50 protein-coding genes and 1 pseudogene (2 of these 51 cut by a window edge) are annotated in these 57,671 nt (G+C 34.4%); 20 read left to right on the top strand and 31 right to left on the bottom strand.

What is annotated here, in order from left to right; translation table 11 throughout:
* Positions 1-404, top strand: partial view of a chloride channel protein gene (locus MKX31_RS24100; RefSeq protein WP_064476052.1) — the 3' portion only. The gene continues 829 nt to the left of window position 1, outside the view; the window shows 404 of its 1,233 coding nt (coding positions 830-1,233); its start codon lies off the left edge, out of view; it ends in the stop codon at positions 402-404.
* 40 nt (positions 405-444) lie between these two features.
* Here MKX31_RS24100 and MKX31_RS24095 read toward each other — a convergent pair whose 3' ends face one another.
* The gene (locus MKX31_RS24095; protein WP_064476051.1) at positions 445-1,140 is read right to left on the bottom strand and encodes a YjjG family noncanonical pyrimidine nucleotidase; all 696 of its coding nucleotides are present in this window, start codon (positions 1,138-1,140) and stop codon (positions 445-447) included.
* 105 nt (positions 1,141-1,245) lie between these two features.
* On the opposite strand from MKX31_RS24095, the gene MKX31_RS24090 reads away from it, so the two are divergent.
* Positions 1,246-1,917, top strand: coding sequence for a transcriptional regulator YeiL (locus MKX31_RS24090; RefSeq protein WP_098111027.1), 672 nt, complete (start codon positions 1,246-1,248; stop codon positions 1,915-1,917).
* A gap of 64 nt (positions 1,918-1,981) precedes the next feature.
* Here MKX31_RS24090 and MKX31_RS24085 read toward each other — a convergent pair whose 3' ends face one another.
* The 3 genes from MKX31_RS24085 to MKX31_RS24075 all read right to left on the bottom strand — a co-directional run bounded on the left by MKX31_RS24085 (position 1,982) and on the right by MKX31_RS24075 (position 5,037).
* The gene (locus MKX31_RS24085) at positions 1,982-2,608 is read right to left on the bottom strand and encodes an FMN-dependent NADH-azoreductase (protein ID WP_000246726.1); all 627 of its coding nucleotides are present in this window, start codon (positions 2,606-2,608) and stop codon (positions 1,982-1,984) included.
* A gap of 189 nt (positions 2,609-2,797) precedes the next feature.
* Positions 2,798-3,445 carry a response regulator gene (locus MKX31_RS24080; RefSeq protein ID WP_000695794.1) on the bottom strand — a complete coding sequence of 216 codons (648 nt, stop codon included), beginning with the start codon at positions 3,443-3,445 and terminating at the stop codon, positions 2,798-2,800.
* Positions 3,446-3,465: 20 nt separating this feature from the next.
* A complete protein-coding gene (locus MKX31_RS24075; RefSeq protein WP_340981612.1) occupies positions 3,466-5,037 on the bottom strand; it encodes a GAF domain-containing sensor histidine kinase in 1,572 nt (523 codons plus the stop codon).
* A 134-nt stretch (positions 5,038-5,171) separates the two neighbouring features.
* Between MKX31_RS24075 and pdxK the strand changes: the two genes are divergently transcribed.
* Entirely contained in the window at positions 5,172-5,996 is an 825-nt protein-coding gene (gene pdxK / locus MKX31_RS24070; protein WP_064476048.1) for a pyridoxine/pyridoxal/pyridoxamine kinase, read from the top strand.
* Positions 5,997-6,077: 81 nt separating this feature from the next.
* On the opposite strand, the gene MKX31_RS24065 is transcribed toward pdxK, so the two are convergent.
* The 8 genes from MKX31_RS24065 to MKX31_RS24030 form a co-directional block, all read right to left on the bottom strand.
* On the bottom strand, positions 6,078-7,133 hold the full coding sequence (locus MKX31_RS24065) for a GGDEF domain-containing protein (RefSeq protein ID WP_064476047.1): 1,056 nt from the start codon (positions 7,131-7,133) through the stop codon (positions 6,078-6,080).
* A gap of 144 nt (positions 7,134-7,277) precedes the next feature.
* Complete coding sequence (locus MKX31_RS24060; RefSeq protein WP_048560464.1) at positions 7,278-7,481, bottom strand: YbdD/YjiX family protein; 204 nt, start codon at positions 7,479-7,481, stop codon at positions 7,278-7,280.
* Positions 7,474-9,552, bottom strand: a complete 2,079-nt coding sequence (gene cstA, locus MKX31_RS24055; RefSeq protein WP_088047712.1) for a carbon starvation protein CstA — start codon at positions 9,550-9,552, stop codon at positions 7,474-7,476. The genes MKX31_RS24060 and cstA overlap by 8 nt, the downstream gene beginning before the upstream one ends.
* 121 nt (positions 9,553-9,673) lie before the next feature.
* Positions 9,674-10,390, bottom strand: a complete 717-nt coding sequence (locus MKX31_RS24050) for a LytR/AlgR family response regulator transcription factor (RefSeq protein ID WP_064476045.1) — start codon at positions 10,388-10,390, stop codon at positions 9,674-9,676.
* Positions 10,391-10,645: 255 nt separating this feature from the next.
* The gene (locus MKX31_RS24045) at positions 10,646-11,845 is read right to left on the bottom strand and encodes an MFS transporter (RefSeq protein WP_340981610.1); all 1,200 of its coding nucleotides are present in this window, start codon (positions 11,843-11,845) and stop codon (positions 10,646-10,648) included.
* 291 nt (positions 11,846-12,136) lie between these two features.
* Positions 12,137-12,877: a WecB/TagA/CpsF family glycosyltransferase gene (locus MKX31_RS24040; RefSeq protein WP_088047711.1), complete on the bottom strand. Its 741-nt coding sequence runs from the start codon at positions 12,875-12,877 to the stop codon at positions 12,137-12,139.
* Positions 12,878-12,892: 15 nt separating this feature from the next.
* Entirely contained in the window at positions 12,893-13,993 is a 1,101-nt protein-coding gene (locus MKX31_RS24035; RefSeq protein WP_064476042.1) for a glycosyltransferase family 4 protein, read from the bottom strand.
* A gap of 79 nt (positions 13,994-14,072) precedes the next feature.
* Positions 14,073-15,479 (bottom strand): O-antigen ligase family protein, encoded by a 1,407-nt coding sequence (locus tag MKX31_RS24030; RefSeq protein WP_064476041.1) that lies wholly within the window; start codon positions 15,477-15,479, stop codon positions 14,073-14,075.
* A gap of 271 nt (positions 15,480-15,750) precedes the next feature.
* On the opposite strand from MKX31_RS24030, the gene MKX31_RS24025 reads away from it, so the two are divergent.
* From MKX31_RS24025 to MKX31_RS29340, 3 genes and pseudogenes are all read left to right on the top strand, one after another.
* On the top strand, positions 15,751-16,383 hold the full coding sequence (locus MKX31_RS24025) for a trimeric intracellular cation channel family protein (RefSeq protein WP_000924376.1): 633 nt from the start codon (positions 15,751-15,753) through the stop codon (positions 16,381-16,383).
* Positions 16,384-16,480: 97 nt separating this feature from the next.
* Positions 16,481-17,011, top strand: a pseudogene (locus MKX31_RS29345) (protoglobin family protein); the annotation flags it as partial.
* 102 nt (positions 17,012-17,113) lie between these two features.
* Positions 17,114-17,815 (top strand): methyl-accepting chemotaxis protein, encoded by a 702-nt coding sequence (locus MKX31_RS29340; protein WP_371399721.1) that lies wholly within the window; start codon positions 17,114-17,116, stop codon positions 17,813-17,815.
* A gap of 92 nt (positions 17,816-17,907) precedes the next feature.
* Here the strand turns inward: MKX31_RS29340 and MKX31_RS24015 are convergent, their stop codons facing one another.
* Complete coding sequence (locus tag MKX31_RS24015; RefSeq protein WP_262763987.1) at positions 17,908-19,221, bottom strand: ArnT family glycosyltransferase; 1,314 nt, start codon at positions 19,219-19,221, stop codon at positions 17,908-17,910.
* Positions 19,222-19,533: 312 nt separating this feature from the next.
* Here MKX31_RS24015 and MKX31_RS24010 point away from each other — a divergent pair, with 312 nt between their 5' ends.
* The 5 genes from MKX31_RS24010 to MKX31_RS23990 all read left to right on the top strand — a co-directional run bounded on the left by MKX31_RS24010 (position 19,534) and on the right by MKX31_RS23990 (position 26,202).
* Positions 19,534-20,046 (top strand): acyl-CoA thioesterase, encoded by a 513-nt coding sequence (locus MKX31_RS24010; RefSeq protein WP_064476038.1) that lies wholly within the window; start codon positions 19,534-19,536, stop codon positions 20,044-20,046.
* A gap of 537 nt (positions 20,047-20,583) precedes the next feature.
* Entirely contained in the window at positions 20,584-22,038 is a 1,455-nt protein-coding gene (locus MKX31_RS24005; protein ID WP_340981609.1) for an oligosaccharide flippase family protein, read from the top strand.
* A 28-nt stretch (positions 22,039-22,066) separates the two neighbouring features.
* Positions 22,067-22,888 (top strand): glycosyltransferase family 2 protein, encoded by an 822-nt coding sequence (locus MKX31_RS24000; RefSeq protein WP_064476036.1) that lies wholly within the window; start codon positions 22,067-22,069, stop codon positions 22,886-22,888.
* A gap of 210 nt (positions 22,889-23,098) precedes the next feature.
* Positions 23,099-24,652, top strand: a complete 1,554-nt coding sequence (locus MKX31_RS23995; RefSeq protein ID WP_064476035.1) for an ABC-F family ATP-binding cassette domain-containing protein — start codon at positions 23,099-23,101, stop codon at positions 24,650-24,652.
* 92 nt (positions 24,653-24,744) lie between these two features.
* Entirely contained in the window at positions 24,745-26,202 is a 1,458-nt protein-coding gene (locus tag MKX31_RS23990; RefSeq protein WP_064476034.1) for an ArnT family glycosyltransferase, read from the top strand.
* 55 nt (positions 26,203-26,257) lie between these two features.
* Here MKX31_RS23990 and MKX31_RS23985 read toward each other — a convergent pair whose 3' ends face one another.
* The gene (locus MKX31_RS23985; RefSeq protein ID WP_064476033.1) at positions 26,258-27,700 is read right to left on the bottom strand and encodes a glycosyltransferase family 39 protein; all 1,443 of its coding nucleotides are present in this window, start codon (positions 27,698-27,700) and stop codon (positions 26,258-26,260) included.
* Between the two features lie 301 nt (positions 27,701-28,001).
* Here MKX31_RS23985 and MKX31_RS23980 point away from each other — a divergent pair, with 301 nt between their 5' ends.
* Positions 28,002-28,385, top strand: a complete 384-nt coding sequence (locus MKX31_RS23980) for a GtrA family protein (protein WP_000413281.1) — start codon at positions 28,002-28,004, stop codon at positions 28,383-28,385.
* A 36-nt stretch (positions 28,386-28,421) separates the two neighbouring features.
* Complete coding sequence (locus tag MKX31_RS23975; protein WP_001170707.1) at positions 28,422-29,393, top strand: glycosyltransferase family 2 protein; 972 nt, start codon at positions 28,422-28,424, stop codon at positions 29,391-29,393.
* Positions 29,394-29,422: 29 nt separating this feature from the next.
* Here the strand turns inward: MKX31_RS23975 and MKX31_RS23970 are convergent, their stop codons facing one another.
* Positions 29,423-30,295 (bottom strand): TetR/AcrR family transcriptional regulator, encoded by an 873-nt coding sequence (locus MKX31_RS23970; RefSeq protein WP_088047709.1) that lies wholly within the window; start codon positions 30,293-30,295, stop codon positions 29,423-29,425.
* 143 nt (positions 30,296-30,438) lie between these two features.
* On the opposite strand from MKX31_RS23970, the gene MKX31_RS23965 reads away from it, so the two are divergent.
* A complete protein-coding gene (locus MKX31_RS23965) occupies positions 30,439-33,555 on the top strand; it encodes an efflux RND transporter permease subunit (protein WP_262763977.1) in 3,117 nt (1,038 codons plus the stop codon).
* 24 nt (positions 33,556-33,579) lie between these two features.
* Here MKX31_RS23965 and msrB read toward each other — a convergent pair whose 3' ends face one another.
* From msrB to lytS, 6 genes are all read right to left on the bottom strand, one after another.
* Positions 33,580-34,545, bottom strand: a complete 966-nt coding sequence (gene msrB, locus MKX31_RS23960) for a peptide-methionine (R)-S-oxide reductase MsrB (protein ID WP_064476030.1) — start codon at positions 34,543-34,545, stop codon at positions 33,580-33,582.
* A 91-nt stretch (positions 34,546-34,636) separates the two neighbouring features.
* Positions 34,637-35,680 carry an AI-2E family transporter gene (locus tag MKX31_RS23955; RefSeq protein WP_001165997.1) on the bottom strand — a complete coding sequence of 348 codons (1,044 nt, stop codon included), beginning with the start codon at positions 35,678-35,680 and terminating at the stop codon, positions 34,637-34,639.
* Positions 35,681-36,006: 326 nt separating this feature from the next.
* Positions 36,007-36,699, bottom strand: a complete 693-nt coding sequence (gene lrgB, locus MKX31_RS23950) for an antiholin-like protein LrgB (protein ID WP_064476029.1) — start codon at positions 36,697-36,699, stop codon at positions 36,007-36,009.
* Between the two features lie 34 nt (positions 36,700-36,733).
* Positions 36,734-37,165, bottom strand: a complete 432-nt coding sequence (gene lrgA, locus MKX31_RS23945; protein ID WP_016085373.1) for an antiholin-like murein hydrolase modulator LrgA — start codon at positions 37,163-37,165, stop codon at positions 36,734-36,736.
* A 133-nt stretch (positions 37,166-37,298) separates the two neighbouring features.
* Positions 37,299-38,039: a LytR/AlgR family response regulator transcription factor gene (locus MKX31_RS23940; protein WP_064476028.1), complete on the bottom strand. Its 741-nt coding sequence runs from the start codon at positions 38,037-38,039 to the stop codon at positions 37,299-37,301.
* Positions 38,017-39,786 carry a two-component system sensor histidine kinase LytS gene (gene lytS / locus MKX31_RS23935; RefSeq protein ID WP_064476027.1) on the bottom strand — a complete coding sequence of 590 codons (1,770 nt, stop codon included), beginning with the start codon at positions 39,784-39,786 and terminating at the stop codon, positions 38,017-38,019. The genes MKX31_RS23940 and lytS overlap by 23 nt, the downstream gene beginning before the upstream one ends.
* Positions 39,787-40,114: 328 nt before the next feature.
* Between lytS and MKX31_RS23930 the strand changes: the two genes are divergently transcribed.
* The gene (locus tag MKX31_RS23930; protein ID WP_340981608.1) at positions 40,115-41,413 is read left to right on the top strand and encodes an MFS transporter; all 1,299 of its coding nucleotides are present in this window, start codon (positions 40,115-40,117) and stop codon (positions 41,411-41,413) included.
* A gap of 108 nt (positions 41,414-41,521) precedes the next feature.
* Here MKX31_RS23930 and MKX31_RS23925 read toward each other — a convergent pair whose 3' ends face one another.
* Positions 41,522-43,090 (bottom strand): BCCT family transporter, encoded by a 1,569-nt coding sequence (locus tag MKX31_RS23925; RefSeq protein WP_064476025.1) that lies wholly within the window; start codon positions 43,088-43,090, stop codon positions 41,522-41,524.
* 361 nt (positions 43,091-43,451) lie between these two features.
* Entirely contained in the window at positions 43,452-44,522 is a 1,071-nt protein-coding gene (locus tag MKX31_RS23920; protein WP_064476024.1) for a nitric oxide synthase oxygenase, read from the bottom strand.
* A 217-nt stretch (positions 44,523-44,739) separates the two neighbouring features.
* Here MKX31_RS23920 and sodA point away from each other — a divergent pair, with 217 nt between their 5' ends.
* Positions 44,740-45,366, top strand: coding sequence for a superoxide dismutase [Mn] (sodA, locus tag MKX31_RS23915; protein ID WP_064476023.1), 627 nt, complete (start codon positions 44,740-44,742; stop codon positions 45,364-45,366).
* An 88-nt stretch (positions 45,367-45,454) separates the two neighbouring features.
* Here sodA and MKX31_RS23910 read toward each other — a convergent pair whose 3' ends face one another.
* Positions 45,455-46,336: an NAD-dependent epimerase/dehydratase family protein gene (locus MKX31_RS23910; protein WP_081257330.1), complete on the bottom strand. Its 882-nt coding sequence runs from the start codon at positions 46,334-46,336 to the stop codon at positions 45,455-45,457.
* 105 nt (positions 46,337-46,441) lie between these two features.
* Positions 46,442-47,032, bottom strand: coding sequence for an AmiS/UreI family transporter (locus MKX31_RS23905; protein ID WP_000542569.1), 591 nt, complete (start codon positions 47,030-47,032; stop codon positions 46,442-46,444).
* Between the two features lie 425 nt (positions 47,033-47,457).
* Here MKX31_RS23905 and MKX31_RS23900 point away from each other — a divergent pair, with 425 nt between their 5' ends.
* The gene (locus tag MKX31_RS23900) at positions 47,458-47,859 is read left to right on the top strand and encodes a hypothetical protein (RefSeq protein WP_064476022.1); all 402 of its coding nucleotides are present in this window, start codon (positions 47,458-47,460) and stop codon (positions 47,857-47,859) included.
* A gap of 177 nt (positions 47,860-48,036) precedes the next feature.
* Here MKX31_RS23900 and galE read toward each other — a convergent pair whose 3' ends face one another.
* Complete coding sequence (gene galE / locus MKX31_RS23895) at positions 48,037-49,053, bottom strand: UDP-glucose 4-epimerase GalE (protein ID WP_064476021.1); 1,017 nt, start codon at positions 49,051-49,053, stop codon at positions 48,037-48,039.
* Between the two features lie 222 nt (positions 49,054-49,275).
* Positions 49,276-49,923, bottom strand: coding sequence for a PAQR family membrane homeostasis protein TrhA (gene trhA / locus MKX31_RS23890; RefSeq protein WP_000995376.1), 648 nt, complete (start codon positions 49,921-49,923; stop codon positions 49,276-49,278).
* A 164-nt stretch (positions 49,924-50,087) separates the two neighbouring features.
* Between trhA and MKX31_RS23885 the strand changes: the two genes are divergently transcribed.
* Positions 50,088-50,648: a DUF1836 domain-containing protein gene (locus tag MKX31_RS23885; protein WP_064476020.1), complete on the top strand. Its 561-nt coding sequence runs from the start codon at positions 50,088-50,090 to the stop codon at positions 50,646-50,648.
* Positions 50,649-50,690: 42 nt separating this feature from the next.
* Here the strand turns inward: MKX31_RS23885 and dbpA are convergent, their stop codons facing one another.
* Both dbpA and MKX31_RS23875 read right to left on the bottom strand, forming a co-directional pair.
* Positions 50,691-52,136, bottom strand: a complete 1,446-nt coding sequence (gene dbpA, locus MKX31_RS23880) for an ATP-dependent RNA helicase DbpA (protein WP_064476019.1) — start codon at positions 52,134-52,136, stop codon at positions 50,691-50,693.
* A 187-nt stretch (positions 52,137-52,323) separates the two neighbouring features.
* Entirely contained in the window at positions 52,324-53,355 is a 1,032-nt protein-coding gene (locus MKX31_RS23875; RefSeq protein ID WP_064476018.1) for an acyltransferase, read from the bottom strand.
* 240 nt (positions 53,356-53,595) lie between these two features.
* On the opposite strand from MKX31_RS23875, the gene guaC reads away from it, so the two are divergent.
* On the top strand, positions 53,596-54,579 hold the full coding sequence (gene guaC / locus MKX31_RS23870; protein WP_064476017.1) for a GMP reductase: 984 nt from the start codon (positions 53,596-53,598) through the stop codon (positions 54,577-54,579).
* A gap of 137 nt (positions 54,580-54,716) precedes the next feature.
* A complete protein-coding gene (pepF, locus tag MKX31_RS23865; RefSeq protein ID WP_340981607.1) occupies positions 54,717-56,534 on the top strand; it encodes an oligoendopeptidase F in 1,818 nt (605 codons plus the stop codon).
* A 37-nt stretch (positions 56,535-56,571) separates the two neighbouring features.
* Here pepF and MKX31_RS23860 read toward each other — a convergent pair whose 3' ends face one another.
* Positions 56,572-57,450, bottom strand: a complete 879-nt coding sequence (locus tag MKX31_RS23860) for a radical SAM/SPASM domain-containing protein (RefSeq protein ID WP_000713629.1) — start codon at positions 57,448-57,450, stop codon at positions 56,572-56,574.
* Positions 57,451-57,632: 182 nt separating this feature from the next.
* Positions 57,633-57,671 carry the 3' portion of a 23S rRNA (pseudouridine(1915)-N(3))-methyltransferase RlmH gene (gene rlmH / locus MKX31_RS23855; protein ID WP_001027003.1) on the bottom strand. The gene runs 441 nt beyond the window's last position, so only the last 39 of its 480 coding nucleotides appear in the window; its start codon lies beyond the right edge, outside the window; its stop codon occupies positions 57,633-57,635.

Below are 57,671 nucleotides of genomic sequence, written 5' to 3'. Positions count from 1 at the left end.
CTGTTCTCCCGTACACGTTATTCTCAGGAGAACACCAATTAAAAGATTTAGTCGTTGAATGGAGTCATTTATCCTTCTGGGTACTACTTCTTTCAGGTGTTTTAAAATTATGTATTACTGCCGTTTGTTTAAATACAGGTTGGCGCGGTGGACATATTTTCCCAATTATATTTGCTGGATCTAGTATCGGATATGCTATAGCTTCCATTATCCCGATAGATCCAATCGCTTCGGTAGCCATCGTCACGACAGCAATTTCAAGCTATGCATTAAGAAAACCAATTGCTATCACATTACTATTACTCATGTTTTTCCCGCTCAATTTACTATTACCGATGCTTGGAGCGGCAGCGATTGGTAATGCATTTCCACTTCCTAAAAACAACGAAGCTACAAACGAATAAAAATAGGCAGTAGGGACAAAAGTTCCACTGCCTATTTTTATTACACACGTTGCTTCAATAATGCATATAACTCTTCAAAATTTTGCACTTCATATGTTGGCACAATCTCGCTATGATTTGATTTCATTTCTGGATTAAACCAACAAGTATCAATTCCTGCTACATATCCGCCTTTCATATCAGCACTTAACGAATCTCCAATAATAAGCCCTTCTTCAGGAGCAAAATTAGGAATTCGTTCAAAAACATAATCAAAGTACTCTTTCATCGGCTTTTGGAATCCTGTATCTTCAGAAACGAAAATATCTTGAAACAAGGCATGTAATCCTGCATTACGTAAACGTTTATCTTGCGTCTGAGAAATACCGTTTGTCACTATATATAAATCGTACTCACTTTGAATTTGACTTATGAATTCAAATGCACCTTGCATGAGCTGATTTCCTTCTTCTAAGTAACTACGATAATTATTTTCGAATAATATCCCATCTACCTCTTCCCCGTATTCTTTAAACAAAATCGAAAATCGTGTATTTAAGACTTCATCACGATTTATTTCCCCTTCTTCAAAAGCCTCCCAAAGGTGTTTATTAATTTTTTTATACTGCGCTTCAACCTCTCTAGTTAGAGGGATCTCGTTCTCTTCGAACAGCATACGTAACGCCATTTTCTCCGCTTTTTGAAAATCTAACAATGTATCATCTACATCAAATAACAATGTTTTATATTTTTTCATAATCCCTTCACACTCTCTTTTCTACAAAATAAATTTACGTAAATCGTATCATTCCTTCTTGTAAACATAATAGGAGATATCTCATACTAAACATGAGGTGAAAACATGAAAGTTAGCAAAAATAGCAAGGAAATCTCTCATTACGTGCAAACTTCCAACTTCCATACTCTTTTTTCTTTTGATGTCTTATCATATGCTGAACTACATTCTTTTCAAAAGAAAGAAAGGATATGTAATGAAGGCGTTGATGTTCCTTATCTTTATTACTTAATTTCCGGAAAAGCAAAAATATATATGAGCCACAAAAATGGGAGGGTCTCCTTAATTAACTTTATTCAAGCCCCTTCGTTCATTGGGGAATTAGGCTTAATCGGCGTTGAATCCGTTACGAAAACGGTGGAAGTACTTGAAGATTGTATGTGCTTGGCGCTCCCCCTTAAAAATTGTCAGCATCTTTTATTGCAAGATGCTACCTTTCTACAGAAACTATGCAAATTTATCGGTGAAAAAACAATTACCCGAACAGAAAGTTACGCCAAAAACAATAGTTATCCGTTCGAAAATCGATTAGCGGCGTTTATTCTATTAACAGGACAAAATAACAGTTATACAGAAAAACATACCGAAGCTTCGGAATACCTAAATGTCAGCTACCGCCATCTTTTATATGTATTAAACCAGTTTTGCCAGCAAAATTACTTAAAAAAAGACGGAAGAACCTATTACATACTAGATCGAATTCAATTAGAAAAACTGGCTGACGAACTTAAAATATAAAAAAAGTAGCATTAACGTTTACCTGTTAATGCTACTTTTTTTCGAGTGACGATTCTATTTTCAATTAAAATTTGCTTGCTACTTTAGCTGCTTCTTCAAGACCAGCTGTAATGATCTCTTCTGCTTTATCTGGGAATTGGTTATGTCCTTCAATAACTACTGTTTCCATATTTGTTGCACCGAAGAAGCCCATCATGCTTGCTACATATTTAACAGCCATTTCTACTTCAGCTGCTGGACCTTCAGAATATACGCCGCCGCGCGCGTTTAATAATGCAATCTTCTTATCTCCAATTAGACCAACTGGACCTTCTGGCGTATATTTAAACGTTTTGCCAGCTCGGTTTAAATAATCAATATATGTGTGTAGCACTGCTGGAATCGTTAAGTTCCATAATGGGAAACCGAAAACGACTTTATCAGCTTCTAAAAATTGATTTAAATACTTATCAGCAACTGCTACTGCTTTTGCTTCCTCTTCCGTTAAATCAAACCCTTTACCTGCTTTGAATGTACCATTAATCATATCTACGCCTACATATGGTAATTCTTCTTTATATAAATCAAGTTCTACTACTGTATCATTTGGATGTGCTTCTTTATAGTTTGCTAAAAATGCCTCGTATAATTTCACACTAACTGCTTGTTCCGCTGGGCGGTTGTTTGCTTTTACAAATAAAACTGTTGCCATTGTTTTTCCTCCTAGTACTCACTCTTCTGTTGTTATATGCTTTCAAAAAAGGTATCCCTTGTAATTGTTGTTTTGTTGCTTACAAACATATTTTATCTTTATATCAAGACAATTTCGTCCTCACATAGACGTATTTTTCTATAAAAAAAGTCCACCTTCTAAAGGCGAACTAGTCTTACGACTTTTGTCTTATACAATTCCATTTTTCACTGCATATAATGCTGCTTGCGTGCGATCAGATAAATTCAACTTACTCAAAATACTACTTACATGCGCTTTTACCGTTTTTTCTGTAATAACTAAAACAGAAGCGATCTCTTTATTACTCATCCCTTTCGCTAATAGCTGCAACACTTCATTTTCTCTCGCCGTTAGCACATCCACTTGAATAGAAGGTTCTTCTTCCTTTTCTTCCACAGGTAATGTTTGAGAGAGAAGAGTATTTGCTATATCCGGATGTAATTGAATATTACCTTTATATGCGCTTCGAATAGCTTCAACAAGCTGATCCGGTTCTACATCTTTTAAAATATACCCACTTGCCCCCGCCCTTAACGCTGGTAAAACATGCGCCTGATCAGAAAAGCTAGTTAATACAATTACTTTCACATTCGGATATTCTTTTTTGATGCACGCCGTCGCCTCGACACCATCCATTTCGGGCATATATAAATCCATTAATACAACATCAGGATTCGTTTCCCCTACTTTCACTAACGCTTCTTTCCCATTATTTGCTTCTCCAACTAACGCTAAATCTTCCTGTGTACTTAAGAAAAATGCTAATCCTTTTAAAACGACTGTATGGTCATCAACTAACAATACTTTTATTTTCACAAACTTCCCTCATTTTCACATCATAATGGTACTTTTACTTTTACACTTGTTCTTTTCTTATCACTTACAATTTTAATTGTTCCACTGACTAATTCTACTCTTTCTCGCATCGTAGTCATACCGAGTGATTTCTTCTCTTTTATATCCTTTTCTACAAAGCCGTTTCCTTGATCGACTATTTCTAATGATACATTCTTCTCCGTCACTTTGAAATAAATCGCCGCTTCTCTGACATTCGCATGTTTACTTACGTTATTTAAAGCTTCTTGTCCAATTCGCCATAGTGCTTCCTCTACTACGCGCGGTAAATCACGCACACCTGTAACTTGTTCCCGAATTTTCAATCCCAAACTTTCACCATATTGTTTTAAAGCTGGTAATAGTCCTTTCTCTAATCCTGCTGGACGTAGTTGCCAAATTAACGTCCTCATTTCTTTTAAAGCACCTTGCGATAACTCACGTATCTCATGCAAAGACTGATCTACCTTTTCGTTTTTCCCCTTTAAGACGGCTTCGGTACCTTTCGTCATGAAAGTTAATGAAAACAACTTTTGTGAAACAGAATCATGCAAATCTCTAGCTAAACGATTACGTTCTTCCATTCGTACAAGTTCTCGGCGCTTTTCATTTAACCTTAAGTTCTCTATCATTAACGATATATGATTGGCTAACGCCTGTACTACATCTATTGTATTTATATCAAATTCTCCATTATTCGAACTTACACTTAGTACGCCAAATATATGATCTTGAATATGTATGGGAATGGCAATAACTGCACGATTAGGATGTACGATATTCCCAACCTGACTCTTTAACAAAACAGACTCTTCTTTTTTCAGAGCTTCCTGTGCCGCTGACTTCAAATCCTCTTGTAGCTCATCTATCTTATATGAGGCCCTTACAGCAAGTTCATTTTCTTCTCTAATAAAGAATACAACTTGCTCCCATAGAAATAACTTCCCAATTTGCTTTACAATCTCCCCAGGCAATTCATTAAATTTATGAATCGTCCTTAAAGCTTGAATAAAGCGGTCTAACTTTACATAATAATGAGCCCTTCTCTTTTCATTTTCATACAATTTTGTACGTTTTAATGCTGTTCCAATTTGGAAAGCAACTGATTGTAATAGCACTAACTCTTCTTCAGAAAAATGCGTTTTACCTGGACTAGCCACATTTAATACGCCAAATTCATCTCCACCCGCTTTTAATGGCACTGTCGCATGATGCACAATCCCTTCTGTATCTCCCCAGTTATATTCAATCGCATTATTAATTCTCTTACATTCAATAATATTAACGGCTTTCTCTAGTTTCCCTTCCACAAATCGGTGTAAACACCAACAATTCCCCTCACACATCGGTCGTTTATTTTCAAATCTTAATCCCTCTGGTAATTGATAATCAATTAATTTTGTATATCTACCATTTTCATCCGCAAGAAATATCCATCCTGTCGTTAAACCTGTTACATTCAACAGTTTTTCCAACACAGCTTGCAGCACATGATAAGTATCATTTGAGGTGTTCAACGTCTCTGCAATCTCTTTTAATATAACTAATTCATTTGTACGATTCTCTTGAAACATAATTCGTCTCCTACATACAAGATTTTAAATCGCCCCTAAAGTAAATCATCTACTTTTCACTTTGTACTTATTCGTAACATTGATATAATGGTGAAAACATAGTTTTCATTATATCACTTGAGGGGGACTTCATAATGACATTAAATAAAGCACTTACTATCGCTGGTTCTGACACAAGTGGCGGTGCTGGTATACAAGCAGATTTAAAAACATTCCAAGAACTTGGTGTATACGGAATGACATCTCTTACGACAATCGTAACGATGGATCCACATAACGGTTGGGCACATAACGTATTCCCAATCCCAGCTTCTACATTAAAACCACAATTAGAAACGACAATTGAAGGTGTTGGAGTAGATGCTTTAAAAACAGGTATGCTTGGATCAGTAGAAATTATTGAAATGGTTGCTGAAACAATCGAAAAACATAATTTCAAAAATGTAGTAGTTGACCCTGTTATGGTATGTAAAGGTGCTGATGAAGCATTACATCCTGAAACGAACGATTGCTTACGTGACGTTCTTGTTCCAAAGGCATTAGTTGTAACACCCAACTTATTTGAAGCTTACCAATTAAGTGGCGTAAAGATTAATTCTCTTGAAGACATGAAAGAAGCAGCAAAAAAAATCCACGCTTTAGGTGCGAAATACGTCCTAATTAAAGGCGGTAGCAAGCTTGGTACGGAAACTGCAATCGACGTCCTATATGATGGAAAAACATTCGATCTTCTAGAGTCAGAAAAAATTGATACGACAAATACACACGGCGCAGGTTGCACATATTCTGCTGCAATTACAGCAGAACTTGCAAAAGGAAAAACTGTGAAAGAAGCAGTAAAAACTGCTAAAGAATTTATCACAGCTGCTATCCGTTATTCATTCAAGATCAACGAATACGTAGGCCCAACACATCACGGTGCATATCGTAAATTCGTTGCATCAAAAGAACTTGTCTAACATATAAATGAAAACACCCACAGAGTATATATATTACCTCTCTGTGGGTGTTTTTTATAAGCTCTTCTGGTCATCTTATCTTTAAGATGCAGAACTAACCTGATTTCTACCATTTCTTTTGGAGTAATATAATGCATCATCAGCAGCTTGAATAAATCGCTCTGGTGATTCTTCATACACTGAAATTCCTACTGAAACTGTAATTTTTATTTTTGTTCCATTTAGCAATTGAAATGGATGGTTTTCAACAGCCGTGCGAACTTGTTCCCCCATACGCATTCCACAAGCTAATTCTTTCTGCGGTATCAAAAGCGCGAACTCTTCCCCACCCTTTCGAAAAGCCAAATCTGGAAACGTTGAAACTTCTCGTAAAATATGCCCCATTTGTTTTAATACTTCATCTCCCGCAGGATGCCCATACGTATCATTTACACACTTAAAATGATCAATATCTATAAGTAGTAAACAAAGTGAATCATTTTTCATGCGCTTATTACCAATATGACGATTCATCTCTAAATCAAACTGTCTTACGTTCCCTAAACCTGTCAGTGCATCTATCGTTGCGTATTGCTTCATCGTTTGAAATAACTCATTGGATTGTAATACATAATTTGCGCTTATAAATGTGATATATGCTGCAACACCACTACAAACTAAATATAATGCTACTATAGAAATATCCTTAAATAAAATAGAAAGTGGCACCGTTAAAATAGATAAACTATATACATTAAACCAGATCCACCTTTTAAATATAGAAGCTTTCATCCGCCAAATGAAAATAATTCCAAAACCTATCAATACAATTGTATAACAAGCCAATTCAGAGGCTAAAGAGTACTCAGTAAGAAATAATCGGGTAATTAATATAATAGTAACTGTTATGCTACTAGCTATCGGACCTCCAATTATAATTGCCAAAATAACAGCTAAATAACGTAGATCCAACATAATATCTTCAATATGTACACCAAAATGCATCAACAGTACACTTAATATTCCAGTAAGAATACCTACTACACATTTCTGCCAAAGAGAAAACTCTTCTTTTAACGGCCTATCTCTTAAAAGCTGACCTCCAACAAAAATAAAGGAAAGAATAATGGTTGTGTTTACAAATAAGTCCCTTAACATAAAATAATCTCCCAACTTGTCTATCTATCCCTTTCCTTATTTTATTGTATACGAGATACCTATAATTCCCAAAGTTTTTTATTTATTTTTGCTGTTCCACGTGAAACAGCAAAAATAAAAAAGGACGAAAATTCGCCCTTTTCATTAACAACAGCGTGATATCTTTCCGCCCTTTGCATTAAATCTAGCCTCTTGCGCTTCTGCAAAAAATTGTTTTTGACATACAACCTCTTCTTCTGGATGATGCTTTTTCATATGCTCTACATATGTTTCATAACTTGGTACCCCAACCAGTAAACTAATAAAGTGTTTTCTTTGTCCCCATACTTTCCTTAGTCGTTTAAGCATAATAGTTCCTCGACTCACTTTCATCTCTAGAAATATATGGCGCCTCTTTTAGCGGCATCGGCTTATTTCTTAATACTTGAATCCAAATTCGAATTGCAGAAATTAATACAGCGATTACAACTATCATAAAAATCCCGCAAAGCGCTGCATCAATATAATCATTGAAAATAATTTGCTTCATTTGAGCAACATTTTTAGCTGGTGCTAACACTTTCCCCTCATCTAATGCTCCTTGGAACACCTTTGCGTGAGATAGAAATCCTATTTTAGGGTTTTCATGAAATAACTTTTGATAACCCGCCGTCATCGTTACAATAAGCAATCCAACAGTTGGAATAAGTGTGACCCAAACATATGCCTTTTTCCCCATTTTGAACAAAATTGTCGTTCCAAGTAATAATGCAATACCTGCTAACATTTGATTTGCAATACCGAAAAGTGGCCATAACGTATTAATTCCACCAAGCGGATCTACTACCCCTTGGTATAAGAAATAACCCCATCCTAATACGCATAACGTTGTAGCTATCACATTCGCTAATGTAGAATCCGTTTTCCCAAATGGCTTATATACATGTCCTAAAATATCTTGAATCATAAATCGGCCTACACGTGTTCCAGCATCAATCGTTGTTAAAATAAATAGCGCTTCAAAGAGAATCGCAAAATGATACCAAAAGGCCATCATGGCCGTTCCACCTATTACTTGTGAGAAAATATATGCCATACCTATCGCTAACGTTGGTGCACCACCTGTACGTGATAAAATCGTTTGCTCTCCAACGTTTACAGCAAGATCTTTTAGTTCATTTGGTGTAATAGCAAATCCCCATGAAGAAATAACTTGAGCTGCCTGCGAGACATCCGTACCGATAAGTGCTGCGGGACTATTAATCGCAAAATACGTTCCTGGTGTTAATACACAAGCTGCAATCATCGCCATCGCCGCTACAAATGATTCCATTAACATTGCCCCATAACCGATTGGCTGTGCGTGTCCCTCTTGTTCAATCATTTTTGGCGTCGTACCTGATGAAACGAGAGCATGGAATCCTGACACCGCACCACAAGCAATTGTAATAAATAAGAATGGGAATAGGTTTCCAGAGAAAACAGGACCTGTTCCATCGATAAATTTCGAAACTGCTGGCATTTGTAAATCTGGTGCTACAATTAAAATACCAATTGCTAATCCAACAATTGTTCCGACTTTTAAAAATGTGCTTAAATAATCACGTGGTGCTAAAAGCATCCAAACTGGTAAGGCCGATGCGATAAATCCATATACAATAAGCATAATAGCAATCGTTTCACCGCTAAACGTGAACATGCTTGCAAGCGTTGGATGTTCTGCTACATACTGTCCTCCAATAAGAGACAGTATAAGTAGAATAATTCCGATCACTGACCCTTCACCAACCCGGCCAGGTCTAATGTAGCGCATGTACACTCCCATTAAAATAGCGATAGGAATCGTTGCTGCTATTGTAAACATTCCCCAAGGACTTCCGACAAGCGCCTTTACTACTACTAATGCTAATACTGCTAATAAAATAATCATAATACCTAAAATGCCTATCATTGCAATAAGCCCTGTAACAGGACCGATCTCATCTTTAATCATTTCTCCTAAAGATTTACCATTCCGTCTCATCGAAGCAAATAAAATTACAAAATCTTGTACAGCTCCAGCGACAACTACCCCAACAATAATCCATATTGTCCCTGGTAAATATCCCATTTGCGCTGCCAAAATCGGTCCTACTAAAGGGCCTGCCCCAGCAATTGCTGCAAAATGGTGCCCAAATAATACCCACTTATTTGTCGGAACATAATCTTTTCCATCGTTTAATGTATGGGCTGGCGTTTGCCGATTATTATCTAAACCAAATACCTTTCTCGCTATAAATTTACTATAAAAGCGGTAAGCAACTGCATACACACATACCGCAGCTACTAAGAGCCACACGGCATTAATAGTTTCACCTTGTGATAAAGCTATTACACCAAATGCACCTGCGCCTACTGCTGCAATAACCCCCCATAGTAAAATCGACTTCAATGTTTTCACATACAATCCCCCCAATACTATTGCTTAGTGGGATTGTACTAAATTTTCTGAATATTTAATTTGAATCCTCCTTATCATGAAGGATTTTTAGTTTATCATGTTAAAAAACTCGCATTACCTACTATAATTCAATCTTATTTCGAAGTCGTTTCACATAATTACGACTAACTGGAATCGGTTGCTCATCATATTTATCTAAATACAGATTATATGTGCCATTATAATAGGGTTTTAGTTCTTGTACATATGACATATTAATTAAATAACTTTTATGCACACGTAAAAAATCATATGCATTTAGCTTATTTTCCAGCTCCTGAAGTGTATATGTTGAAATATACTGATTATTTGTTGTATAAATTGAAACCGTTTTGTTTTCCTTATTTTTGCTTACATATACAATATCTTCAGGGAAAATATACCGAATTCCCTCTTGACCTTCTATTGGTAGCTTTCGCAAATAACTCTTTGCTTTCTCGCCTTGCTCTTTACACATTCTATATAAAAGGAATTGCAAATCTTCTTCACGAAATGGGCGTAGTAAATAATAGAATGCTTGAAAACGAAATGCCGTAATCGACTCTTCTATATCTTCACCCATAAAAATCAATTTCGTATAACAATTTACTTCCCGTAATAAACTCGCATATTCAAAACCAGTTCCATCTAGTAATTTTGAATTCAAGAAAACAAAATCTGGTGTATGCTTTTTCATAATAAATAATGATTCTGTTCCCGTATTCGCTTCAAAACATTCTACATTCCTTATATTTTCAGTAAATTTGTCCGCTAAACTTCTTCGCTCTTCTGCTTCTTCCATGATCAGTAAAATTTTCATTTCTTCAACCACCTAATTCTTTTGTCCATATGTCTTGTTGTATACATTCGCTTTTATAAGAAACATTCCCTTTTTCTTACTATACCATTATTTATCTAAAAAAACAGAAAAAAGGAAACCACGACGGTTCCCCTGCCCTTTTATTCCATTATTTGTAGGAAGTAACACTCACTGAATTGTTACTTCCCCGAAAACGCAATTGGTGCTGGCTAATAATCAGTGGGGGATAAATCCCTCACCGATTAAAGTTTCACCTTATACTAATTCTCGTTGCTTCGTTTCTTGCCCAAGTACAATTACAGCAACTACGCCAATCAAAATTGATCCACAGAAAATCGTAAATATTAGTGATAGTGAAACCTGTGAAGTAACTAAATATCCTACTAATAGCGGACCAAGAATACCACCAATACGGCCGAATGCTGCTGCCATCCCTGCACCTGTACCACGAATAACCGTTGGATACTGTTCCGGTGTATAAGCGTATAATGCACCCCAAGCACCTAAATTAAAGAAGGATAGTAACATGCCTGCTACGATTAATACGGTTAATGACTCCGCCACTCCAAACAAGTAAGCACTACATGCTGTACCGATCAAATACGTAACTAAAACGAACTTACGACCAAGTCGTTCAATAAACCAAGCAGCCGTGAAATATCCTGGCAATTGAGCTAACGTCATAATAAGTACGTACTGGAAACTTTTTATTAAACTAAATCCTTTTAATACCATTACACTAGGTAACCAAAGGAACATCCCATAGTAAGAAAAGACAACAGAAAACCATAGAATCCATAACATAATTGTTGCCTTACGATATTCACCAGACCAAACCAACTTTACATTTTCGATAACAGATGGTCTTTTTTCAGCCTTTTGAAATCTCGGAGAATCCGGTAAATTCCATCTTAAATATAAAGCATATAGTGCCGGAACCGCGCTCAATACCATTGCAACTTCCCAACCATATTTCGGAATAACAAAATACGAGATAAGAGCTGCAATTAACCATCCACCTGCCCAAAAGCTTTCTAATAGCACAACTATTTTGCCACGTTCATGCGCTTCAACGCTCTCTGATACTAATGTAGAAGCAACTGGAAGTTCTCCGCCAAGCCCCATACCAATTAAAAATCGTAAAACAAGGAACATCGCAAGTGTTGTCGTTAAAGCAGTTAAACCACTACCGATAGAAAATAGTAATAATGTAATAATAAAGACTGATTTACGTCCTATTTTATCTGATAGTATTCCAAAAACAAGTGCTCCGACTGCCATACCAATTGAATTAATGCTGCCTATCCAGCCCATTTCTTGCGTACTTAATCCCCAATCTTTTTGCAATGCTACCATTACGAATGAAAGCATTCCAACATCCATTGCATCAAATAACCATCCAAGCCCTGCTATACCAAGTAGCTTTCGCTTCGAAATTTCTTTCCCCTTGCCCATAAGAAGTCCTCCTTACACAGCTGTCTTTACACATCATTTTACATGTGTGAATTGTATAAGTAAAATACTTTCGTACAAAAAATTCTCCTTCATCATGCCCAAAAAGTAAAATACTCATCCCACTATTTGAGGGCAGTAAGACTCTCACCTCAAAATTCAGCTGAAGCAAAGAGGTTAGATGGAAAATCAACTGCCGTTAAACGTCCGATTGGTGAGGATTAACCATCAGTGGTGGATGAGTAAAACCTCACTTTATTAAAAATGACCAAATAAAAAAGTAGCGATATTCCGCTACTTTTTCGAACGCATGACTTCTTTTAAAAATTCCGCTAATACTAACTGACGACGCCAGCGCGTTGGATTACTACACAATCTATAAAACCACTCTAAGTTAATCGCTTGAATCCATTTTGGTGCACGTTTTACCTCTCCAGCCCATACATCTAAACTTCCGCCCACTCCAACAGCCATCTTCGTTTCTAAACGATGCTTATTAGTTTGGATAAAGTTCTCTTGTCTTGGGAAACCAAGCGCGACAAGTAATAAATCTGGTTTTGCTTCTTGAATACGAGAAACGATACTCTCTTCTTCTTCTTGTTTAAAGTACCCATCTTGTGTACCTACAATAGATACAGCTGAATATGTCTTCGTTAAATGCTCTGCTGCAGCTTGTACAACATGCGGTTTTGCACCAAGTAAGAAAACAGATACCGGTTTATTCTCCTCTGATAACTTTGCAAGTAGATTACACATTAAATCAAAACCTGCTACACGTTCCTTTACAGGTGTACCAAGTATACCGCTTGCTTTTACAACTCCAATACCATCAGGTGTAATTAAATCTGTATTTAATAATGTTTTATGGAATGCTTCATCCTTTTTTGCACACATAACAATTTCAGGATTTGCTGTTACTACCTGAAAAGTATGAGTTCGCTCCAATTCTAGTTGTCCCTTCAAATATTGGATTGTTTCATCCATTGTCATTGTAGAAAAAGGAACACCTAGAATATCAACCGTTTTTACTTCCATGATTAACTATCCTCTCTATTTCAGTAAAAGTTTTTTATATGCATTATAAGTATCTTCATACAAATTTTTTAGCGAGAAATGAGTAGATGCATGATTATATAAACGATTTCCCATCGCTTCTAATTCACCATTCAACCATTTTTCATAAGCATTTTCTAACGCGTTTGCTAACGAGTCTGCATCACCAATTGGTACAACCCATCCATACGTATCATCAACTATTAACTTTCTCATATCACCTACATTTGTTGCAATAGATGTTAAGCGCTGATTAGCCGCTTCTAATAAAACAAGAGGAAAGCTTTCGCTATAAGAGGTTAACAAATTAATGTTTGCAGATGCATATAATTCTTTGGAATCTGTACGAAAACCTAGAAACATCACCTTATCCTCTAAGCCCTTTTGTTTCACCATCTCTTTTAATTCTGCTTCTATAGGTCCATCACCAAGCAAGAGCACCTTTATATTTTGAATTTTAATTTTTTGTAACGCTTCAAATAAAATATCATGACCTTTAACAGGATGAAGACGTGCTACTTGAATGGCTGTAAATACTCCTTCATCGATGCCAAATTCACTCTTATCATAAGGTTTTACTGGAGTACTATCATACTCAATTCCATTATAAACCGTACAAATTTTCTCTTCTGGTACACCTAGTTTTATTATGTTTCTCTTAAAATTCTCTGTAATTGCAAAGAATAAATCTACCTTCCTGAAAGAACGTAAATTTAACTTTGTAAATACCCATCCTTTTAATCCCCTCTTCATAAAATCCAAAGTTGGATCACTGTGGACAGTCATTATCCATTTCGCTTTTATACCTTTTTTCAAGAGGGAGAGATAGAAATTTGCTCGTGCGCCATGTGTATGCACAATGTCAAATTGATTTTCATTAATAAATGCTTTTATTTTTGAAAGAATTGATAGGTCGTACCGAGATGATTGGGTAAAAACATGCACTTGAATACCAAGGTTTCTCGCCTCTCTAGCAATCGCACCTTCTTCAAATACCATTAATTCCACTTCTTCCTTTGAAAATTGAGATAAAAGTGAAATAATATGCGTTTTCCCCCCACCTTCTTCTGCACCAGCATTCATATGCAACACTTTCATTTCTTACATCCCCCATTTTTTTTCTTTTTATTTACTATAACAAAATAAAAGCTAACATATGCTAGCTTTTATTTTTCTATCATTCAATTTCCAAGTCAACTATTAAATATGCCATGATTAATACTAAGTAGAAACTCACTCCAGGTGCAATTAAAATATGACCAGCCATGAATGAGATACCTAATCCGAGAAATATTGCTGCAATCATCATTGCATATTTCACTGTGAATATTTGTTTAAATTTAGTAAATATACATGCAATAAATTTAATACCAAAGTATAAGAATGGAATTACAAGTAAAATGAACCCTATGATTCCGAAAGAATAGAACCAATCGTGGAAGTCACGTTCAATTAATTTCGGCTGTTCTTTATAGTTACCAGCATAACCCATTCCTAATAATTTTTGAGACATTGGGGCTTCATTATAGAAATCTTTATACATCTGTTCAAATAATTGACGCCCACTAAAAATAAGAGCTTGCGTTTCTTCTTTTTTCTCCGCTACTTTTTCTTTTGCTTTTTCTTTCTCTTTTTCTTGCTCTGTCACAGGAGGTTTGTGCTCTTTAGCTTCCTCCTTCTTTTTCTCTTCCTTTTTCGCACTCTGCTCTTGTTCAATTAATTGGAAATGAAATCCCATATTTTTCATAAACGGTGAAAAAGGTGTATATGCCAATATGCCTACAAATACAGTTATTGCAAGAAAACCATTTAATAAATAGGCATGTTTCTTTTTATCTTTACGCTGTGTAAATGCCTGAATAAAGCACATAACAACTGCGATAGCCATTGATCCAAAGATTGCTCCTACGCCAACCTTTGTCCCAATTGCAAATAGTGAATAAACAACTAAAATTGAAGGAATCCAATAGTACGCTTTACCTATACTTTTTGTTCTTTCAATTGAATACAAAATAACAATTGGACACATGATGGCTAAAATAGATCCTAGCTCGTTACCTGCATAAAACCAACCGCGTGATCCTAACTTTACCCATTCATAACTATTATAATCTGTTCCAGTAGTAATCGAAGCTACCATGACTACTCCTATAATTAGCGATGCATACGTAATATAGTCACGCATTTTTGAATTTGAATGGCTTTTCTCTTTTAAAGACTTAAATACAAACACATAACAAGTAAGCATAACAAACGGATATAATGCTTTTGCTATAAACTTAATTTCCTCTGAAAGTACCATAGGATCTTTTGTAAGCTTGTTATTTACCAATCCGATGGTGAAGACTATTCCTACTAAGATTATATACAATATATATTTTATATTTCCTTGTTTCTTCGTTTGAATTAAAATATATATCCCGCTTAGGAACATAACGAATAAGCGTGTAATAACTCCAATGGTCGTATCAATTTTTAAAACCATTATACAGAATGCCGTGAGCAAATCTAAAATTGGTTGCAACAAAATAAAGATTAATAGAAAATTTTCAAATTTATTACTTTTACTATTTTCGCTTAACATCTAGAACCTCCATAACTATTACCTAATTTCAATCTATACTGTTAATATTTTTTTCTTATCTCAAATATTTATTATAACATATATTTTTTAATTAAACGCCTCACATTTCTCCCCAACCTTACCTTATAGAAAAAAGCATATTTGCATTTTCAAGCGCTTTCTTTCCTCATTTTTTCTTTTTTTCTACATGTAAAGAAAATGCATTGTTATTTACATAACTTTAGTGTATATTTTTTCTCTGGAACATCTTTAGGAGGAAGGGATTACAGCAATGTTATTAATCGACATATTTACGTTTCTTGGCATTATCGCCGCTGCTATTTCTGGTACATTAGTTGGTTTAAAAAAAGATTTAGATTTATTTGGTGTCCTTTGTTTAGCTGTAGCCACTGCGCTCGGCGGCGGTATTATTCGTGATATTATGATCGGTAACCTGCCTCCTGTCGCATTTGTTAAACCCATTTACTTTTTCGTAAGTGTATTATCAGCATTATTTACTTGTATGTTTTTTGAGCGTATCAATAAACTGCAGGTCGTTATCATGCTTTCTGATGCTGTTGGCTTAGGTGTTTTTACAGCTATTGGTGCAAATGCGGCAATGTCACATCATGTTGACGCCTCATTTTTAGTTGTTTCAATGGGAGTCATTACAGGTATTGGAGGCGGTATTTTGCGTGACATTTGCGCTCAAGATATCCCTTATGTATTCCGAAAAGAGATTTACGCAATCGCTTCTATCTTAGGAGCAATTAGTTTCCTAATCACATATGCAATGGGGGCACACGTATTAGCTTTCTATGTTTGTTTATTAGTAACATTCATTATTCGTGTTGTCACTGTAATATATAATGTACATTTCCCAGTTTTCTTTAAAACACATGCTAAAATTAATAAAGGCCATTAAGAGAATTCTACATAGAATTCTCTTAATTTATATACTATTCTACACACTAATATAGAGTAATTGTATATAAAAATATATAATTATATTAGGACTAAAAATGAAAACGCTTTATACACAGGGGGGAAGAACGATGCTTGGGGTTTTTAAAAAACATACAAATAAAACAAACGCCAGTATACTTGAATTAAGTAAGGATCAAAAAATCACTTTTAACGTGCCTACTAATTCTGAACTGAAAATTCAAATGGATATGCTACATATTTCAAAAGAAGATTTACAAATCGTAAAGGTACTACAGCCCTTTATTTATGAAGAAATTGATTGGATTACGGAAAAATTCTATGCCAATATTACAAAGCAGCCTAATTTAACTACTATTATTGAACGTTATAGCTCTATTCCAAAACTAAAGCAAACTTTAAAAACACATATAAAAGAATTATTCAGCGGCGATATGCATGAAGATTTTATTGAACAACGTGTTAGAATTGCCAAAAGACATGTACAAATTGGTTTACATAGAAAATGGTATACTGCCGCTTATCAAGAATTATTCCGCTCTATCATGAAGATTTTGCAAACAAAAATTACAACAATTGACGATTTTTCTTATTCTATAAACGTAATAAACAAATTATTTACTCTTGAACAAGAACTCGTTATTGCGGCTTATGAATCTGAATATGAAAGAATACAAAAAGAACATGAAAAAGAAAAAGAAATAACAGCTATGACCATTACGCATATTGCAACAGAACTAGCATCTGTATCTGAAAAAACGAGCGCTTCTATTCAACAGTTAACCGCTAAATCTGAAACGATTGTAGAAATTGCCAAAACAGGTACATCATTAGCTACAACATCAGAAGAAAAAGCGAATAAAGGGAAAGAACAATTAAATCAGCAAAATAAACGAATGGAATATATTCAAACAAACATGGAAACGATTATTACAGATACTCATGAACTTCTCGATATTTCTAACAAAATTAACGAGATTATAGATATTGTAAAATCAATTGCAGAGCAAACAAATTTGCTCGCACTAAATGCGGCTATTGAATCTGCACGTGCTGGGGAATTTGGCAAAGGCTTTTCTGTTGTAGCTGGAGAAATTCGCAAGTTATCAGAGCAAACGAAAGAATCTATATTTAACGTTACAAAGCTCGTTGAAAAAACAAATGAACAAATTATTCGTGTCTCTTCTTCCGTGAAACAAATTAGCTCCCTCGTATCTGAAGGAACGGATGGTATGTCTGAGACAGATCAATACTTCCAAGAAATTGTAAAAGACATGTCTAACTCGAAAGAACAGAATAAAAAAATTGAAAATGAGTTAGAAACCATTTCACAAGTAGTGAAAGGAATTCAAGACGATTCCTCAAAAATGGCTCTAACAGCTGATAGTTTACAACTAGAACTGAACCGCTAAGGTGAAGCTTATGTCAGTAGAGGTTCTTCATCTCCGCTGACTCATAGTCCTCATCTTCCACCCATAAAAAAAGAATCCAAACTGGATTCTTTTTATTTTCTGAAGAATATTTTTTGACAATACACATAACTCATATAAACACCAAAGCTTTGCAAAATAAACAAAGCTGGCACTATAAGATTGTAATATGCCATATCTACTTGGAAGAGCCTTAACAATACGTATCCGCCAATTAACAAAACGAACAACATATATCCTTCGTTTTGTTGTTTCTTAATAAGAAAGTGTAATAAAGCTATCGACATAAATAATGTTACCGCTATGTATATAAGTTTTTCACATTTAAATAGAATAGAATGTATTCCCTCACCTGAGAATTGATTAATTACTGGCTTTAAAAGTTTAAATCTTTCTTCTTCAATCTCTTTTAGCTTTTGATCAATATGCTCTGTTACGTTTTGATTCTTTGTTACTTTTTCCTCATTTTTACCTTTTCCAATTAAAACAGATTGAACATACGTCTCATTTGAAATTGTATATTGTGACATTCCCATTGTCTGAATTCCATAACTCACACCAAAATGAGCACTATAAAATAGAATAAGTATCCCTATCATCTTTAATAATACTTTTTGCTTCATTGCTGATTGAAAGAGTTCAATTAACAACACATATACAGCAATAAAAATAGGAAGAAATAATCCCATTGGGAAAATCATATTACTGCATGCAAATAAAATTGCTGAAAGTACCCACATATAAGGATGATCTAAACCTTTATATAAAAGTATGTAGCAAGCCAAATAAAATAAAAATATTGCGAGCGATTCTGATGTTAATAAGGAACTCATAAATATATTCGGAATATATAAAGCGTAAAATACAGACGCAATACGGCCGCATTCTTCTCCGAAAACCATTGCTGCAATACGATAAATGAAAAATGCAGTCCCTGTACAAAATAAAATATTAAATAACTGCAATGCGAATACTGTATCGCCAAATACACGAATAATTATTGATTCATAAATAATAAAAGGTAACTGCGCTATGCTCTCTACGTTATTACCAATTGCAATCTGCTTTGCAGACTCAAACATAGCTTTCATATCACCAATTATCGGAACGTCTACAAATAGAACCATACTAAGTCTCACAATTATAGATGTACTCATAAGAAAAACAAGAAATTGTTTTTCTGTAAAACGATACTGTAAAATCGATGCCACTAACAGCATAAGAATAACAAAAATAACTAATACGATTGATACACTTGTCGTACTGTCGCCAAAAAATTGTTTACTGGTTTCAAACGCTGACCAACAACTATAAACAAAAAATGCGAGCATCGCACCAATCATTATTTTACTAAAAAAAGACGAAAAATTTGTTTGTATATGATTCATATGTCCATTGCACCTCTATTTCCATTCATAACAAAACGATTCTATCATGAATAGGTACACAGCTGATAGGGAATTTCTATGACAAATACAGGGTCCTAATTTTTTCACTTGCAATGTAAGCGAATCCTCTTTTACACTACACTTTATATAGTAATAAATTTTCTTTCAGTTACATGAATACAAATACAGAAGTTTTACTAACCCTCTTCTGGAATTCTTTACTTCATTAAATATCTATCGATTTTTAATTTTTTGTACTCCACTTACAATACATGTCATTCTGATTGAAAACAGAAAATAGGGGCTGACCATATGGAAAAGAAATTCATGCGAGAATCCAAAGCAATTAAAACAACACGTGTTTTTCCGAATGATTTAAATAATCATCAAACACTTTTCGGAGGAAAATTATTAGCGGAAATTGATAGTATCGCTTCAATTGCAGCTGCAAGACATAGCCGTAAACATTGCGTAACGGCATCTATCGATTCTGTTGATTTTTTAACTCCAATTCACCAAGCAGATTCCGTTTGTTACGAAGCATTCGTATGTTATACAGGAAAATCTTCAATGGAAGTGTTCGTAAAAGTAATTGCAGAGAATTTATTAGCAGGCGAACGTAGAATAGCTGCAACATGTTTCATTACATTCGTTGCATTAAAAGATGGAAAACCTTCATCTGTTCCACAAGTACTACCTGAAACGGAAGAAGAACATTGGCTACACACAACTGGTTCTGAGCGTGCAGAAAGTAGAAAAAAGGGGCGTATAAAAAGCAAGGAAATGGCTGAAGTTCTAACTTTAAGTAAACCTTGGAGTATATAGACCTTCACCATTAAAACATCTTTTGAGCGAATAGCTATCACATATTCGCTCATTTTTTATAAACAATTTCACACCTTCATACAACCATTACCCCTTTTCATACATATTATGTAATATTTTTATACATATCCGTTCACTATTAACTTCTTCTAATTAATAAAATCTCATTTATCCTGCTATTTACGGGCTGTAAAACTCCCGCGTCAAAATTCGTCTGGAGCAAAGACGTTAGGCGGGAGCCTTGTTTCCCGTAAACGCCCGATTGATGAGGACTGATAATCAATCGGGAATGTACATCCCCCACTGATAAAAGTTTCACTTTATAATACGGTTCGATCCCATCAACAGTTGCTTTACAAAGTTTATGTAGGGTACACTTATACGGGTGGTTAACAAAACAATTTAAGGATTTGTAAACAGTGTAGAAAACACCTTACACTTCCATTATATTGAGAGAATTAACTCTAGTAAAAACACTTACTATGACATAGCAAGTGTTTTAATGAAACTGGATTATTTTAATGGAAAGGTGAAATTATGCAGAAATCAATTGCTTCAAATATTTTTTATAAAATACTACTCAACACGTTTAATATTATACTGCCAATTTTAGTTGGTCCTTACGCATATCGAACATTAGGAGCAAATTCAATTGGAACCGTTAACGTTGCTGAAACTTTTTTCAATTACTTCTTCGTGTTCGCCGTATTTGGTGTATATCAATATGGTTTACGTGAAATTAGCTTAATTAAAAATGATAAAAAGAAAGTTTCTAAGTTATTTACAAGTCTCTATGTAATTAATTTCACAACTAGTATTTTGGCTTTATCAGCCTTTGTGCTCTTTAGTTATATTGGGTATGGACATGAAAGTCTATTTCCTGTTCTTCTTATTTTCGGTTTCAATTTTATTTCTAACATGTTTTATGTGGAATGGTTCAATGAAGCATATGAAAATTATGACTTCATCACTAAAAAAACAGTTATCGTTCGATTAATCTATGTTGTGCTTCTTTTCTCTTTCATTCATGGGGCCGACGATTACAAAACATTTGCTGGTTTATTAGTATTATCAACATTTTTAAACCACTCTATTAGCTTTGTATATGTGAAACGCCAAGTTAAATTTGATTTTTCGGACTTAACTATTATTCCTCATTTAAAACCGTTACTATTAGTCTTGATTTTTTCAAATGCTAATATTTTATATACTCAATTAGATCGTCTTGTTTTAGGGGTATATGTTGGAAAGATAGAAGTTGCATATTACGTAATGGCTTTTCAAATTATGATGATTATTAATACACTTATGTTAAGTGTTGTACAAGTAACCGTTCCAAGACTGTCTTATTTATCAGGGAACGCATCTGAAATGGAATACGAATCATTATTAAACAAAATTTCAAAAGTATATTTCATTACCCTATTCCCTGCTGCAATTGGTTTAATGCTCATTGCTCATGGAGCTGTTGTTATTTACGGTGGACAAGAATTCGCTGGGGCTGGTAATACACTAATTGTTTTTGCTTTTTATATGATTACAGTCGGTATTGAGTCCATTTTATCGAATCAAATTATCTATGTGAAAAAGAAAGAAAGCATTTTAGTGCGATTTTTATTTATTTGCGGATTTATCAACTTAACATCCAATATTGCACTAATATACTTACATGTGCTTACACCAACAACCGCAATTTTCACAACAACAATTGCGAATTGTTTCTTAATCACATTTGAATATATTTATGTGAAAAAGAAACTAAAAGTGAATTATACGTTATTCGATATACACAAACTTAAATATCTATTTTATTCACTAACATTTGTACCAATAGCATTCGTTATTGATATGCTCGTATCTGGGCAAATACTACAAGTTATCCTAGTAATAATGACATGTGGATTAACATATGCCCTTATCCTCTTTATAACAAAGGATGAAATTCTATTTTCACTACTTGAAAAGATACTGGCACGATTCAAAAAAGCTTAAACGCAATCTCTAAAAGGAGCTGTTAAACTTGAAATTTTCTTTAATCATGGCTACTTGTGGCAGACGTGATGATATTCTTGACTTACTAAAATCACTTGAACAACAAACTTACAAAAACTTCGAACTTATCGTAGTAGATCAAAATGATACACCAATCTCTGATTTATTTGATGAATATAAAGAAAAATTTTCTATTCATTACATTTATACACCTATTAAAGGACTATCGAGAGCGCGAAATGCAGGATTAAAAGTAGCGGATGGCGATGTCATCGCTTTTCCAGATGATGATTGTATTTATGAAACAAATGTTTTAGAGAGTATATTAGAAACTTTCAACTCTAATAAAGATGTTCATTTCATCTCAACAAACACTACAAATGTTGAAGGAACAGGTTCTTTAATACACGCACCGAATACAGACATTATTTTAAATAATAAGTATGGATTCATGGGACCTTCTTTCACACTATTCTTCACAAAGCAATTTGTACAAGATGTAGGTACATTTGATGAAGATTTAGGTGTTGGTTCTGGCACGATTTATGGAGCTGGTGAAGAAACTGACTTTGTACTACGTGGTATGAAACAAAATTATACTGGTTTATTTAGAAAAGATCTGTTCGTATACCATCCTGTAAAAGAGGAAATTATTAATGAACAATCATTAAAACGTGCCATTTCTTATGCTGGTGGTTTTGGTAGGGTTATTCGCCTACACTATGGATTCCCTTATTTCTTACGTGCTGTCGCTGCGGCAACATTCCGTATGACACAAAATATTTCTAATGATAAGCGCAAATTCCACGCAAATCGCTTACGCGGAATTGTTCGTGGATATTTAAAATAAAAAACAAGGTGTAACCACTTTTATTAAATGGTTACACCTTGTTTTTTTATTTCTCTTGCATCTCTTATTTCTTGCAAAGTAACCCATCATTCTTTTATAATCGCATCCCTCACTGGTCAATTATATTATATATTTTTGAAATGATAGCATTATATCCAAGAATTTAGTATCATGATTCAAGACACTATTTAGAAATGAACGGAGGACATTATGAGCTTATTAACTGTTGAAAAATTAGGTCATACATTTGGTGATCGCACATTATTTAAAGATGTATCCATGCGCTTACTCGCAGGAGAGCACGTTGGATTAGTTGGAGCAAACGGTGTTGGGAAATCAACATTTATGAATATAATTACTGGTCAGCTTATCCATGATGAAGGTCGTGTTGAATGGACACCTGGCACAAATTACGGTTACTTAGACCAACATACAATTTTAACACCCGGTCGCACAATTCGTGATGTATTAGCAGATGCATTTTTACCTTTATTTGAAAAAGAAAAAGCATTAAATGAAGTTGCAGAAAAAATGGGAACTGCTACACCAGAAGAATTAGAAGAACTTCTTGAACAAATGGCAGAAATTCAAGATGCTCTTGAAGCCGGCGGTTTCTATTTATTAGATATTAAAATTGAAGAAGCAGCACGTGGACTTGGAATTGACGCAATCGGTCTAGATCGTGATGTTGCTGCATTAAGTGGTGGACAACGTACAAAAGTATTACTTGCAAAGTTACTACTTGAGCAACCAGAAGTATTACTATTAGATGAGCCGACCAACTATTTAGACGTTGAACATATTCATTGGTTAACAACTTATTTAAAAGAATATCCACACGCATTCCTATTAATTTCCCATGATACGGAGTTTATGAATAAATGTGTTGATATTATTTTCCATCTCGAATTTACAAAAATGACGCGTTATACAGCGACATATGAAAAATTCTTAGAACTAGCGGAGATGAATAAGAACCAACATATAAACGCTTATGAAAAGCAACGAGAGTTTATTAAAAAGCAGGAAGATTTTATTGCGAAAAATAAAGCTCGTTACTCAACGACTGGCCGTGCAAAGAGTCGTCAAAAACAACTTGATCGTATGGAACGTATCGATCGTCCTGAAACAGCTATTAAACCTGAATTCTCGTTTAAAGAAAGTCGTGCGAGTAGTCGATTCGTCTTCGAAGGAGAAAATGTAGAGATTGGATATACACATCCGTTATTACCAAAATTAACGATGACAATTGAACGTGGTGAAAAAATTGCAATTGTTGGATGTAATGGTGTCGGTAAGTCAACACTGTTAAAAACGATTTTAGGTAAGATTAAACCATTAAGCGGAAAAACAAGTCTTGGTGACTTCTTAAACCCATCATACTTCGAGCAAGAAGTAAAAGCTGATAATATAACACCGATTGATGATGTTTGGAATACATTCCCTAGCTTAGACCAGCATCAAGTACGTGCAATGTTAGCGAAATGCGGTTTAAAAAACGAACACATCTCTCGTCCACTGAATCAATTAAGCGGTGGCGAACAAGCAAAAGTTCGTTTATGTAAACTAATGGGTGAAGAAAGTAACTGGCTACTCTTTGATGAGCCAACAAACCACCTTGATGTTACAGCAAAAGAAGAGTTGAAAAAAGCGATGAAAGCATACAAAGGAACAATTCTTCTTGTATGCCACGAACCAGACTTTTATGAAGAGTGGATAACAAAAACTTGGGATGTAGAGAAATGGGCCCAAGAAAATTCTTAATCCCCTAAAAAAAATCCCTTTACACTACTATTTAGCGTGTAAAGGGATTTCGATTTAAAATAACCATACAGTTTGATAAGGAGTTTTTAGTAATGCAACGTACATTCCCCCTAAAGCTTAATATATTTTTTGTAAAGTGCTTATTAGTACTATGTCTAATTATTTCTGCTGCTATAACGTGGCAATCAATAGTCGTAATTCAAGAAAAAACTGACACACATTCCTTTATTATCATCCCGATTATTATTCTAATAGGCCTTCTATTTTTGCTTATTGGCTATATTTCTAATAAGTATATGTCTACATTTACATTTACCGTTTCACTTATTGTTTTAGCTTTTTCTGTTCGATTAATTTGGGTTCTCTACGTTCCAACTCCTATCGAATCAGATTTTTCAGTGATGTACAATAGTGCTATTCAAGCTACTAAAGGCGATTTTAGTTTTGCACAAGATGACTATTATACTTCATGGGTTTATCAACTTGGATTTACAATGTACCAAGCCCTCATTATTAATTTATTCGGTGAAGGGCCTTTCCTTCTAAAACTTTTAAATATAATGTATTGCACAGGAACAACCTTGCTAATTTACAAAATAACTTCATATGTTTTTAATGAATGGTCTGGAAGAATGGCTGGATTACTATATGCATTATATATTCCAAGCATTGTAATGAGCTCATTACTAACGAATCAACATATTGCCACATTCCTATTTTATCTTGGGTTTTATTTATTAATTACAAAAGGCCTAACCCATAAATATATGTGGATTTTTATAGGGATCTCCCTAGCTTTAGGAGATATTATGCGTCCACTTGGCGCTTTAGTTTTGATTGCAGTAGCTCTTTATGTCTTTTTACAAGGTATATTAGGAAAATCAAAACAGGATATTTTAACTTCTATAAAAAAATTATCTGGGATTTTCATCATTTTTTACCTTGTTCATTACATTATAAGTTCTTCATTTATATCTGCCGGAATTACCCAATATCCGCTATCTAACAGGGATCCTCTCTGGAAATTCACCGTAGGACTTAATCACGAAACAAGAGGTGGATATTCTTCAGCAGATGTAGAATATGTTATGTCCTTTAAGCTTGGAAAAGAACGAGAAGCCGTTGAGAAGAAATTGATTCAAGAGCGACTAGCTGATCCACAAAAGGTTTTATCTTTATTTAGTGATAAATTCACGATTATGTGGGCAGATTATGATTCCGCCCCAGTATGGAGTCTGGCAACACTAAGTAACACAGAGAATGATATGGTTACCTTACAAGACGACCTTAAGACATACGATAAATATATATATATTACAACTATGTTATTTGGTACGTTAGCAACTTTTTATCTCATACTAACCAAGCAAAACAACACACATTACACACTATTTTTATTATTAATAATTGGATATATAACGATTCACTTCTTAATCGAATATCAAACAAGATACCGATACTTTATCATCCCTAGCTTTACAATCATTCAAAGTTCTGGACTATATGTAGTTTATCGTCTCATGTCTAAAAGAAAGACTACAAAAATATAAGATAAGGCCAAATAAAAAAGGCATGAGCTCGATGCAATACCGAGCTCATGCCTTTTTATTTATATTCTTTTTTATTGTAAATATGATTAATGCCAAAAGCAGCTAAAAAGATCATAGGTATTGTAGCCGAATAATGATATCTCGGTGCTACTTCTACTATCATTTGTGCCATTGTTAGCCCAATCGTGTATAAACAAATAATGAGAAGTGAAGATTTATTTTTATTTTTTATAGCTACTAACGCCCCGAACAGTGAAGTAGCTAGTAAAAAGTAATAGAAAACATTAGAAATTATAGTATATCGTACTTTATGATCCATAATTGGATCTGCATATTTAACAGCTTGATCATCGTTCCCTAAAAAGATAATAAATTTATCATACATTAGTTTCCCGAAATCTATATCATCGTTTTTTATTCTCTTTTTCGCTTCTTCAAGCATTTGCTTTTGAACGTCCTGAGCACTCCATCCTGGTTGACCACTATAATGATATAGTAATGCTGAATCCCCTGGATTCCATGTTCCTGAAGCTCCCTTATTAAATCCTACATGAATATTGTATCCCGGCACTGTTGCTATCTCTTCACCTAAACGTAATGTTACATAATGATTTACCGCCGAAGACATCATTAAGTATCCAATAATGATAACCCCTACATATGCCACCTTGTTAATAAGTAGCTTTTTATTCCCAATATGCTTTGTATCTATAATAAACATCCATATTGCTAGGGCTATAATTGGCACTGCTGCAATTGGCCTTGCCATATTTATTAATACAAGTAATGCAGCTACTAGAATTGAATACATAAGAACCTTTGCAATCGTTATATTTGCAATTTTATCATAAACAATTATCATAATTGCCCAGGCTAATAACAGTATTGTACAATACAACGGTTCTGAAAGTGCAAACATGTTATACATCGTTTGTGATGGCAAGAGAATCCATAAAACACTTGCTGTTATCGCTGTTCTCACTCCACCAATTCTTCTAGCTATAAAATATATTAATCCCATCGATATTGTAGTTAAAACAACATTAATAATTGGTGGAATCATAAAGTTTGCCCCAAATATTTTTAGGAAGATACTTAAGAATGAAGCATACCCAAAAATATGTGGAAATAATGCAACATATCTATCATGAATAACAAAGTTGTCACCTAATGCTTTTGCCGTATTAAAAAACGCTTCATAATCACCAATCGGATCAATCTTGTATGTAAGAATCCACGCTGTTTTCACTGCTACACAAATAATTAGCAGTACAAAAAAACATATTTTTTCATTTACTCTTTCAAGGTATAGCGATCCACTGCTAAGTATAAAGTTTCCAATTGTACATAATAATAAAACTCCAACTAATATCATTACATAATTATATTTTTGAGTATCTGAAAAATAATCAAAAATTAATATTGCAACGAAAAAGCTATAAATGCCGTATATGGCACGTGTAGAAAAGGTTGAAAACAATCCAGAAAAACGTTCCAAAAAAACTCACTCCTTAACATATTTATATGGGAAAACATTATATTTCCTAAAAAAATCACACTACCAGCTACTATACATTAATATTATCATGATTTCTATGTTTGCTTTTATATTTCCTAGTATACCAATTTAAAATAATCATTTTATTATGAACAGATTTATTTTATATCCTAAAATGATATCTACCCAAAACATATAACATCTTAGCATAAACTATGATATAATTGATAGTTGTTATGTACGAATAACCTTTTTACATTCCTGTTTTATTTATACATTTTATAAAGTTGAGGATACTATTATGGAGAAACTCTTAAAGTTTGGTTTAGTAGGGATCTTTAATACACTCATTACAATTATTAGCTTTTGGATATTATTAAAATTCGGGATGAACTACCTGATTGCGAATACCATTGCCTATTTAATTGGTGTTGCCAATAGCTATTATTGGAATAAAAATTGGGTGTTTAAACCTAATAATAAAAGCACGTCAATGTTCTTTAAATTTCTAACTGTAAATTTAATTGTATTGGCTTTTAATACATTATGTTTATTTATATTGGTAGATAAACTTACTTTTAATGCATTAATTGCACAGATCTTCGCAATTGGTGTCGGAATGGTTATAAACTTTGTCCTTAATAAAATTTGGACATTCAACCAAACTGAAAAGGCTACTAATTAAACTTGAACAACTTATTAAAAATACGGAGGATACAACATGCAAAAATTAATTTCGGTTGTAGTTCCTATGTACTTCGAGGAAGAAGTAGCACAGGAATGTTATAACCGTTTAAAGTCCGTTATGCTTCAAAATGATATTAATTACGAGTTTGTCTTTGTAAACGACGGTAGCACAGACCGTACAATGGAAATCTTATCTGAGATTGCAGCAAATGATTACCGTACAAAAATCGTTAATTTCGCACGTAACTTTGGACACCAAATAGCTGTTACAGCTGGTATTGCTGCTGCAAAAGGTGACGCTATTGTAATTATCGATGCAGACTTACAAGATCCACCTGAAGTTATTCCTGAACTTATTGCAAAATGGGAAGAAGGATATGAAGTTGTTTATGCGAAACGTAAACAACGTAAAGGTGAGACTTGGTTTAAACTTTTAACAGCTAAATATTTCTATAAATTCTTAAACTACATGTCTGATATCGATATCCCAAAAGATACTGGTGATTTCCGAATCATCGATCGCAAAGTAGCTGATGTTTTCAATCAAATGACTGAACGAAATCGCTTCATCCGCGGTATGATGTCTTGGGTTGGCTTCCGTCAAACGTATGTTGAATATGAACGCGATGAGCGCTTTGCTGGTGAAACAAAATATCCATTAAAGAAAATGATTAAATTTGCATCAGATGGCATTATTGCATTTTCAACAAAACCATTACGTATCGTTATGACTTTAGGTTTATTATCAGTTCTTATTTCAATAATCGTCTTACTATATACAATTACTGTAAAAATTATTGGTACTGGTACGCAAACAGGTTGGGCATCTATTATGGTTGCTATTACATTCTTTAGCGGTATTCAGTTACTTGGTCTTGGAATCGTTGGCCAATATATTGCTCGTATTTATGACGAGAGTAAAAACCGTCCGATTTATATCGTAAAAGAAACAATCAATATTGAGCAAGAAGAGACTACACAAACAAAAGAAAAAGTGAATGCATAATAAAAAGGTAACAATGAAAACTCTCATTGTTACCTTTTTATATTGTAATACCCCATAAGCCTCAAACGAAATTCTTTTAAATTTGGATATATCTCTAAATTAGATAACATCCCTTGAATGACCGGGATTCTTGGATTTTGCAACCTCATTTCTGCCTCCAAAACATCTAATGTCACAAGCAATTCCTCATCTTCTAATTGATCAGCTAATGTACGTTTAAAAATGATAATTTCTTTTAAAAAGTGTTCCTTAACCTGCTCCTTAATAAGCTCTGATTTGCAAAGAAATTCTCCAAGCTTTTCTTCATGTAACACAGGTTCTTCCGAAGATCCTACCAATCCATCTACTAAATCATCTACTCTTTTCAAAATAAAAGCAGAAACATAAGATAATTCAATTTCTGACGCTTGTAAAATAATTAACTCTAAATATCCACGGCATATGCCTTCTACCATAATGACTAAATCTAATAAATAAGGCATAACCTTCTCACCATAAATAGACAGTAAACTATTCCGATAAAATGCGTGAGACTCTAACTTCATCCGCATCATAAACTCTTCTACTTCTTTATTAAAAGGTATAGCATTTTCCCTCGCATGCATAATAATAAATTCTTTATGCTTTTTTATATCGTTAAACTGGCAATGCAATTGTTTTGCAAATTTTTCACGCGGTAATAATGATTCTTTTTCAATATCCATCATTTTATTTTGAATCTTGTCATAGTAATATCGAAGTGTTGCTAATAAAAGCTCCTCTTTCGATTTAAAGTATAAATAGAAAGCTCCCTTAGATATGCCACAAGCTGTAACAATTTCCTGTACTGATGTCGCATTTACACCCTTAGTCGCAAATAACTTCATAGCCATCTCTATAATTAAACGCTCTTTTTCTTTCATATCATGTCTCTCCTAAATTTAATCTCGCATCTTATTATGAATTTATTATACCATCCCTTTTCATTGACGACTGACCAATCAGTCAGTTATATTATGTATTAGACTGACCAGTTGGTCAATACAATACAAAAGGGAGCGCAAACATGAACAAATTCATTAATTTCTCGTTAAAAAATAAGTTCGCAGTTTGGCTACTAACCATTATTGTTACCATTGCAGGTATTTATTCTGGGCTGAACATGAAGCTGGAAACAATTCCTGATATTACAACACCGATTGTAACGGTAACCACGGTTTATCCTGGTGCTACACCAGAAGAAGTAGCTGACAAAGTTTCAAAACCGATGGAAGAGCAACTGCAAAATTTAAGTGGTGTAAACGTTGTTAGTTCATCATCTTTTCAAAACGCATCTTCTATTCAGGTAGAATATGATTTTGATAAAAATATGGAAAAGGCTGAAACAGAAATTAAAGAAGCTCTCGCAAATGTGAAATTTCCAGAAGGTGTAAAAGACCCGAAAGTTTCACGTGTAAACTTCAATGCCTTTCCTGTTATTTCATTAAGCGTAGCAAGTAAAAATGAATCTTTAGCTACCTTAACTGAAAATGTAGAAAAAAATGTTGTTCCAGGATTAAAAGGACTTGATGGTGTTGCATCTGTTCAAATTTCAGGTCAACAAGTAGATGAAGTACAACTTGTCTTCAAGAAAGATAAGATGAAAGAATTAGGTTTAAGTGAAGATACTGTAAAAAATGTAATTAAAGGATCGGACGTATCTTTACCACTTGGCTTATATACATTTAAAGACACAGAAAAATCAGTTGTTGTAGATGGAAATATTACAACAATTAAAGCATTAAAAGAGTTAAAAATCCCGGCTATACCTTCATCACCGAGCGGTCAAGGTAGTCAAAATGCTGGATCCGGTACACAAACACCGCAAATGAATCCAGCGGCTATGAACGGGATTCCAACAGTTACATTAGACGAAATTGCTGACATTAAAGAAGTCGGAAAAGCAGAATCTATTTCTCGAACAAATGGAAAAGAAGCAATTGGAATTCAAATTGTAAAAGCTGCTGACGCGAATACTGTTGATGTTGTAAATGCAGTGAAAGATAAAGTAAAAGACCTTGAGAAAAAATATAAAGACTTAGAGATTATTTCAACATTCGACCAAGGTGCACCAATTGAGAAATCAGTAGAAACAATGCTGAGCAAAGCCATTTTTGGCGCTATCTTTGCGATTGTTATTATTATGCTGTTCCTACGAAATATCCGAACAACATTAATCTCTGTCGTTTCCATACCACTTTCTTTATTAATTGCTGTATTAGTCATAAAGCAAATGGATATTACGCTTAACATTATGACACTTGGAGCAATGACAGTCGCTATTGGACGCGTTGTTGATGACTCCATTGTTGTTATTGAAAATATTTACCGACGAATGTCGTTATCAGAAGAGAAACTGCGCGGAAAAGATTTAATTCGTGAAGCTACGAAGGAAATGTTTATCCCAATTATGTCTTCTACCATTGTAACAATTGCTGTATTCTTACCGCTTGGACTAGTAAAAGGTATGATTGGTGAAATGTTCTTACCATTTGCCTTAACTATCGTCTTCGCTTTATTAGCATCGTTACTAGTAGCTGTTACAATCGTGCCGATGTTAGCTCACTCTTTATTTAAAAAAGAGAGCATGAGGGAAAAAGAAGTACATCATGAAGAAAAACCAAGTAAATTAGCAAACTGGTATAAACGCATACTTGCATGGGCTTTAAATCATAAAATCATTACATCAAGTATCGCTGTCCTTCTATTAGTTGGTAGTCTTGCACTTGTTCCAATTATCGGCGTAAGTTTCTTACCATCTGAAGAAGAAAAAATGATCATTACAACGTACAACCCTGAACCAGGTCAAACGTTAGAAGACGTTGAAAAAATTGCAACGAAAGCTGAGAAGCACTTCCAAGATAATAAAGACGTCAAAACAATTCAATTCTCATTAGGTGGCGAAAACCCAATGAGTCCTGGTCAATCAAATCAAGCAATGTTCTTCGTGCAATATGATAACGACACGAAAAACTTCGAAAAAGAAAAAGAGCAAGTCGTTAAAGATTTACAGAAGATGTCTGGAAAAGGCGAATGGAAAAACCAAGACTTCGGAGCGAGTGGCGGTAGTAATGAAATTAAACTATACGTTTACGGAGATAGCTCGGAAGACATTAAACCTATTGTAAAAGATATTCAAAATATCATGAAGAAAAATAAAGACTTAAAGGATATAGACTCTAGTATTGCAAAAACGTATGCAGAGTATACTTTAGTCGCAGATCAGGAAAAACTAAGTAAAATGGGTCTAACGGCTGCACAAATCGGAATGGGACTTTCTAATCAACATGATCGATCTGTTCTGACAACAATTAAAAAAGACGGTAAAGATATCAATGTATATGTCGAAGCTGAAAAACAAAATTATGAAACAATCGATGACTTAACAAATCGTAAAATTACAACGCCACTTGGTACTGAAGTGGCTGTGAAAGATGTTATGACTGTAAAAGAAGGGGAAACTTCGAATACAGTGAAACACCGCGATGGCCGTGTTTATGCGGAAGTAAGTGCAAAACTAACATCTGATGACGTTTCAAAAGCATCTGCCGCGGTTCAAAAAGAAGTAGATAAAATGGATCTTCCTTCTGGCGTAGATGTTTCTATGGGCGGCGTGACAAAAGATATTGAAGAATCATTCAAGCAACTTGGCTTAGCGATGTTAGCTGCAATTGCCATTGTATACTTCGTTCTTGTCGTTACATTTGGCGGTGCCCTTGCACCATTCGCAATTTTATTCTCGCTACCATTCACAATTATCGGAGCTCTTGTTGCCTTATTAATCTCTGGTGAAACGTTAAGTGTCTCTGCAATGATTGGTGCACTTATGTTAATCGGTATCGTTGTAACAAACGCTATCGTACTTATCGACCGCGTTATTCATAAGGAAAATGAAGGGCTATCAACACGTGAAGCCTTATTGGAAGCCGGTGCAACACGCCTTCGTCCTATTTTAATGACTGCAATTGCAACAATTGGGGCTCTTATCCCGCTTGCATTAGGATTTGAAGGTAGCGGCTTAATTTCTAAAGGACTTGGTGTAACAGTAATTGGTGGATTAACAAGTTCAACGCTATTAACACTTCTTATTGTTCCAATCGTTTATGAAGTATTAAGCAAGTTCAAAAAGAAAAAAGTAAAATAAAAAATAACCTCGCTAATTGCGAGGTTATTTTTTATTCCCAAATACGACTAAAAAATCACCATATCCTTCTTTCTCTAATTCCTCTTTTCGGATAAATCGAAGGGCTGCGGAATTAATACAGTAACGAAGACCATTTGGTCCTGGGCCATCCGGGAATACATGGCCTAGATGTGAATCTCCCTCTTTACTTCTCACTTCCGTACGCGTCATATTATGACTGACATCCATTTTTTCTTTCACACTTGCTGACATAACTGGCTTCGTAAAGCTAGGCCATCCACACCCGCTATCAAATTTATCTAAAGAAGTAAATAATGGTTCACCTGAGACGATATCTACATAAAGTCCTTCTTCTTTATGATTCCAATATTCATTTTTAAAGGGTGGCTCAGTTCCATTTTCCTGTGTTACATAAAATTGCATCTCATTTAGTTTTTCTTTTAAATGAGCATTATCTTTTTGCCAATGTTGTTTAATAAACGCATCTCGCCCTGACCCTTTACGGTATAACTCATAGCGGAATGTATTTTTCTTATGATATCCTTGGTGATAGTCTTCAGCTGGATAAAACGTAGCTGCTGGTAATATTTTTGTCGCAATTGGTTTTGAAAAGCGTCCACTCTTTGCAAGCTCTTCTTTTGAAGCCTCTGCTTTTTTATGTTGTTCTTCATTGTGATAAAAAATTACTGTTTCGTAAGACTGTCCACGATCGTGAAATTGTCCTCCTATATCAGTCGGATCAATTTGTCTCCAATATATATTTAATAACTCTTCATACGGCATTTTATTTGCATCAAATGTAATTTGTACTGCTTCATAATGTCCCGTCGTTTCTGAACATACTTCTTTATATGTTGGACTCTCTTTATGACCACCTGTATAGCCAGAAACAACCTTTATAATTCCTTCCATCTCTTCAAATGGCGAAACCATACACCAGAAGCACCCTCCAGCAAATGTAGCTAACTCTACCTTTTCATTTACAGCCATTATTTCACCCCTATTTTATCTTCTGCTTACAGTATGGCATAAAAAACATCATGTTATAAAAGAAAAAGCATCGAACATCGATGCTTTTTCTTTACTTCACCTTATTTTTTCTGGCTTCATGCTCCATTTCATCACTTGTCACATCTAAGACATCTAATAAGAAAATGAAGATTGGAATACCGATAATTAATCCCCATACACCTAAGAAGTGTTCTGAGAAGATTAATACCATAAATGTATAGAAAATCGGTAAGTTTGTTTTTTGCGACATGAACTTCGGATTTAACACGTAACTTTCAAGCGCATGAATTACTGTTACGATAATTAAAATATAAACAACGTACATAATACCGCCAATATTGTAAGCAATCATACAAAGCGGGAATAACGAAATGATAACCCCAGCTACTGGAATTAAACCGAGTAAGAAGATCATTAACGCTAAACCTAATAATTGCGGGAATCCTAATATCCATAGTGCAATAACGGATAAAACACAGTTAACAACTGCAATTAAAAATTGTGCTTCGATTACTTTTCCAAATGAACGTGCAAATTTCTTACCGAAGTACTCAATTTCAGTATAGAAAATTGCAAGTCGGCTTTCTTTAAATTTTGCAGTAAAAGCAACGATCCGAGCTTTCTCCAATAAGAAAAATAAACTCAAAATTAAAGAAAGTAACACTTGAAGGCCAAATTTCCCAACATTCGTAATCGATTTATACAAAATGTCAACGCCTTGTCCTACATATTTCGAAAGTTCCATATGATTGACAGCATTAACTGCATATTTAATTAATTCACTATCTGGTGGGTTTCTTAAAAATACGTTAAATTGATAAATCAATTGTGAAATTTGTATCGTTAATACTGGTAAATATTTAAATAGCGTAATGGCAATTCCACCAATTAACATTACATATAGAAACGCTATAATAATTTTTCGGTTAATGGGCATGAAATGATCTAATTTGCGAGAAATAAACTTTTGGAATCGATCCATTAAATATGTGAGAATAAACGTAATTAAAATTAAATTCAACATACTTTGCAGCCCGTATAACACGAGAGCAAGTATTACTAATACGAGAAACCTCTGAAATCCTTTGCTTTGAAACAGGTTTTTTATTTGCATAATCGACGAGTACTCTCTCCTGTCCTATAAAGTAAAACGTTAATAAGTAGATTTTTCTCTCTTTTCTACTTTTAATTATTCATTCATATGAAGATTTTTATAAGCTTATTATATGTCTCCCTTAGCAGATCCTATAGTAGCTTACTTCTTATTTTACAATACAATGACCTAATTCAAAACGTATTCTACACAGTATTAATGAAGATTTAAGGAAACTTACATTTTGTTAAGATAGGTCTTACCACTACTGTAACATAAAAAGCAAGCTATCAGTAGAAATCTGTCCTACAAATAGCTTGCTTTTCTCATTTTTTAAGTAAGTTTTACTAGCCAATGAATGGCATAAACATCGGTATGACAACTACAGTTACAACTCCCACTACTGTTACAGCAATACTTGCCATAGCTGCCTCTACTTCACCCATTTCAATTCCTACTGCCACTCCTAATGCGTGACCTGCTGTTCCAAGTGCTAAACCTTTTGCAATTGGATGTTTTACTCTAAATGTTTTTAAGAATAATGCTCCTAATGCGTATACAATAACCGCGTTAAAAATAACTGCAAACGATGTAATTGCTGGTATACCACCAATACTTTCAGAGATCGGTAACGCGATTGCTGTTGTTGCTGCTTGTGGTAACATTGAATTCATTACCGCTGTATCTAGACCAATTGCTTTTGCAACAATGAACACGACAATTACTGAGCAAATAGATCCAACCACGATAGCCGATAAAATTTGCCACCAATATTTTTTCAACTTATCCACTTGTTTATATAATGGAATAGCAAAGGCGATTGTTGCTGGTTCTAAGAAGAAGCTAATCATTTTTCCGCCAGTATTATATTCTTCAAAAGTAAATTTACCTACTTTTAGAAAGACAATCCCTAATACCATCGCTACGAATAATGGTGTGAATAAGAAGAATCCTTTTGAATGCTTAAATAATAATGTTCCGATTCCGTATGCGACTAATGAAACGACGATTCCGAAATATGGAGTCATTGTACTTGCCATGTTCATTCCCTCCTAACAATATATACTAAATTAGTTACGCAACTTTTCCGTGCTTGCGTCCTTTATTTACTACTTTCAATTCTTTTGTATCTTTTGTTTCTTTGTCATCTTTTCCTAAAATGAATTGTGCAAATAACCCTGTTACAGCGAGTAAAATAATTGTTGCTACAACGATTACAGTTAGAATTTGTACAAAATATTGTCCCATTACACCGAGAGAATTAATAACTGAAATACCTGATGGAACGAAAAGGAATCCGATAATACCTGTTAAAGCCGTTCCGAGTGATTCAACTTGTTCCAATTTAATAACTTTTAAACATAATAGGCTAAATAAAATAACTAATCCGATCACCGATGAAGGCATCGGAATTGGTAAATGCGTTGCAATAATATTAGAAACTAACATAATAGCTGAAAATATGAATGCTTGTGATAAGAAACTATATACTTTTTTCGTACTCATTTTGGCCACCTCTTTCGATTTGGTACCTTAATTGTATAAGATACAAACAAATTTGTAAGCGTTTACACAACAGAACGTCAAATATACAAAATTAGTTACAAAAATAGGCAGATGAAATACAAAAAGCTACTTCTTAAATACGAAGCAGCTTTTTGAGTTCTTTTGCATATGTACGGCTAACAGGTACTTTCGATCCTTCTTTCATAATTAAATTATATGTAGAATTGAACCATGGTTGTATTTCTGTAATATGATTAATATTTGCAATAAAACTGCGATGGACACGCATAAAACTTGCTTGCGGCAACTTCTTTTCCAAAATTACAAGTGTATCGTGTGTTACATATGTTTCTCTCGTCGTTTTTACTGTCACCTTTCCGTCCACAAGTCCTACATATATAATATCTTCAATATTCACGAGTACAATCGATTCTTCAATTGGTAATGCTAATTTATGCATCTCGGTCGTTACGTCTACACTCTTTACTTCTTGTTTCGTTTCTAATTTTATTTGTTTTTGCTTTTTATATTTCTTTAATGTCTGTACGATACGTTCTTCATCAAATGGCTTTAAAATATAGTCTAACGCATCTACTTCAAATGCTTGCAATGCATATTGATCATAGGCAGTAGCAAAAACAATTGCAGGGGGATTTTTCATCTTCTTTAATATATTTGCGATTTCAAATCCGTTATCATCAGATAATTGAATGTCTAGAAAAACAATATCTGGTTTGTTTTTCATTAGCTCTTCTAATGCCTCCTCTACACAATCCGCCTCACCAATTATCTCAACTTCTTTCGTTCTCTCTAATAAATACTTTAGTTCGTCACGTGCTAACATTTCGTCGTCAACTACTAATACCTTTAACAATCCGCTCTTCCTCCCCTGCTTTTTTGGGAATAACAAAAGTAATCTCTGTCCCCTCATTTAATTCACTTTCAATATGAAGCATCGTTTCTTTCCCAAATAACCCAATTAGACGTTCATTAATATTATATAAAGCCGTTCCAGTCCCTTTCTTTGACGAAACTACCATCTTTCCTAATTGTTCTAAACGTTTTTCCTCAATTCCTTGTCCATTGTCTTTTACTTCAAAGTGAACCATGCCCTCTTTTTCAAAAACATGCACTTCCACTTCGCATACTGGCTGTTTCTTCGGAAAAGCATGGCGCAATGCATTTTCAACTAATAGCTGAAGTACAAATGGTGGAACTAAAGTCGTCTTTAACCCTTCCTCCATGTACATCTTCACTTCATACTTATTTGGGAACCGTGCTTGTTCTAATGATAAATATGCATGTACATGGTTTAATTCTTGTTCTAGCGGAATCAATAACTGACGTGCCCCTTGCAAATTACAACGAAAATACACGCTAAGCTGTAATAATAACTTCCTTGCTTTTTCTACATCTGTTCGGCATAAAGCTGATACTGTATTAATCGCATTAAATAAAAAGTGCGGGTTAATTTGTGCTTGTAATGCCTTTATCTCTGCATCTTGTAATAATTTGCTTTGCAACTCAGCTTCACCTAATTCAAGCTGCGTGGAAAATATTTTTGCTAACCCTTCTGCTAGTTCCTCTTCAACACGACTTAACTGGTTAGGGTTCTTGAAATACAGTTTTAATGTCCCTATCGTATTTTCATGTGAAGTTAATGGAATAACAATAGCTGCTTGCAGAGGACAGCCTTCATGTTGGCAATTAATAACCTCACGTGATTTCGCTTTCATTATTTTCCCTGTATGTAAAACCTCTTTCGATAAACCTGTTATTAAACTGTGTGAAGGAATATGATGATCTGATGCTAATCCAACGTGAGCTAATATTTTCTCTGTATCTGTTAAGGATACCGCATCCGTTCCCGTAAAACGGTGAATAATTTGTGCCACATGTTTACAAGACTCTTCTGTTAATCCTTGGCGAAAATATGGTAATGTCTTATCAGCAATTCGTAATACCTTATGTGTTTGCAAAGCTTTCGCATTTTCTTCCTGGCGCAAAATAGCTTGTATCATAGAAAGTAAAATAAAACTCCCGAAACTATTCACAAGAATCATTGGTATCGCAATTGTTTTCACGATACTAATCCCATCCTCTACAATTAATAAAATCATAATCATCTCTAAAGAAACGATAAACACACTTAAAACTGCTGAAAATTTAGGCGTAGTTGCACGATTATATTTTTTGAAAATGTATCCAATATACCCCGTTATAACACCTGCTAAAATTGATGAAATTGCACAACTTAGCGCTGTCGTCCCGCCAAGCATATAACGATGAATACCCGCAATCGATCCTACTCCAATTCCAACGATAGGCCCACCAAGTAACCCACTAATTCCAACACCCATAATACGTGTATTCGCGATTGTACTCGATGAAGAAACACCTTGTAGCCAATTTTCATTCATAATTGTATTCCCTGCAATTTCAATTCCCGTGTAATTGCTGACAATTGTAAACACTGAAAAAATACAAATAAGCTTAAGCTTATCTGCATACCCATCTTGTCTATGAAGAAGGCGCCTGAACGTTTTAATATGAGAAAGTAAAAATCCTAAAATAACAATAAGTCCGACACGTTCAATCATCATAAGTACTAAATTTAGCATCTGTAATTCATTCCTTTTTATATGAGTTAGTTTTATTATGGGAAAATAATGAAGTGGGCGTCAAGGAGAATGAAGTATCTTTTGAAATATTTTACACATAACAATTCACTCTTTATTTGACAATCTAATAGAAGAGTGCTAAAAATAAAGTAATATAATACAGTCCTTTAACCCAACCCCGTGAGGTTGAGAAGGAAGTCGGAATATACTATACGTATGGTCTTTTTTAGGGATACGTATGCTTTTTTGGCCTTCTCATCATATCAGGTGAGAAGGCCTTTTGTTATTCTTCCATAGCGACTGTAGAAGAAAATAAGGAGGAGTAATGATGAACGTCACTACTGATGTACAATCAACAACAGAGGAAACGAAGGAAAAAAGATATAAAACATTGTTTGGTTCTGCGCTAGGATATGCAGCAGAAGGTTTAGATATGTTGCTCTTATCTTTCGTACTCGTCTACATTTTAAAAGAATTTCATTTAAGCCCTGTGGAAGGTGGAAACTTAACATTAGCTACCACAATAGGAATGTTAATCGGGTCTTATTTATTTGGATTTATTGCTGATTTATTTGGGCGTATCCGTACGATGGCTTTTACAATCTTACTATTCTCACTAGCAACAGCACTTATTTATTTCGCAACAGATTATTGGCAATTATTAATTCTTCGCTTTTTAGTTGGAATGGGAGTTGGTGGTGAATTTGGGATTGGAATGGCCATCGTAACTGAAACATGGTCTAAAGAAATGCGCGCTAAGGCGACATCCGTAGTTGCACTTGGATGGCAATTTGGCGTACTAGTCGCTTCACTCCTTCCAGCATTTATCGTCCCACATTTCGGATGGAGAGCGGTTTTCTTATTTGGACTCATTCCCGCTCTACTAGCTGTCTATGTTCGCAAAAGTTTAAGTGAACCGAAAATATGGGAACAAAAACAACGATACAAAAAAGAATTGTTACAAAAAGAAGCTGAAGGTCATTTAACAACCGCTGAGGCAGAACAGCTAAAGCAAATAAAAAAGTTCCCACTTCGAAAGTTATTTGCCAATAAAAAAGTAACGATAACAACCATTGGTCTTATTATTATGTCATTCATCCAGAACTTCGGATATTATGGGATTTTTACTTGGATGCCAACTATTTTAGCAAATAAATATAATTACACGCTAGCAAAAGCGAGCGGTTGGATGTTCATCTCTACAATCGGCATGTTAATTGGAATTGCAACTTTTGGTATTCTAGCCGATAAAATTGGCCGCCGTAAAACTTTTACAATCTATTATGTCGGTGGTACTATATACTGTCTCATTTACTTCTTCTTATTCACAAACTCAACATCATTGTTATGGGGAAGTGCACTACTTGGATTCTTTGCCAATGGCATGATGGGGGGATTCGGAGCAGTTTTAGCTGAAAACTATCCTGCTGAAGCTCGCTCGACAGCAGAGAACTTTATTTTCGGTACAGGACGTGGGTTAGCTGGATTTGGACCTGTTATTATCGGCTTACTTGCTGTAGGTGGTAATTTAATGGGAGCATTATCTCTCATCTTCATTATCTATCCAATCGGTTTAGTTACAATGCTATTATGTGTCCCAGAGACGAAAGATAAAGTATTAGAATAGATTGAAACTGTACAGGGTACTATCCCCTTCGAGAAAAGTAGTTAAATAAATAGTAAAGAGGAAGCATCTCAAATGAAATGCTTCCTCTTCTTATATAAATACAATTATTTATTTTGATTTACTAGCTTTTTGGAACAAGAAGGAAGTTTTCTCTTCTTCTTTTACAATACCTTGTTTTAAGGCTAATTCCCCTGCAACTTTAGGCGCTAACCATAGCATTGGGAATAACAGAATAGATACCGGAACAGCCGTCACTACAATGAAGGATTGTAAGGCGTTAATACTTCCCTCACCCATGTATAAAAGAATCGCTGCAACTGCACCCATAATAAGCGACCAAAAAACTCGTAAGCTAATTCTAGGATCTCCATCTCCAGTCACTGCCATTGAAATCGAATAAGCCATTGAATCTCCTGTTGTCACTACAAATAAAATTGTTAATAAAAGAAATGCAGGTCCAATAATATTAGATAGTGGCAGTTGCTTTGTAATTGCAATCATAGCCGCTGGCATACCAGATTCACTTAATGCGGTCGAGATAGAACCAGGATTCATTAACTCATAAAACACACCTGATCCCCCTAGTATAGTAAACCAAAACGTTGTAATAATAGGTGCAATAACTCCAATTGCAACGATGATTTCTCGGATTGTTCTTCCTCTTGAAATTCGGCTCACTAAAATTGCCATCATCGGTCCATATCCAATAAACCATCCCCAGAAAAAGATTGTCCACGATCCTAACCAAGCTGTATCACCACGATATGTGCTCATTGGAATAAATTCATTTATATAAAATCCAAACGAAGAAACAAATGAATCGATAATAAATCCACCTGGTCCAAATAGTAATACAAATACCATTAATAGAACTGCTAATCTAACATTTAAATTACTTATAATTTGAATCCCTTTATCAATTCCTGTTACCGCAGATATAGTAGAAACAGCTACTACACAAACAATAATGGCTAATTGAGTAGTAAACACATCAGGAATGTCAAACAATGCTTGTAACCCATAACTTGCTTGTAGTCCTAAAAATCCAATTGGACCAATTGTCCCTGCAGCTACCGCAATAATGGCAAACACATCAATCATTGTTCCAAGCCAACTCTTTCGCAATTTCTCTCCAAAAATAGGATATAAAAGCGTTCGAGGTTTTAACGGCATACCTTTATGATAATGTCCGTACATCATAACTACCGCACTAATTGTACCTAAAATCGTCCAAGCCAGGAAACCCCAGTGCATATAACTTTGTGCTAAAGCAGGCATTACCGCTTCTTTCGTTCCAGCAGTTATACCTTCATGTATTGGTGGCACCGTCATCAAATGGTACATCGGCTCTGCGGCTGCCCAAAAAACGCCACCTCCAGCAAGTAATGTAGACATAATAATAGCGAGCCATTTTGTCGTACTAATCTCAGGTTTTTCTAGCCCCCCAAGTTTAACTCTCCCATATTTTGAAAACGCCATACACATTGCAACAACAAATGTACCAATTAATAAAACCTGCCAAAAGGCACCAAAATATTTAATTGAAGCTGCAAAACTTCTATTAATGGCTCCCTCTACGTAACTTTTATTTAAAATAACTGCAATTACAAATAATAAAAGTGAGCCACCACTAATAAGAAATACAGGCCAATCCGTTTTTCGACTCTTCATCCTCATTTACACTTCCTCCTTCCTCAGCAATCTAAAAAAACAACTTTATTATGTTTTATTGTTTACACCCAAAACACAATGATTATATAAGCATAATAATTCATCAATTTTCTACACACTTATGTTGTCCCTAAAAATATGCTAAATCCCTTATTTAAAAGAAAATTTCTATTCCTATTACATAAAAAAGCAAAACAAAAGACCTTATATTTCTATAAGGTCTTCGAAACAGAAATTTGATTATAACATAAGGAACTCCTTGGTTCAAAAAGCTCCTTCCAAAAATAACCGAGAGTAAAGGCTTCCATTTGCTACGTAACAGTAATTAAAAAAAATTATAATTTGCATAAAAAAACTATACTAAATTTTATTTATGAAAGAAATTCGGCTTCAAAATTTCATTCGGATACGGTTTATGATAAATATGAGTAGTAGCTGGAGATAACGGTGGAATGAGCCACACCCAATTGCCTGTTACAACCCGTCCACATGCTGCTTCTTGCTTCTCAAATTGTTGAAATTGTTGTGCAGCAGTATGGTGATCCACAATACTAACTCCTTGTTTTTTGAAGGAATGTAATACAGCAATATTCAACTCAATTAGTGCCTTGTCTTTCCATAACGTACCGTTTCTCGATGTATCGAGCTTCATCATCTCCGCAACAGCCGGAAGTAAATTATAGCGATCATGATCCGCTAAGTTACGAGCCCCAATCTCCGTTCCCATATACCATCCATTGAACGGAGCTGCCTTATAAGAAATACCGCCAATTTCTAAGCGCATATCTGAAATCATTGGAACCCCATACCATTTTGCTCCAAGTGACGAAATCGGGTATTCTGGATGTTCAATTGGCACTTCTTTTACTTCTTCTCTCGGAATTTCTTTATATATAGGTGCCTTCCCGTTTATAGAAAAAACAAGTGGCAATACATCGAAATTCGTACCTTCTCCCTGCCATCCAAGTTCCTGGCAAAAATCCGTAAACGCAGTGGAATGAGAGTCACCAATCACTCCCATTTCTGTTTTATATCCTGCATACCGAATCAATTGGTGATTATAAATTCGTATATTATTTTCTTCACCTTGATATTGCTTAAAAATTGTAATTGTCGGTTTAACTTTCCCATCGTTCGTTGCATATTTAATATGATGAATTAATGCATTGTATACACCTTCCTCATCATTTACTTCACGTGCATCTAATATGTGCATCTTACTCCAAAATAGTCTTCCGATACATCGATTACTATTGCGCCATGCCATTCGTGATCCATGAACAAGTTCTTCAAATGTATGCTCATACGTCCCCGTCTTCTCTATCTCAACTTGAATTTCTTTTATTCTCTCTTCTATGAATTGTTCTTTATTAAGCTCTTTATAGCAAACCGTAATAAAATGACTCGCTTCCTCTATTAATTGTTTCGTTTTACTCATAAACGATCTCCTTCTATTTCAACAAAACGTTACTACTTTACAGTATAAGCAAAAAGAATAAGAGTCACAAATGAAAGTCGAAGTGTTACTTTTATTGTAATATTTTTCAGAAAATTAAAGAGATTACTATTGACTTGTATAAAAAATAGGTGTATTTTTGACTCAGGTAAATTGTTTTTACCTAGACCAACTTTTTAATAAGAAAGGAGGGAATGTTATGTCTTCATTTCAATTGCCAAAGCTTTCATATGACTATGATGAACTAGAGCCATATATCGATAGCAACACGCTTTCTATTCATCATGGAAAGCACCATGCAACATACGTAAATAACTTGAATGCCACTTTAGAAAACTATACGGAATTACATAATAAATCTTTAGAAGAGTTACTATGTAATTTAGAAACTTTACCAAAAGAAATTGTTACAGCTGTCAGAAATAACGGTGGTGGACATTATTGTCATAGTCTTTTTTGGGAATTAATGAGCCCGCGAGGTGGCGGTGAGCCTAATGGAGACGTTGCAAAAGTAATTGATTATTATTTCAATACCTTTGACAACTTAAAAGATCAACTTTCCAAAGCAGCTATTAGTCGTTTTGGAAGTGGCTATGGATGGCTTGTTCTGGACGGTGAGGAACTTTCCGTTATGAGTACACCCAATCAAGATACACCTTTGCAAGAAGGTAAAATTCCATTACTCGTCATCGATGTATGGGAACACGCCTATTATTTAAAGTATCAAAATCGGCGTCCAGAATTTGTTACCAACTGGTGGCATACGGTGAACTGGGACCGGGTAAATGAAAAGTATTTACAAGCAATTCAATCACAAACACATTAGTCGTGCGCATAAGGTAAATTTGGTAATGTAAAATTAGTATTGTCGAAATCCTCCAGAATCCCCCGGATTGCCACCGGGGGATTTATGATTATTTCATTGCATGTATGTAATACCGTAATACTTTTTCTATTTCTATTTTCAACTCCCGGAACCGGAATCCTAATTCACTAGCTTTTCCATTATGTAATGTACAATTAATCACTCCATTATAAGGCGCTACATTATCTCCTACTTCTTGAACGAGTGCTTTTATTCCTATATTTTCTTCTATGAAATGAATAACTTCTCGAGTAGAAACTACCCCATTGCTACAAGCATTAATTGGCCCTTCTATATCCGTCATCCCGCACCAAGCTAAAAATTCTCCTGCTTCTTTTTCATGTATAAATGACAACTCACCATCTAGATCATTCACGGCGACAGGTTCTTGCCTCACAATATGTTCAACGTAAAATTGTAACCTTTTCGTATAATCGTTTTCTCCAATAACAACTGGAAAACGTACTGCAACAACTGGGAATATTGCTTGTTGAAGTAAAACAGCTTCGGCTAATCGCTTGCCTTCACTATAAGTAAAGTCCTTCCTACTACCATATGTAATGGCATACTCGTACGGATTAAAGTTCTCTTCTAACAAGCCTATTGCTGGTTCGTAAACAGCCATTGAAGATGTCATAACGTATTTCTTCGTTTTTCCTTGTAACACTTCACATATTATCTTCGCTGCATTCGAGCTATAGCATAAATTATCGTATACGATATCATAACTTTTATCTTCTAGACGCTCTGCTAATTGTTTTTCATCTTCTCTATCTACAATCAGCCTTTTCACTGCACTACCGAAAGGATCTTCGGTAACCCCTCTCGTCGCAATTGTTACATCGTGTCCATCTTGCAAAAGTGCTTCTACTAAATGTTTACCAAAAAATCTTGTTCCCCCTAGCACCAATACTTTTTTCAACTTCATCATCCCCACTTTGATAAATTGTAAAATACTACCTCTCTATTATAAATGCTAATATAGAAAAAGCATGGAATTCGTTTAACGATTCCATGCCTTTCTACAGAAAATATATTAACGTACTCGATATTTATAAATACAATAACAGAAGTATAAAATAGAAATTACGGATACATAAACCCATAGTTCATATACGAATCCCTCTCCCCATACTCCCATAAAGTAAAAGAGTGAAGGCAGCGTCAATGTTACCCATGATTGTACGAAGGCAATTCTTCCAAGATATTGATTGATATTCTTCTTTTGTGTATTTAATACAAAGAATAAATACCAAAGTAATGCCCACATAAACCACGTTAATGCATTAACAACATCGTGAAATTGAACAAATGAAACAACCATATAGAATAAAGCTATAATTGCTACCCAAATACAAAACCAACCTAAACCGCTACTATCCATTCCTTTTATAAAGGTAACACCTACATATAAATAGGTTAATCCAAATAAGAAAGTAGCTGCATATGAATACACTGTCCAATTGCTTTGGTCAGAAATCATGATCAAATAGAACGGAATAATAATTTGTAGTGCACCCACAAATAAATTAAAAACACCCGCACTTTTCATCTCTGCTTTCCCTAATATAACAAGACTATTTAAAAATAAAGCTGCACCCGAAAGTAATAATCCTACGTACCCCATATATCCTCATGTGAAAACCTTACATTTTCACACTGTACCCTCCCCGTCTTGTAAAAATTATATTATTCCTTATTCTCCTTCTTACTTACAACTACATACAAAGTTTTTTTGAAAACAAGTCAGACTTCCTACCTTAAAAAACAATAAAAAAAACCTTTTCATACATGTCATACAGTAATGATGTCAATCGAAATGTATCATATAATAAAAACGCTTTCAATAATACACAACTTAATTAAAAGCTAATAGGATTATTTGATTATAAACGCACTTTAACAATGATACAAGTATTAGAATACTCTTCCATATTACATTTTTTATTTCTATGAAAAGTTGATATAATAATGCATTTTCCCTATCTCCTTCTATCAATGATCTGCATAGAATGTTGTACAATCATATTAAATTAGAAAGGTCTGATATTTATGCCTCTTCATTATCCAAACCAATCTGTTATTCATTCAACAGGTGTATTAACAAGAGAGCCTGCAACAGTTTCAGCAGTAATAAATATTGTAAATTTAGATGCATATTACGCACACTATGTAAATATAGAAGTGTGGGATTGGTCTAACTATTCTAATCCTGTAAAATTACCTGTGCTCATTGGTGAAGATACAGTGGTAGAATTCCCATACCTTTTACAAGGTAACAACCTAGCAGTATTTTATGCTAATTTAGATGAAGCTATTAATTTGTATGAAATTCGTATTTCTTACCCCCCTCACTCCAATATTATTGCAAATTGTTTCGGAAGAAGCTTGCCGCCTTATACAAGCCAAGAAGGTAATACTGTATATCATAAACAACTTGTTCGCATTCATTAAGAGTTCTTTCCTCTATAGAACCAGTTGCTATTCAAATGCTATGGTCAGTAATATTTTATTACATTCGCTTTCCTAAATTGAACATATTACTGACCTCAAGCAACATAATAAAGAATACAATTTATTATATACATAACATATCCTACAAAATAATAAGAGAATGCTTTACTAACTACCTTAAATCATTTGATAGCCATTTTTATTATTTACCTGCCATCTCCAAGAATCTACACACATCTCTTCTAACCCATATTCCGCTTCCCATCCTAATTCTCGTTTCGCTTTAGATACATCAGCAAAACATACTGCTACATCACCAGGACGACGCCCTATCACTTTATAAGGTATTTTTTTACCTGAAACCTCCTCAAAAGCCTTTATCATCTCCAACACACTATACCCTTTACCTGTGCCAAGATTATATGCCTCTATTCCTTTCGTCTCAAGTACTTTCTCAAGTGCCTTTACATGTCCTTTTGCAAGGTCAACAACGTGAATATAATCACGGACACCTGTCCCGTCTTTTGTTGGATAATCGTTTCCGAATATATTTAGTTCCTTTAACTTACCTACCGCCACCTGCGTTACATATGGCATTAAATTATTCGGAATCCCATTTGGATCTTCTCCAATACGACCACTTTTATGTGCTCCGAAGGGATTGAAATAACGGAGTAACGCAATACTCCATTCATCATCAGCTTTTGCTACATCACGCATAATCTGCTCAATCATTAGTTTTGTTTGCCCATACGGGTTTGTCACACTCAGCGGAAATTCTTCTGTAATCGGTGATGTTTTTGGAATTCCATATACAGTTGCAGATGAACTAAAAATAAATTTTTTAACATTATGTTTCTGCATCACATCACATAGTATGATTGTACTTATTATATTATTATAATAATACGTAAGTGGAATTGTAGTAGATTCCCCCACTGCTTTAAATCCAGCAAAATGTATAACCGCTTCAATGTTATTTTCCAAAAAAATCTCATTCATTTTTTCACGATTTAAAACACTTTCTTTATAAAATTCAAATTGTTTTCCTGTTATTTCTTTTACTCGATTTAAGGACTCGATTGAACTATTTGAAAGATTATCTACGACTATAATTTTATAATTATTATTTAATAATTCTATACACGTATGACTACCAATATATCCTGCTCCACCTGTTATAAGTATCGCCATATATATAGTCCCCCACTTATTATTAATTATAAAATTTTATAACCTAAATACACATCTATCCTACCACAAAAGACTGATAATTTAGAATATTTATTTCAAATTATTATTTATATAAAAAAGAGCTGCATAACTTTTAAGTTATGCAGCTCTTCAACATACGTATGTGTTTATATCTTTTTTATTAATCAAGAAAAATAATAATCACTCGAAAATTTCATATTGTTAAATTACGTAGCAATATACACTTAAAAAGTGGGCAAGGCTTCCCAATAACACGAAAACGTGAAAAATTTCATGATGCCCCATATGTTTAAACTCTAACCACTTTGGCTTTGTTCCATAAATAAATCCACCGATTGTATAAAGAATGCCTCCAAGCACTAGAAGCACGATACCTCCTGCACTTAAGTTAGCAGCTAACGGTGCAAAGAACAGAACAATTAACCAGCCCATTGTAATATAAATTGCTGTTGATAACCATCTCGGGCAACTAAACCAAAACATTTTAAAAACAATACCACAAATGGCAGTTGCATAAACTAAACAAAATAATAATAAACCGTTTGCGGAATGTAATGTAATTAAACAAAATGGTGCATATGTACCTGCAATCAATATAAAAATCATAGAGTGATCAAGCTTCCGAAAGAAATAAATAACACGTTCACTGGCTACAACACTATGATATACAGCTGATGCTGTATACAGAACCATCATTCCGATGCCAAACAAAATAACAGCTGTAATTGCCGCAAAAGATGGCATCTTAATAGAAACTTTTACAAGCATAGCTAATAATGCAATAAATGATAATACAGCTCCTCCCAAGTGGGTAAAAGCATTAACCGGTTCTCTTACATAAGCATTCATATATACACCCCTCATATAATTACATGTAGTTTTTATAACTACATGTAATTATATACGCATTATTATTAGAGGTCAACATTTACAATTCATTTGTTTCGTAATACCATATTTAGAGATAAACTAAACATTATGCTCCACTAAGTTATAAAAGTGAGGGGTTCTACGTGGAAAATATAAATAAATTGCTTGAAACATTACATTTAGAAAAAAACATTACGCTTGAGGATATTCCAAATGTCGATTTGTATGTAGACCAGGTTGTCCAATTATTTGAAAATACTTATGCGGATACAACAAGAACCGATGATGAAAAAGTATTAACAAAAACAATGATTAACAATTACGCAAAAGGAAAACTGTTTATTCCAATCAAAAATAAAAAATACTCAAAAGAACATATGATTTTAATCAGCTTAATTTATCAATTAAAAGGAGCCCTTTCCATTAATGACATAAAAAGCTCCTTAGAAAATATAAATGAATCCTTATTAAACGATGATTCATTCGAATTAAATATACTATATAAAGATTATCTTTCTCTTACCGAAAACAACGTCGAAAGCTTTACACAAGACGTAAATAACCGTGTTTCAGAAGTAAGTGAAATTTCTTCCTTAGAAGATCCGAATCTAGAGAAATTTTTATTACTAACATCATTTGTGTCAATGAGTAATATGTATAGACGCTTAGCTGAGAAGTTGATTGATGATTTAAAAGAATCTTAAATAAAAAAACTATCCACCTGTTAAAGTGGATAGTTTTTTTGTTTACTTAATTGCCTCATGAACTTTTAATTGTTTACCTTTTATCGTTGTATTTCTCATAACCTTTAAAACAAGTGGTCCTTTTCCGTTTAATATTTCAACATACGAAACATTATCTTGTATTGTAATAATACCTATATCATCAGCAGAAACACCTTGAATTTTAGCAATTGTACCAACGAAATCTACCGCCCTAATTTTCTTTTTCTTTCCGCCATTAAAGTACAATTTCATAATTCCTTTGTTTAGGTCTGCATTTTTATCTTTCTTTATAATTGGTTTAGCATATATTTTTTCTTCAAATACTGCTTTCACTTTTATAACTTCTTCTTTTGAAGGTGCCAGTTCCTTTGGGATTTCAAATCCGATATATTCCTCAATCTCTTCTAAAAATCTATTTTCATAAGGCGTTATAAATGTAATAGCTTTTCCATTATTACCAGCTCGTCCCGTCCTTCCAGTACGGTGTACATAGCTTTCTTTTTCTAATGGAATATCGTAATTAATAACATGTGTAATATTATCAATATCAATTCCTCTCGCAGCTACATCAGTTGCTACTAAATAACGGAACTTTCCTTTTCTAAAATCATCCATAACTTCAAAACGATCTTCCTGCACCATACCACCGTGTATTTTGTCACAAGGATAATTAACTCGTTTTAGCTGTCTATATACATGGTCTACGTTTTCTTGTGTACGACAAAAAATAATGCAACTGTCTGGATTTTCAATCATAGTTACATCCTTAAGAAGTGAAAGCTTCTCTTCTTCCCTTACTTCAAAAAGGGTATGTTCAATTTTATCTGTTGTAATCCCAGCTGCTTTAATTTCAATATGAGTTGGTGCATTCATATATGTACGGGATAACTTTTCAACATCTTCCGGTAGGGTTGCTGAAAATAGCATTGTCATTCTTTTTGTAGGTAATTCATCAATAATGGCCTCTACTTGATCGATAAAGCCCATATTTAGCATTTCATCTGCTTCATCAATCACTAAATATTTCAATCGATCTAAGGAAAGGGTCCCTTTTTCAATATGATCCAACACACGTCCTGGGGTCCCCACTACAATATGCGTCTTTTGCTTTAACTCTAATTTTTGACGTGCAAATGGAGATTTACCATAAATTGCAGCAGCTTTAATTCTTTTGAATCGCCCTATATTCGTAATATCTTCTTTCACTTGAACAGCAAGTTCCCTCGTTGGTGTTAAAACTAATGCTTGTGGTTTATTCTCTTCCCACTCTACCATTTCACAAAGTGGTATTCCGAACGAAGCCGTTTTTCCACTTCCCGTTTGCGACTTTACAACAAGATCCTTCTTTTGCAATGCAACTGGAATAACCTCTCCTTGCACTTCTGTCGGATGCTCATATCCTAAACCAGTAAGTGCTCGTCTTACTTCTTTACTTAATGCATAATTACTAAAGCTTTTTTCACTCATATATTAACCTCATTTGATTTTATATTTAAACTATTATGTTCTTCATACCTCACTTTAGACTATAGTAAGATACTATATTAATCCACTGTTTTCAATTCGTTTCAACCTAAATTTATCTAAGTATAATTTTAAAATAGGAAAGGGCAGCCTTAATAATAAGTCTGCCCTATCTATACTATATTCATTTTTACGGAACCAATTTTTTCACGACTGGTATTCTTTGTAATACTAACGTAATTACCAGACTAAGAACAATTGCAATCGTTACATTAATAGGTATTGCCAATATTGCATGTACACGTTCATTTACTTTAGGGAAAACCATGTACAACAAGTTATTTAATAAGAAGAAGTGAAGAATATAGATTCCAAGGCTTGCTTGATTTATAAAACGGAATAACAATGGTAATTCTCGTTCTGATTTTTGGAAAGCATATTTGAAAAATATAAATAATCCAATCGCCATCAATACAACACCTGGCGCAAAATATCCGTACCAAAACTGGTCTAACTGTCCATTTGCTTTTACTGTATAGTAATATGTAATAAAGAATGTGCTAATAAATCCTACAAGTCCTCCAATATAAGAGATATTTCTCCATTTTTTCGAAATATCGTAATTGGATAAATAATAACCAAGTAAGAAATACCCTACATAGTTTGTAACGTAAAATAATTCAATATTAAAGTTGATAGGATAATAATATTTCGCTAAATTGACTACTACAGATGCATATATCCATAAAATTAAAAAGTATTCTATCTCTCTTTTTTTAGCATTCTTCACAAAGATTTTCAGTAGCGGGGTAATTAAATATATCCCTACAATCATGTATAAGAACCATAAATGTCCCCCAATAGTATCCGTTAAAAAGTGCTTTATTCCTTGCTTTAAAGATGCCGGGAAATATCCTGCATATGCTCCATATGCATAAAATATAGCGCTCCAAGCTACAAAAGGTATAATTACTTTACTTGCACGCTTCTGTAAAAATTCCCCGACTGAAATATCTTTTGTCCCCTTTAACAATAACGCTCCACTAATCATTACAAAAATCGGAACACTCGCACGTGAAATCGATTCAAACAAGTTACCAGCCATCCAGCGTGATACGTTATTTGCATCTAACATAGAAACATAACCAGCAGAAACGTGAATTGTAACCACTGCGATTGTTGCTAATACACGCAACCAATCCATATATACTAAGCGCTTCATTAGCACCCCTCCTAAATTTACCTCTTTAACTTTTATTTCCCAAACATAATTTTACATCAAATAATACTATGTTTAAACACATTTTAATTACATGAACTTACAACATACGTAGTTAAACCTTAATTTTTAAATATAAACATGAAAACCTTTGACTTATGAGTGAAAATAATGTAAATTATCTTTTGGACGAACATTTTTGAACGAAATGAATAAAATATTCGTATTTTAGGGGTGTAAATGATGGAAAACGTATTCGACTATGAAGATATTCAATTAATTCCTGCAAAATGTATTGTAAACAGCCGCTCTGAATGTGATACAACTGTCACTTTAGGTAAACATAAATTTAAATTACCTGTCGTACCTGCGAATATGCAAACGATTATTGATGAAAGAATTGCAACTTATTTAGCTGAAAACAATTACTTCTATATCATGCATCGTTTCCAACCAGAGAAACGTATCTCATTCATTAGAGATATGCAATCACGTGGATTAATCGCTTCTATTAGCGTTGGTGTAAAAGAGGACGAGTATGAATTCGTACAACAATTAGCTGCTGAGCAACTTACACCTGAATACATCACGATTGATATTGCACACGGACATTCTAATGCTGTAATCAACATGATTCAACATATTAAAAAGCATTTACCAGAAAGCTTCGTTATCGCTGGAAACGTTGGAACTCCAGAAGCGGTAAGAGAATTAGAAAACGCTGGTGCTGACGCAACAAAAGTCGGTATTGGACCTGGTAAAGTTTGTATTACTAAAATTAAAACAGGCTTTGGAACTGGCGGTTGGCAACTAGCTGCACTTCGCTGGTGTGCAAAAGCTGCAAGTAAGCCAATTATCGCTGACGGTGGTATTCGTACACACGGCGACGTAGCTAAATCTATTCGATTTGGAGCGACTCTGGTTATGATCGGTTCTCTATTTGCTGGTCATGAAGAGTCTCCAGGGGAAACAATCGAAAAAGACGGCAAACTTTATAAAGAGTACTTCGGTTCAGCTTCTGAATTCCAAAAAGGCGAGAAGAAAAACGTTGAAGGTAAGAAAATGTTCGTTGAGCATAAAGGTTCTTTAGAAGACACTTTAATCGAAATGGAACAAGATCTTCAATCTTCTATCTCTTACGCTGGTGGAACAAAATTAGACTCAATTCGTACTGTAGATTATGTAGTCGTGAAAAACTCTATTTTCAACGGTGATAAAGTATATTAATTTTTAAATTTAACTCGAAGGACAAGCATTTTTATGCTTGTCCTTCTTTTTCATGTATAAAAATGTAAAATATTTTCATTTTACTGAATTTTCTAGTATCATGTTTTTAGATACTTATAATAAGGGGGATATAACAAATGAAACACGTAATTGAGAAACGCCATATTCGCGCAGAAGTCCCTACTGAACTAACATGGGACCTCTCTGATTTATTCGAATCTGATAAAGATTGGGAAACTGCATCACGTGTATTAACAAACGATATAAAAAAACTGGATGCGTTTAAAGGACAATTACATACTAGCGCCACTACCTTCTTACATTGCCTACTTTTAGAAGAAGAGCTTTTAATGGAGTTAACAAAACTATACTCCTATGCAAATTTAAAAGAATCCACTGATCGTACAAATCCAATTATTCAAGCGAACTCTTCCAAAATTGCTGCTTTATGGACGAAAGTACATACCGCACTGTCCTTTATCCATAATGAAATCCTCTCATTCGACGAAGGAACAATTGAAAAATATTTAGCTGAAGAAACAAAACTCGAACCTTTCCGTAAATCATTACTAGACATACTACAAAAAAGGCCGCACACGCTCTCTCCTGAAACAGAAGAAGCTCTTGCTGCACTTGGCGAAGTACATAGTTCCCCATACAAAATTTACGGTATGACTAAATTAGCCGATATGGATTTTACCTCCATACAAGACGAAAAAGGAAACGAACTCCCTGTATCATTTTCATTATTTGAAAGCAAATATGAGTTCTCTCCAAGCGTAGACATACGCAGAAAAGCATACTCATCATTTGTTTCCACCTTAAAGCGATATAAAAATACAGTGGCAACAACATATGCTACTGAAGTAAAAAAACAAGTAACACTCTCTCGTTTACGCAAATTTGAATCTGTTACTCATATGCTTTTAGAACCTCAACAAGTTCCACTTGAAATGTATAACAATCAACTTGATATTATTTATAAAGAATTAGCGCCTCATATGCGCCGTTTTGCAGGTTTAAAAAAGAAAGTATTAGGACTCGATCAAATGCTGTTCTGCGACTTACATGCACCTTTAGATCCCGAATTTAATCCAACCATCACATACAAGGAGGCTGGTAAATTAATCCAATATTCTTTAAAGGTATTAGGCGATGAATATAGTTCCATTATCCAAAAAGGATTCCAAGAAAGATGGGTTGATCTTGCAGATAACGTAGGAAAATCAACCGGAGCATTTTGTTCAAGCCCATATGGTTCTCATCCATACATTTTAATTACATGGCAAAATACGATGCGTGGATGCTTCACATTAGCCCATGAATTTGGGCATGCTGGTCATTTTTATTTAGCAAATAAAAACCAGCGTATTATGAATGTACGTCCATCTATGTACTTTGTTGAAGCGCCATCTACCATGAATGAATTACTATTAGCCCAGCATTTATTAGCGACTACTGACGATAAGAGAATGCGCAGATGGGTGATTCTGCAACTACTTGGCACATATTATCATAACTTTGTTACTCACTTACTTGAGGGAGAATATCAAAGAAGAGTATATACGCTAGCAGAAGAAGGAGAAGCACTTACAGCTACAACTTTAACTGAAATAAAAACAGATGTACTTTCGACATTCTGGGGAAATTCGGTAGAAATTGACGAAGATGCTGGCTTAACTTGGATGCGTCAACCTCATTACTATATGGGCTTATATTCTTACACCTATTCCGCAGGCCTCACTGCATCTACTGCAGTAGCTCAAATGATTAAAGAGGAAGGACAACCTGCCGTTGATCGCTGGTTAGATGTACTTCGCGCTGGTGGTACGATGAAACCACTTAAATTAATGAAACATGCCGGAGTCGATATGTCAAAACCAGATGCAATACGTAAAGCTGTTTCTTACGTCGGTTCCTTAATTGATGAATTGGAACGTTCTTATCAAGAATAAAAAATAAGCCCTCGCTTTATGAGGGCTTGTTTCATATTTATTTTCCAAATCTTTTACGGTATCCACATTTCCTACATAGCTCTTCGACTGCAACTCTTTTAGAAAATCCATCGACAATGTTTGTTGCTCTTTCACCTTCTATAATGTTAGAAAATGAGTCATTATTAATATTCCCAAGGTTAATAATCCCTTCACCATCTAAACAACAAGGAATAACCGTTCCGTTCGCTAAAATACCTGCTTGATTTCGAAGACCATGACAGAATCCTTTTCCGTCATCCTCTTCTTCATGTAATGCCGGCCACTGGAATTCATAGTCTTGATTAATAAAGACACGTTCCGCAATTTTTATACCTTTTCCTGGTGTAAGCTTCTCTTCGATTTGATAAGATAGACCAAACTCATTTTCAATGATAGATAATAAATCTCTATTTTTCTGGATTTCAGCATTCGTTTTATTATCCTGAGTTAAATTCCATAATCTAAGTGAAACAATTAAATCCGATTGACTTGTCGCCTCTCTAATAAAGGAAAGTATACTTCTTACATAACCTTCTTTATCTTGCGAACCTGGATGTCCATCAAAACTGTGCAATGAAAAATTCATTTGTCTTAACGCAGGTTTATTTAACAGTCTATGCCTTCTCTTATTAATTAACGTTCCGTTCGTTGTAATATTAACTTTAAACCCTTTTTCATGGCTTAAATCTAACAATTGATCTATTTTTGGATGGAGCAATGGCTCACCCTTCACGTGCAAATAAATGTAGTCTGTGTGAGGTTTAATTTGGTCTAATCTTTTCGCAAAATCCTCCACAGAAATGAACTGCTTCTGCCTTTCCGTCGGCGGACAAAAGCTGCACGCAAGATTACATACACTCGTAATCTCCAAGTAAAACTTTTTAAACTTCTTCACCTTTAATTCCTCACTTCTATGACTACTTATACTTTTTTCCTCTTCATATTACATCACACTTTTTTAGAAATAGAAACATACTTATTTTAGGAAACCTTCGTACTACCTATTAATGTTTAAAAGACCATCGGTGGTTTTTGTCCAATGGTCTTTTTTACTCTTTTTAAATACAAAAAGTAATTTTATTTATGATACGGTTCCCCACGATTAATACGAAATGC

It is taken from the genome of Bacillus sp. FSL M8-0063, from assembly GCF_038005545.1.
GTDB lineage: Bacteria > Bacillota > Bacilli > Bacillales > Bacillaceae_G > Bacillus_A > Bacillus_A wiedmannii.
This window is presented reverse-complemented; position numbering and strand designations above follow the sequence as displayed.

What these genes read in the sequence shown, in the direction of transcription:
- MKX31_RS24060 (WP_048560464.1), bottom strand. Translation starts at nt 7,481, where the DNA reads ATGCTTAAACGACTAAGGAAAGTATGGGGACAAAGAAAACACTTTATT.
- MKX31_RS23990 (WP_064476034.1), top strand. Translation starts at nt 24,745, where the DNA reads ATGCAACGTACATTCCCCCTAAAGCTTAATATATTTTTTGTAAAGTGC.
- MKX31_RS23955 (WP_001165997.1), bottom strand. Translation starts at nt 35,680, where the DNA reads ATGCAAATAAAAAACCTGTTTCAAAGCAAAGGATTTCAGAGGTTTCTC.
- MKX31_RS24030 (WP_064476041.1), bottom strand. Translation starts at nt 15,479, where the DNA reads ATGTTAAGCGAAAATAGTAAAAGTAATAAATTTGAAAATTTTCTATTA.
- dbpA (WP_064476019.1), bottom strand. Translation starts at nt 52,136, where the DNA reads ATGAGTGAAAAAAGCTTTAGTAATTATGCATTAAGTAAAGAAGTAAGA.
- sodA (WP_064476023.1), top strand. Translation starts at nt 44,740, where the DNA reads ATGTCTTCATTTCAATTGCCAAAGCTTTCATATGACTATGATGAACTA.
- MKX31_RS29340 (WP_371399721.1), top strand. Translation starts at nt 17,114, where the DNA reads ATGACCATTACGCATATTGCAACAGAACTAGCATCTGTATCTGAAAAA.
- MKX31_RS23980 (WP_000413281.1), top strand. Translation starts at nt 28,002, where the DNA reads ATGGAGAAACTCTTAAAGTTTGGTTTAGTAGGGATCTTTAATACACTC.
- MKX31_RS23995 (WP_064476035.1), top strand. Translation starts at nt 23,099, where the DNA reads ATGAGCTTATTAACTGTTGAAAAATTAGGTCATACATTTGGTGATCGC.
- MKX31_RS24015 (WP_262763987.1), bottom strand. Translation starts at nt 19,221, where the DNA reads ATGAATCATATACAAACAAATTTTTCGTCTTTTTTTAGTAAAATAATG.
- MKX31_RS23925 (WP_064476025.1), bottom strand. Translation starts at nt 43,090, where the DNA reads ATGAGGATGAAGAGTCGAAAAACGGATTGGCCTGTATTTCTTATTAGT.
- trhA (WP_000995376.1), bottom strand. Translation starts at nt 49,923, where the DNA reads ATGAATGCTTATGTAAGAGAACCGGTTAATGCTTTTACCCACTTGGGA.
- MKX31_RS23965 (WP_262763977.1), top strand. Translation starts at nt 30,439, where the DNA reads ATGAACAAATTCATTAATTTCTCGTTAAAAAATAAGTTCGCAGTTTGG.
- MKX31_RS24045 (WP_340981610.1), bottom strand. Translation starts at nt 11,845, where the DNA reads ATGGGCAAGGGGAAAGAAATTTCGAAGCGAAAGCTACTTGGTATAGCA.
- MKX31_RS23910 (WP_081257330.1), bottom strand. Translation starts at nt 46,336, where the DNA reads ATGATGAAGTTGAAAAAAGTATTGGTGCTAGGGGGAACAAGATTTTTT.
- MKX31_RS23875 (WP_064476018.1), bottom strand. Translation starts at nt 53,355, where the DNA reads ATGAAGCGCTTAGTATATATGGATTGGTTGCGTGTATTAGCAACAATC.
- lrgA (WP_016085373.1), bottom strand. Translation starts at nt 37,165, where the DNA reads ATGAGTACGAAAAAAGTATATAGTTTCTTATCACAAGCATTCATATTT.
- MKX31_RS24090 (WP_098111027.1), top strand. Translation starts at nt 1,246, where the DNA reads ATGAAAGTTAGCAAAAATAGCAAGGAAATCTCTCATTACGTGCAAACT.
- MKX31_RS24005 (WP_340981609.1), top strand. Translation starts at nt 20,584, where the DNA reads ATGCAGAAATCAATTGCTTCAAATATTTTTTATAAAATACTACTCAAC.
- MKX31_RS24010 (WP_064476038.1), top strand. Translation starts at nt 19,534, where the DNA reads ATGGAAAAGAAATTCATGCGAGAATCCAAAGCAATTAAAACAACACGT.
- MKX31_RS23905 (WP_000542569.1), bottom strand. Translation starts at nt 47,032, where the DNA reads ATGGGGTACGTAGGATTATTACTTTCGGGTGCAGCTTTATTTTTAAAT.
- MKX31_RS24065 (WP_064476047.1), bottom strand. Translation starts at nt 7,133, where the DNA reads ATGTTAAGGGACTTATTTGTAAACACAACCATTATTCTTTCCTTTATT.
- MKX31_RS23930 (WP_340981608.1), top strand. Translation starts at nt 40,115, where the DNA reads ATGAACGTCACTACTGATGTACAATCAACAACAGAGGAAACGAAGGAA.
- MKX31_RS24050 (WP_064476045.1), bottom strand. Translation starts at nt 10,390, where the DNA reads ATGAAAATTTTACTGATCATGGAAGAAGCAGAAGAGCGAAGAAGTTTA.
- MKX31_RS23920 (WP_064476024.1), bottom strand. Translation starts at nt 44,522, where the DNA reads ATGAGTAAAACGAAACAATTAATAGAGGAAGCGAGTCATTTTATTACG.
- MKX31_RS24040 (WP_088047711.1), bottom strand. Translation starts at nt 12,877, where the DNA reads ATGGAAGTAAAAACGGTTGATATTCTAGGTGTTCCTTTTTCTACAATG.
- pdxK (WP_064476048.1), top strand. Translation starts at nt 5,172, where the DNA reads ATGACATTAAATAAAGCACTTACTATCGCTGGTTCTGACACAAGTGGC.
- galE (WP_064476021.1), bottom strand. Translation starts at nt 49,053, where the DNA reads ATGGCGATACTTATAACAGGTGGAGCAGGATATATTGGTAGTCATACG.
- MKX31_RS24025 (WP_000924376.1), top strand. Translation starts at nt 15,751, where the DNA reads ATGTTATTAATCGACATATTTACGTTTCTTGGCATTATCGCCGCTGCT.
- MKX31_RS24085 (WP_000246726.1), bottom strand. Translation starts at nt 2,608, where the DNA reads ATGGCAACAGTTTTATTTGTAAAAGCAAACAACCGCCCAGCGGAACAA.
- MKX31_RS24075 (WP_340981612.1), bottom strand. Translation starts at nt 5,037, where the DNA reads ATGTTTCAAGAGAATCGTACAAATGAATTAGTTATATTAAAAGAGATT.
- MKX31_RS24095 (WP_064476051.1), bottom strand. Translation starts at nt 1,140, where the DNA reads ATGAAAAAATATAAAACATTGTTATTTGATGTAGATGATACATTGTTA.
- guaC (WP_064476017.1), top strand. Translation starts at nt 53,596, where the DNA reads ATGGAAAACGTATTCGACTATGAAGATATTCAATTAATTCCTGCAAAA.
- lrgB (WP_064476029.1), bottom strand. Translation starts at nt 36,699, where the DNA reads ATGGCAAGTACAATGACTCCATATTTCGGAATCGTCGTTTCATTAGTC.
- MKX31_RS23975 (WP_001170707.1), top strand. Translation starts at nt 28,422, where the DNA reads ATGCAAAAATTAATTTCGGTTGTAGTTCCTATGTACTTCGAGGAAGAA.
- msrB (WP_064476030.1), bottom strand. Translation starts at nt 34,545, where the DNA reads ATGGCTGTAAATGAAAAGGTAGAGTTAGCTACATTTGCTGGAGGGTGC.
- pepF (WP_340981607.1), top strand. Translation starts at nt 54,717, where the DNA reads ATGAAACACGTAATTGAGAAACGCCATATTCGCGCAGAAGTCCCTACT.
- lytS (WP_064476027.1), bottom strand. Translation starts at nt 39,786, where the DNA reads ATGCTAAATTTAGTACTTATGATGATTGAACGTGTCGGACTTATTGTT.
- MKX31_RS23970 (WP_088047709.1), bottom strand. Translation starts at nt 30,295, where the DNA reads ATGAAAGAAAAAGAGCGTTTAATTATAGAGATGGCTATGAAGTTATTT.
- MKX31_RS24035 (WP_064476042.1), bottom strand. Translation starts at nt 13,993, where the DNA reads ATGAAAGTGTTGCATATGAATGCTGGTGCAGAAGAAGGTGGGGGGAAA.
- MKX31_RS23900 (WP_064476022.1), top strand. Translation starts at nt 47,458, where the DNA reads ATGCCTCTTCATTATCCAAACCAATCTGTTATTCATTCAACAGGTGTA.